Source organism: Kineococcus haloalkalitolerans (genome assembly GCF_050871905.1).
Lineage (GTDB): Bacteria > Actinomycetota > Actinomycetes > Actinomycetales > Kineococcaceae > Kineococcus.
Map to the genome: position 1 here is coordinate 57,672 of NZ_JBJLSH010000005.1, position 56,751 is coordinate 114,422.

Annotated in this window: 55 protein-coding genes, 1 tRNA gene and 1 riboswitch (2 of these 57 running past the window's edge); of the genes, 20 read left to right on the forward strand and 36 right to left on the reverse strand. The window is 77.3% G+C overall.

Annotated features, from left to right (window positions below):
- A protein-coding gene (locus ACRYMY_RS03840; RefSeq protein ID WP_432545944.1) for an endo-1,4-beta-xylanase crosses the window boundary here: on the forward strand, positions 1 to 1,703 show its 3' portion. The gene continues 625 nt to the left of window position 1, outside the view; the window shows 1,703 of its 2,328 coding nt (coding positions 626-2,328); its start codon lies beyond the left edge, outside the window; it ends in the stop codon at positions 1,701 to 1,703.
- Between the two features lie 66 nt (positions 1,704 to 1,769).
- On the opposite strand, the gene ACRYMY_RS03845 is transcribed toward ACRYMY_RS03840, so the two are convergent.
- From ACRYMY_RS03845 to gcvP, 3 genes are read right to left on the reverse strand one after another with little or no spacing between them, the layout of a single operon-like run.
- Positions 1,770 to 2,195, reverse strand: a complete 426-nt coding sequence (locus tag ACRYMY_RS03845; protein WP_432545945.1) for a nitroreductase family deazaflavin-dependent oxidoreductase — start codon at positions 2,193 to 2,195, stop codon at positions 1,770 to 1,772.
- Positions 2,192 to 2,665, reverse strand: coding sequence for a hypothetical protein (locus ACRYMY_RS03850; protein ID WP_432545946.1), 474 nt, complete (start codon positions 2,663 to 2,665; stop codon positions 2,192 to 2,194). Before ACRYMY_RS03850 ends, ACRYMY_RS03845 begins: the two co-directional genes overlap by 4 nt.
- 9 nt (positions 2,666 to 2,674) lie before the next feature.
- Positions 2,675 to 5,506, reverse strand: a complete 2,832-nt coding sequence (gene gcvP / locus ACRYMY_RS03855) for an aminomethyl-transferring glycine dehydrogenase (protein ID WP_432546009.1) — start codon at positions 5,504 to 5,506, stop codon at positions 2,675 to 2,677.
- Between the two features lie 157 nt (positions 5,507 to 5,663).
- Positions 5,664 to 5,764, reverse strand: a riboswitch (glycine riboswitch).
- 97 nt (positions 5,765 to 5,861) lie between these two features.
- Here gcvP and ACRYMY_RS03860 point away from each other — a divergent pair.
- Together ACRYMY_RS03860 and ACRYMY_RS03865 are read left to right on the forward strand one after the other, a co-directional pair.
- Positions 5,862 to 6,623 carry a ParA family protein gene (locus ACRYMY_RS03860; RefSeq protein ID WP_432545947.1) on the forward strand — a complete coding sequence of 254 codons (762 nt, stop codon included), beginning with the start codon at positions 5,862 to 5,864 and terminating at the stop codon, positions 6,621 to 6,623.
- Between the two features lie 98 nt (positions 6,624 to 6,721).
- Entirely contained in the window at positions 6,722 to 7,399 is a 678-nt protein-coding gene (locus ACRYMY_RS03865) for an SMI1/KNR4 family protein (protein WP_432545948.1), read from the forward strand.
- Positions 7,400 to 7,485: 86 nt separating this feature from the next.
- On the opposite strand, the gene ACRYMY_RS03870 is transcribed toward ACRYMY_RS03865, so the two are convergent.
- From ACRYMY_RS03870 to ACRYMY_RS03910, 9 genes are all read right to left on the reverse strand, one after another.
- Positions 7,486 to 8,088, reverse strand: a complete 603-nt coding sequence (locus ACRYMY_RS03870) for a MerR family transcriptional regulator (RefSeq protein ID WP_432545949.1) — start codon at positions 8,086 to 8,088, stop codon at positions 7,486 to 7,488.
- Positions 8,089 to 8,164: 76 nt separating this feature from the next.
- Complete coding sequence (locus ACRYMY_RS03875; protein WP_432545950.1) at positions 8,165 to 8,644, reverse strand: bifunctional nuclease family protein; 480 nt, start codon at positions 8,642 to 8,644, stop codon at positions 8,165 to 8,167.
- A 21-nt stretch (positions 8,645 to 8,665) separates the two neighbouring features.
- The gene (ftsR, locus tag ACRYMY_RS03880; RefSeq protein ID WP_432546010.1) at positions 8,666 to 9,373 is read right to left on the reverse strand and encodes a transcriptional regulator FtsR; all 708 of its coding nucleotides are present in this window, start codon (positions 9,371 to 9,373) and stop codon (positions 8,666 to 8,668) included.
- A 47-nt stretch (positions 9,374 to 9,420) separates the two neighbouring features.
- The gene (locus ACRYMY_RS03885; RefSeq protein WP_432545951.1) at positions 9,421 to 9,966 is read right to left on the reverse strand and encodes an FHA domain-containing protein; all 546 of its coding nucleotides are present in this window, start codon (positions 9,964 to 9,966) and stop codon (positions 9,421 to 9,423) included.
- A gap of 77 nt (positions 9,967 to 10,043) precedes the next feature.
- Positions 10,044 to 10,430, reverse strand: coding sequence for a glycine cleavage system protein GcvH (gene gcvH / locus ACRYMY_RS03890; protein WP_369054083.1), 387 nt, complete (start codon positions 10,428 to 10,430; stop codon positions 10,044 to 10,046).
- Between the two features lie 59 nt (positions 10,431 to 10,489).
- Entirely contained in the window at positions 10,490 to 11,284 is a 795-nt protein-coding gene (locus tag ACRYMY_RS03895) for a DUF881 domain-containing protein (protein ID WP_432545952.1), read from the reverse strand.
- Complete coding sequence (locus ACRYMY_RS03900) at positions 11,281 to 11,613, reverse strand: small basic family protein (RefSeq protein ID WP_369054081.1); 333 nt, start codon at positions 11,611 to 11,613, stop codon at positions 11,281 to 11,283. Before ACRYMY_RS03900 ends, ACRYMY_RS03895 begins: the two co-directional genes overlap by 4 nt.
- A complete protein-coding gene (locus ACRYMY_RS03905; RefSeq protein ID WP_432545953.1) occupies positions 11,610 to 12,380 on the reverse strand; it encodes a DUF881 domain-containing protein in 771 nt (256 codons plus the stop codon). The genes ACRYMY_RS03900 and ACRYMY_RS03905 overlap by 4 nt, the downstream gene beginning before the upstream one ends.
- Before the next feature lie 50 nt (positions 12,381 to 12,430).
- Positions 12,431 to 13,003, reverse strand: a complete 573-nt coding sequence (locus ACRYMY_RS03910) for a CDP-alcohol phosphatidyltransferase family protein (protein ID WP_432546011.1) — start codon at positions 13,001 to 13,003, stop codon at positions 12,431 to 12,433.
- Between the two features lie 218 nt (positions 13,004 to 13,221).
- Between ACRYMY_RS03910 and ACRYMY_RS03915 the strand changes: the two genes are divergently transcribed.
- The 9 genes from ACRYMY_RS03915 to ACRYMY_RS03955 all read left to right on the forward strand — a co-directional run bounded on the left by ACRYMY_RS03915 (position 13,222) and on the right by ACRYMY_RS03955 (position 24,189).
- Positions 13,222 to 14,883, forward strand: a complete 1,662-nt coding sequence (locus ACRYMY_RS03915; protein ID WP_432545954.1) for a carbamoyltransferase family protein — start codon at positions 13,222 to 13,224, stop codon at positions 14,881 to 14,883.
- Entirely contained in the window at positions 14,880 to 16,418 is a 1,539-nt protein-coding gene (locus ACRYMY_RS03920) for an HAD-IIIA family hydrolase (RefSeq protein ID WP_432545955.1), read from the forward strand. The genes ACRYMY_RS03915 and ACRYMY_RS03920 overlap by 4 nt, the downstream gene beginning before the upstream one ends.
- Positions 16,415 to 17,461, forward strand: a complete 1,047-nt coding sequence (locus tag ACRYMY_RS03925) for a glycosyltransferase family 9 protein (RefSeq protein ID WP_432545956.1) — start codon at positions 16,415 to 16,417, stop codon at positions 17,459 to 17,461. Before ACRYMY_RS03920 ends, ACRYMY_RS03925 begins: the two co-directional genes overlap by 4 nt.
- A complete protein-coding gene (locus ACRYMY_RS03930) occupies positions 17,458 to 18,438 on the forward strand; it encodes a glycosyltransferase (RefSeq protein ID WP_432545957.1) in 981 nt (326 codons plus the stop codon). The genes ACRYMY_RS03925 and ACRYMY_RS03930 overlap by 4 nt, the downstream gene beginning before the upstream one ends.
- A complete protein-coding gene (locus tag ACRYMY_RS03935; protein WP_432545958.1) occupies positions 18,435 to 20,324 on the forward strand; it encodes a glycosyltransferase in 1,890 nt (629 codons plus the stop codon). The genes ACRYMY_RS03930 and ACRYMY_RS03935 overlap by 4 nt, the downstream gene beginning before the upstream one ends.
- A complete protein-coding gene (locus tag ACRYMY_RS03940; protein ID WP_432545959.1) occupies positions 20,321 to 21,727 on the forward strand; it encodes a PfkB family carbohydrate kinase in 1,407 nt (468 codons plus the stop codon). The genes ACRYMY_RS03935 and ACRYMY_RS03940 overlap by 4 nt, the downstream gene beginning before the upstream one ends.
- On the forward strand, positions 21,724 to 22,611 hold the full coding sequence (locus ACRYMY_RS03945) for a glycosyltransferase family 9 protein (protein WP_432545960.1): 888 nt from the start codon (positions 21,724 to 21,726) through the stop codon (positions 22,609 to 22,611). Before ACRYMY_RS03940 ends, ACRYMY_RS03945 begins: the two co-directional genes overlap by 4 nt.
- 56 nt (positions 22,612 to 22,667) lie before the next feature.
- Entirely contained in the window at positions 22,668 to 23,060 is a 393-nt protein-coding gene (locus ACRYMY_RS03950; protein ID WP_432545961.1) for a VOC family protein, read from the forward strand.
- Positions 23,061 to 23,169: 109 nt separating this feature from the next.
- Positions 23,170 to 24,189, forward strand: a complete 1,020-nt coding sequence (locus ACRYMY_RS03955; protein ID WP_432545962.1) for a bile acid:sodium symporter family protein — start codon at positions 23,170 to 23,172, stop codon at positions 24,187 to 24,189.
- On the opposite strand, the gene ACRYMY_RS03960 is transcribed toward ACRYMY_RS03955, so the two are convergent.
- Positions 24,144 to 24,527 carry a nuclear transport factor 2 family protein gene (locus tag ACRYMY_RS03960; protein WP_432545963.1) on the reverse strand — a complete coding sequence of 128 codons (384 nt, stop codon included), beginning with the start codon at positions 24,525 to 24,527 and terminating at the stop codon, positions 24,144 to 24,146. The genes ACRYMY_RS03955 and ACRYMY_RS03960 overlap by 46 nt on opposite strands.
- 131 nt (positions 24,528 to 24,658) lie before the next feature.
- Between ACRYMY_RS03960 and ACRYMY_RS03965 the strand changes: the two genes are divergently transcribed.
- From ACRYMY_RS03965 to ACRYMY_RS03975, 3 genes are all read left to right on the forward strand, one after another.
- Positions 24,659 to 25,411, forward strand: a complete 753-nt coding sequence (locus ACRYMY_RS03965; RefSeq protein ID WP_432545964.1) for an NAD-dependent epimerase/dehydratase family protein — start codon at positions 24,659 to 24,661, stop codon at positions 25,409 to 25,411.
- Positions 25,408 to 26,229, forward strand: a complete 822-nt coding sequence (locus tag ACRYMY_RS03970) for a GNAT family N-acetyltransferase (protein ID WP_432545965.1) — start codon at positions 25,408 to 25,410, stop codon at positions 26,227 to 26,229. The genes ACRYMY_RS03965 and ACRYMY_RS03970 overlap by 4 nt, the downstream gene beginning before the upstream one ends.
- A gap of 143 nt (positions 26,230 to 26,372) precedes the next feature.
- Complete coding sequence (locus tag ACRYMY_RS03975; protein ID WP_432545966.1) at positions 26,373 to 26,909, forward strand: hypothetical protein; 537 nt, start codon at positions 26,373 to 26,375, stop codon at positions 26,907 to 26,909.
- 25 nt (positions 26,910 to 26,934) lie between these two features.
- Here ACRYMY_RS03975 and ACRYMY_RS03980 read toward each other — a convergent pair whose 3' ends face one another.
- From ACRYMY_RS03980 to ACRYMY_RS03990, 3 genes are all read right to left on the reverse strand, one after another.
- On the reverse strand, positions 26,935 to 27,657 hold the full coding sequence (locus tag ACRYMY_RS03980; protein WP_432545967.1) for a DUF4166 domain-containing protein: 723 nt from the start codon (positions 27,655 to 27,657) through the stop codon (positions 26,935 to 26,937).
- Entirely contained in the window at positions 27,654 to 28,388 is a 735-nt protein-coding gene (locus tag ACRYMY_RS03985; RefSeq protein ID WP_432545968.1) for a hypothetical protein, read from the reverse strand. The genes ACRYMY_RS03980 and ACRYMY_RS03985 overlap by 4 nt, the downstream gene beginning before the upstream one ends.
- Before the next feature lie 76 nt (positions 28,389 to 28,464).
- Complete coding sequence (locus ACRYMY_RS03990; RefSeq protein WP_432545969.1) at positions 28,465 to 29,469, reverse strand: UDP-glucuronic acid decarboxylase family protein; 1,005 nt, start codon at positions 29,467 to 29,469, stop codon at positions 28,465 to 28,467.
- An 88-nt stretch (positions 29,470 to 29,557) separates the two neighbouring features.
- Between ACRYMY_RS03990 and ACRYMY_RS03995 the strand changes: the two genes are divergently transcribed.
- Both ACRYMY_RS03995 and ACRYMY_RS04000 read left to right on the forward strand, forming a co-directional pair.
- Positions 29,558 to 30,427: a glycosyltransferase family 2 protein gene (locus tag ACRYMY_RS03995; protein WP_432545970.1), complete on the forward strand. Its 870-nt coding sequence runs from the start codon at positions 29,558 to 29,560 to the stop codon at positions 30,425 to 30,427.
- Positions 30,424 to 31,380 (forward strand): glycosyltransferase family 2 protein, encoded by a 957-nt coding sequence (locus ACRYMY_RS04000; RefSeq protein WP_432545971.1) that lies wholly within the window; start codon positions 30,424 to 30,426, stop codon positions 31,378 to 31,380. Before ACRYMY_RS03995 ends, ACRYMY_RS04000 begins: the two co-directional genes overlap by 4 nt.
- A gap of 279 nt (positions 31,381 to 31,659) precedes the next feature.
- On the opposite strand, the gene ACRYMY_RS04005 is transcribed toward ACRYMY_RS04000, so the two are convergent.
- Together ACRYMY_RS04005 and hrpA are read right to left on the reverse strand one after the other, a co-directional pair.
- Entirely contained in the window at positions 31,660 to 32,079 is a 420-nt protein-coding gene (locus tag ACRYMY_RS04005; RefSeq protein WP_432546012.1) for an Hsp20/alpha crystallin family protein, read from the reverse strand.
- Between the two features lie 178 nt (positions 32,080 to 32,257).
- A complete protein-coding gene (hrpA, locus tag ACRYMY_RS04010) occupies positions 32,258 to 36,439 on the reverse strand; it encodes an ATP-dependent RNA helicase HrpA (protein WP_432545972.1) in 4,182 nt (1,393 codons plus the stop codon).
- 177 nt (positions 36,440 to 36,616) lie between these two features.
- On the opposite strand from hrpA, the gene ACRYMY_RS04015 reads away from it, so the two are divergent.
- Positions 36,617 to 37,600 (forward strand): CARDB domain-containing protein, encoded by a 984-nt coding sequence (locus ACRYMY_RS04015; RefSeq protein ID WP_432545973.1) that lies wholly within the window; start codon positions 36,617 to 36,619, stop codon positions 37,598 to 37,600.
- Between the two features lie 36 nt (positions 37,601 to 37,636).
- Here ACRYMY_RS04015 and ACRYMY_RS04020 read toward each other — a convergent pair whose 3' ends face one another.
- The 6 genes from ACRYMY_RS04020 to ACRYMY_RS04045 form a co-directional block, all read right to left on the reverse strand.
- Positions 37,637 to 38,689, reverse strand: coding sequence for an LLM class flavin-dependent oxidoreductase (locus ACRYMY_RS04020; protein ID WP_432545974.1), 1,053 nt, complete (start codon positions 38,687 to 38,689; stop codon positions 37,637 to 37,639).
- On the reverse strand, positions 38,686 to 39,819 hold the full coding sequence (locus ACRYMY_RS04025) for an ABC transporter substrate-binding protein (RefSeq protein ID WP_432545975.1): 1,134 nt from the start codon (positions 39,817 to 39,819) through the stop codon (positions 38,686 to 38,688). The genes ACRYMY_RS04020 and ACRYMY_RS04025 overlap by 4 nt, the downstream gene beginning before the upstream one ends.
- A 47-nt stretch (positions 39,820 to 39,866) precedes the next feature.
- Positions 39,867 to 40,634 carry an ABC transporter permease gene (locus ACRYMY_RS04030; protein ID WP_432545976.1) on the reverse strand — a complete coding sequence of 256 codons (768 nt, stop codon included), beginning with the start codon at positions 40,632 to 40,634 and terminating at the stop codon, positions 39,867 to 39,869.
- The gene (locus ACRYMY_RS04035) at positions 40,631 to 41,512 is read right to left on the reverse strand and encodes an ABC transporter ATP-binding protein (protein WP_432545977.1); all 882 of its coding nucleotides are present in this window, start codon (positions 41,510 to 41,512) and stop codon (positions 40,631 to 40,633) included. Before ACRYMY_RS04035 ends, ACRYMY_RS04030 begins: the two co-directional genes overlap by 4 nt.
- A gap of 59 nt (positions 41,513 to 41,571) precedes the next feature.
- Positions 41,572 to 43,176, reverse strand: coding sequence for a GGDEF domain-containing protein (locus ACRYMY_RS04040; protein ID WP_432545978.1), 1,605 nt, complete (start codon positions 43,174 to 43,176; stop codon positions 41,572 to 41,574).
- Between the two features lie 69 nt (positions 43,177 to 43,245).
- Positions 43,246 to 43,863, reverse strand: coding sequence for a LysE/ArgO family amino acid transporter (locus ACRYMY_RS04045; RefSeq protein ID WP_432545979.1), 618 nt, complete (start codon positions 43,861 to 43,863; stop codon positions 43,246 to 43,248).
- Between the two features lie 70 nt (positions 43,864 to 43,933).
- Here ACRYMY_RS04045 and ACRYMY_RS04050 point away from each other — a divergent pair, with 70 nt between their 5' ends.
- Both ACRYMY_RS04050 and ACRYMY_RS04055 read left to right on the forward strand, forming a co-directional pair.
- Entirely contained in the window at positions 43,934 to 44,887 is a 954-nt protein-coding gene (locus ACRYMY_RS04050; RefSeq protein ID WP_432545980.1) for a LysR family transcriptional regulator ArgP, read from the forward strand.
- Positions 44,884 to 45,294 (forward strand): DUF1232 domain-containing protein, encoded by a 411-nt coding sequence (locus tag ACRYMY_RS04055; protein WP_432545981.1) that lies wholly within the window; start codon positions 44,884 to 44,886, stop codon positions 45,292 to 45,294. The genes ACRYMY_RS04050 and ACRYMY_RS04055 overlap by 4 nt, the downstream gene beginning before the upstream one ends.
- 60 nt (positions 45,295 to 45,354) lie before the next feature.
- Here the strand turns inward: ACRYMY_RS04055 and ACRYMY_RS04060 are convergent.
- From ACRYMY_RS04060 to xerD, 12 genes are all read right to left on the reverse strand, one after another.
- Positions 45,355 to 45,428 (reverse strand) — tRNA-Pro (locus ACRYMY_RS04060).
- 50 nt (positions 45,429 to 45,478) lie between these two features.
- Entirely contained in the window at positions 45,479 to 46,948 is a 1,470-nt protein-coding gene (gene der / locus ACRYMY_RS04065) for a ribosome biogenesis GTPase Der (RefSeq protein WP_432545982.1), read from the reverse strand.
- Positions 46,945 to 47,700 (reverse strand): lysophospholipid acyltransferase family protein, encoded by a 756-nt coding sequence (locus ACRYMY_RS04070; RefSeq protein WP_432545983.1) that lies wholly within the window; start codon positions 47,698 to 47,700, stop codon positions 46,945 to 46,947. The genes der and ACRYMY_RS04070 overlap by 4 nt, the downstream gene beginning before the upstream one ends.
- Positions 47,697 to 48,428 (reverse strand): (d)CMP kinase, encoded by a 732-nt coding sequence (cmk, locus tag ACRYMY_RS04075; protein WP_432546013.1) that lies wholly within the window; start codon positions 48,426 to 48,428, stop codon positions 47,697 to 47,699. Before cmk ends, ACRYMY_RS04070 begins: the two co-directional genes overlap by 4 nt.
- 150 nt (positions 48,429 to 48,578) lie before the next feature.
- Positions 48,579 to 49,691, reverse strand: a complete 1,113-nt coding sequence (locus tag ACRYMY_RS04080) for a prephenate dehydrogenase (protein ID WP_432545984.1) — start codon at positions 49,689 to 49,691, stop codon at positions 48,579 to 48,581.
- 7 nt (positions 49,692 to 49,698) lie between these two features.
- Positions 49,699 to 50,061 (reverse strand): chorismate mutase, encoded by a 363-nt coding sequence (aroH, locus tag ACRYMY_RS04085; RefSeq protein WP_432545985.1) that lies wholly within the window; start codon positions 50,059 to 50,061, stop codon positions 49,699 to 49,701.
- Positions 50,062 to 50,085: 24 nt separating this feature from the next.
- Positions 50,086 to 51,054, reverse strand: coding sequence for a pseudouridine synthase (locus ACRYMY_RS04090; RefSeq protein WP_432545986.1), 969 nt, complete (start codon positions 51,052 to 51,054; stop codon positions 50,086 to 50,088).
- Positions 51,051 to 51,821: an SMC-Scp complex subunit ScpB gene (scpB, locus tag ACRYMY_RS04095; RefSeq protein WP_432545987.1), complete on the reverse strand. Its 771-nt coding sequence runs from the start codon at positions 51,819 to 51,821 to the stop codon at positions 51,051 to 51,053. Before scpB ends, ACRYMY_RS04090 begins: the two co-directional genes overlap by 4 nt.
- A 14-nt stretch (positions 51,822 to 51,835) precedes the next feature.
- The gene (locus ACRYMY_RS04100; RefSeq protein WP_432545988.1) at positions 51,836 to 52,720 is read right to left on the reverse strand and encodes a segregation and condensation protein A; all 885 of its coding nucleotides are present in this window, start codon (positions 52,718 to 52,720) and stop codon (positions 51,836 to 51,838) included.
- A gap of 62 nt (positions 52,721 to 52,782) precedes the next feature.
- The gene (locus ACRYMY_RS04105) at positions 52,783 to 55,371 is read right to left on the reverse strand and encodes an AMP-binding protein (protein ID WP_432545989.1); all 2,589 of its coding nucleotides are present in this window, start codon (positions 55,369 to 55,371) and stop codon (positions 52,783 to 52,785) included.
- 170 nt (positions 55,372 to 55,541) lie between these two features.
- Positions 55,542 to 56,396 (reverse strand): ParA family protein, encoded by an 855-nt coding sequence (locus ACRYMY_RS04110; protein WP_432546014.1) that lies wholly within the window; start codon positions 56,394 to 56,396, stop codon positions 55,542 to 55,544.
- Between the two features lie 322 nt (positions 56,397 to 56,718).
- On the reverse strand, positions 56,719 to 56,751 hold the 3' end of the coding sequence (xerD, locus tag ACRYMY_RS04115) for a site-specific tyrosine recombinase XerD (RefSeq protein WP_432545990.1). The gene runs 1,011 nt beyond the window's last position; the window shows 33 of its 1,044 coding nt (coding positions 1,012-1,044); the start codon falls outside the window, past its right edge; its stop codon occupies positions 56,719 to 56,721.

A 56,751-nucleotide genomic window follows, 5' to 3' on the forward strand; every position in this document is an offset into this window, starting at 1 on the left:
TCAAGGACGTCCTCGGCTCCGCCGGGTTCGAGCACGTCGGCGTGGCCGTCGACCAGCGCGAGACCGTCGGCCGCGCCTCGCAGATGGTGCAGAAGCACTTCAACGCCATCACCCCCGAGAACGACGGCAAGCCCGAGGTCGTGCAGCCGAGGGAGGGGACCTTCGACTTCAGCCGCCTGGACACCCTGCTCGACTTCGCCGACCGCACCGGCACGAAGGTGTACGGGCACGTGTTCGTCTGGCACTCGCAGACCCCCGCCTGGGTGTTCCAGCGCCCCGACGGCACGCCGCTGACGAACTCCCCCGCGGACCAGGCGATCCTCAAGGGCCGCATGGAGGCCCACATCAAGGCCATCGCCGACCACCTCGAGAAGCGCTACCCCGGCGGGAACAGCCCGGTCTGGGCGTGGGACGTCGTCAACGAGGTCGTCAACGACGGCGACAACGCCAACCCGCACGACATGCGCGACAGCCGCTGGTTCCAGGTGCTCGGCGAGCAGTTCGTCGACCAGGCGTTCCGCCTGGCGGACCAGCACTTCCCCGACGCGAAGCTGTTCATCAACGACTACAACTCCGAGATGCCGGAGAAGCGCGCCGACTACGTCGAGCTCGTCGGCGCCCTGCTGGACCGCGGCGTGCCGATCGACGGCGTCGGGCACCAGGTGCACGTCGACTTCGCCCGCCCCGTGCAGTGGCTCGACGACTCGATCACGGCCTTCGAGCGGCTGAGCCGGGAGAAGGGGAAGCCGCTGCTGCAGGTCATCACCGAGCTGGACGTCAGCACCTCCACCGAGATGCTGTCCGCCGACGTCAACAGCACCGGGGCGCCGCGGCGCGCCACGGACGACGACGTGGCCGCCGGCGTGGAGAACGGCTACTACTACCGCGACCTGTTCGCGGTGCTGCGCAAGCACTCCGGCTCGATCGAGTCGGTCACGTTCTGGGGCATCAGCAACGCGCGCACCTGGCTGCGCACCTGGCCCCTGCCCCGGCCGTGGGAGCAGCCGCTGCCCTTCGACGACGACCTGAACGCCACCCCCGCGTACTGGGGCATCGTCGACCCGTCGAAGCTGCCGGCGCGGCCGGCGGACTTCCTCGGCCCGCGCATCGCGCAGCGCTCCAACGTGTCCGCCACCGCCACCGGCCCCGACGGCGCCCGCGTCGACTACGCGCTGCCCGTGGCCGGCGACACCCGCGAGGGGGCGCTGCGCCCGACGTGCTCGCCGGCACCGGCCGACCTGTTCCCCGTCGGCACGACGACCGTGACGTGCACGCTGAAGGACAGCTCCGGCAACGCGGCGACCCCGACGCAGTTCTCCGTCGTCGTCGCCCCGCCCGTCTCGCGCACCCAGCCGTACCTGGAGGTCCGCAACGGCCCGGTCGTGCGGGCCAACGCGAACCAGACCGTGCAGGTCGCCCTCCAGTTCGGCAACCGCGGCGAGGGCACCCTGGTCGGCGGGAGCATCGCGCTGACCTGCACCCCGGCCGGCGGCGGTGCGCCGTTCGCGCTGGAGCTCGCCCCCGGCGCCCTGCAGCAGGCCACCAACCGCGACTACCCCCGCGGGCAGAACGGCAACCTGGTGCTGCGGGCACGGCCCACCGCGCCGGGCACCCACGCGTTCACGTGCACCCTGACGGTGCGCGACGACGCGGGCATCGAGGTCACCTCCACCGCCGACGTGACGCTCGACGTGCGCCGCTGACGCACCCGCCGACGACGAGGGCCCGGCCGGGAACACCCGGCCGGGCCCTCGTCGTCGTGGGGGGTCTCAGCCCTCGACGCGCTCCAGCACCACCACGGGGATCTGCCGGGACGTCTTGCGCTGGTAGTCCTCGTAGTCGGGCCACACCTCGACCATCTCCGTCCACATCACCGGCTTCTCGTCCGGCGTGGCCACCCGCGCGCGGGCGCGGAACCGGTCGCCCTTCACCTGCACCTCGACCTCGGGGTCGGCCTCGAGGTTGAGGAACCACGCCGGGGGCGCCTCGGCGCCGCCCTTGGACGCGACGACGAGGTACGCGCCCTCGTGCTCGCGGAAGATCAGGGCGTGCGAGCGCTGCTCGCCGGACTTCCGGCCCTTCGTGAAGAGGATGAGGATGGTGGTGCCGTTGCGCCAGACGTAGCCGTCCTCGCCGTCCGTCTCCAGGTAGCGCTGGACGTGCGGGTCGCCGTGCAGGTCGATCGCGGAGGTCATGCCGCGACACTACCCACGGCCACCGCCCCCGCCAGCGCGAGGAGCGCGCCGGCGCAGCGCACCCGGTCCGCGCGCAGCAGCGCGGCCACCAGCTCCGGCCGCGGCCCCTCCCGCCCCAGCCGCACGTGCAGGCGGGCGGCCACCAGCGCCGTCGTCCCGCCCGCCAGCGCGGTCCCCGCCCCCGCCGCGGCCAGCGCCGCGAACGCTCCCGGAGACGGCCCCGTGGACGGGAGGACGGCGAGCAGCACCCACCCCCACACGGCCAGCAGCGCCAGGTACAGGGGCGCGACGAGGACGGTGGTCCGCCGCGAGTGCGCGGCGTGCGCCACCGCCCAGGCCGCCCGGTCCGTCGAGCCCGAGCGCGCGAGGTCGGCCAGCGCCGGGTAGACCACCACGGTCACCACGGCCTGGAACCCCGCGTGCAGGGCGCTCACGACGAGCAGGGCGGCCACGGGCGCGTCCACGGGCACGGCCCGCGCTCAGCCCTCGGCGAGCTCCTCCAGCGGCGGGCAGGAGCAGACGAGGTTGCGGTCGCCCGCGGCCCCGTCGATGCGCCGCACGGGCGGCCAGTACTTCGCGCGGGGGTCGGTGCCGCCGGGGTAGACGGCCTCGGCCCGCGTGTACGGGTGGTCCCACTCCCCCACCAGCGAGGCCGCCGTGTGCGGGGCCTGGCGCAGCGGGGACTGCGCCAGCGGCCAGCGGCCGCGCTCGACGTCGCGGACCTCGGCGGCGATGGCGAGCACCGCGTCGCAGAACCGGTCGATCTCGGCCAGGTCCTCGCTCTCGGTGGGCTCGACCATGAGCGTGCCGGCCACCGGGAAGGACATCGTCGGCGCGTGGAACCCGTAGTCGACGAGCCGCTTGGCGACGTCCTCGACGGTCACGCCCGTCGCCTTCGTCGTCGGGCGCAGGTCCAGCACGCACTCGTGGGCGACCAGCCCGCGCGGACCCCGGTACAGCACGGGGAACGCCTCCTGCAGCCGCGCCGCCAAGTAGTTGGCGGACAGGACGGCCTGCACCGTCGCCTCCCGCAAGCCCTCGGGCCCCATGAGGCGCAGGTACGCCCAGGAGATCGGCAGGATCCCCGCCGAGCCGTTCGGCGCCGAGGCCACCGCGCGCGGCAGGTGCTCCGCCAGGTGCGCGCGCACCGCGACCGGCCCGACACCCGGGCCGCCGCCGCCGTGCGGGATGCAGAACGTCTTGTGCAGGTTCAGGTGCGACACGTCCGCGCCGAAGCGGCCCGGGCGCGCCAGGCCGACGAGGGCGTTGAGGTTCGCCCCGTCCACGTACACCTGCCCGCCGGCGTCGTGCACGAGCGCGCACACCTCGCGCACGGCCTCCTCGTACACGCCGTGCGTCGACGGGTAGGTGATCATCAGCGCGGCCAGGTCGTCGGCGTGCTCGGCGGTCTTGGCGCGCAGGTCGTCCAGGTCCACGTCGCCGTTGCCGTCGCAGGCCACGACGACGACCTTCAGCCCGGCCATCACGGCGCTGGCCGCGTTGGTGCCGTGCGCGGAGCTGGGGATCAGGCACACCCGCCGGTGGTCCTCGCCGCGGGCGCGGTGGTAGCCGCGGATCGCCAGCAGCCCGGCGAACTCCCCCTGCGAGCCCGCGTTCGGCTGCACGGACACCACGTCGTAGCCGGTGACCTCCGCCAGCATCCGCTCCAGGTCCTCGACCAGCGCGGTCGTGCCGGCCAGCTGGTCGGCCGGGGCGAAGGGGTGCAGGTCGGCGAACTCCGGCCAGGAGACGGGCTCCAGCTCGGTGGTCGCGTTGAGCTTCATCGTGCACGAGCCCAGCGGGATCATGCCGCGGTCCAGCGCGTAGTCGGCGTCGGACAGCCGGCGCAGGTAGCGCAGCACCGCCGTCTCCGAGCGGTGCGCGGAGAACACCGGGTGGGTCAGGAACGGCGAGGTGCGGCGCAGCGCGTCCGGCAGGGCGTCGGCGGGGACGCCGGCGGGCGCGTCGGCCGCGTCGATCCCGAACCCGGCCAGGGCGGCCGCGACGTGCTCGTCGGTCGTCGTCTCGTCGCACGTCAGGCCGACGTGGTCGGCGTCGGCACGGCGCAGGTTCACCCCCGCCGCCAGCGCGCGGGCCACCACCTCGTCGGCGCGACCGGGCACCCGGGCCAGGACGGTGTCGAAGAAGGCGTCGTGCACGACCTCCACGCCGGCGGAGCGCAGCCGCGCGGCCAGGCCCGCCGCGCGGGCGGCCACCTGCGCGGCGATCGTGCGCAGCCCCTCCGGGCCGTGCCAGACGGCGTAGCAGCCGGCCATCACGGCCAGCAGGACCTGCGCGGTGCAGATGTTGCTCGTCGCGCGGTCGCGGCGGATGTGCTGCTCGCGCGTCTGCAGCGCCAGCCGGTAGGCGGGCGCGCCGTCGGCGTCCACCGACACGCCCACCAGGCGGCCCGGCAGCGAGCGCTCCAGCCCGCGGCGCACCGCCATGTACGCCGCGTGCGGGCCGCCGGCGAACATCGGCACCCCGAAGCGCTGGCTGGAGCCCACGGCCACGTCGGCGCCGGCCTCGCCGGGGGAGGTCAGCAGCGCCAGGCCCAGCAGGTCGGCCGCGACCACCGCCAGCGCCCCGCGGGCGTGGGCGGCCTCGACGACCGGCCGCAGGTCGCGCACCGCGCCCGAGGTGCCCGGGTACTGCGCCAGCACCCCGAAGACCGGGCGCCCGCCCAGCGCGGCCAGCGGGTCCCCGCCCTCGCCGGCCCCGCCGTCCAGGTGGACGACGGCCAGCTCCAGGCCCAGCGGCTCGGCGCGGGTGCGCAGCACGTCCAGCGTCTGCGGCAGCACGTCCGCGTCCACGGCGAACACCGCGTCCGCGGGGGCCTTCGAGGTGCGCCGGGCCAGCGTCATCGCCTCGGCGGCGGCGGTGCCCTCGTCCAGCAGGGAGGCGTTGGCGACGTCCAGGCCGGTCAGGTCGGCCACGGCCGTCTGGAAGTTCAGCAGGGCCTCCAGCCGGCCCTGGGAGATCTCCGGCTGGTACGGCGTGTACGCGGTGTACCAGGCGGGGTTCTCCAGGACGTTGCGGCGCACCACGGCCGGGGTGCGGGTGCCGTGGTAGCCCAGCCCGATCATCGAGGGCACGACGCGGTTGCGGCCCGCGAGCTCGCGCAGGGCGGCGGTCACGGCCGCCTCGTCCAGGGCCGGCGGCAGGTCCAGGGCCTCGTCGCGGATGTCCGCGGGCACGGCGCGCTCGACGAGCTCCTGCGTGGAGGCCAGGCCCAGGACCCGCAGCATGCGGGCGCGCTCGGCGGCGTCGGGGCCGGTGTGGCGGGCGCTGAAGGGCACCGGCGGGAGCACGGGGGCGGGCCGCTCGGCGGCGGCGCCGGTGTCGACGGTGGTGGCCGTCGGCGCGGCGGTGGACGGGGCGGGCGGCGTGGCGGTGGTCACGGGGCTCTCCGGAGGTCGCGGGCGGGAGGACCTCCCCGTCTGTCGGGCGCACGCCCTCCAGAGCGGCCTGCTCCGCGCGGTCCTTCGGCCTGAGAGGTTCCGGGGAAGTTGCCCCTTCGGCGCCCCGGTCGCCGCGGTGGGCGCCGGGGTCTCTCCCGCGCGGGGTGAGACGGCCGTGGCCCAGCCTAGCGACCGGCGGGCGACACGCGCGCCTGCCGGCCGTCCCGGACCCCGGCGCGCCGCCGCAGGCGCTAGGGTCCGCCCGGTGATCACCCTCGCCGTCTGCAGCGCCAAGGGCGGCGTCGGCAAGACCTCCGCCGTGCTGGGCCTGGCCGCCGCGGCCGTGCGCCGCGACGTCAGCACCCTCGTCGTCGACCTGGACCCGCAGGCCGACGCGACCACCGGCCTGGACGTCAGCGCCAGCCGCGCCCACGACGTCGCCGACGTCCTCGACCGGCCCAAGCGGCGCATCGCCGAGGCCGCCGTGGCCCCCAGCGGCTGGGTGGCCGACCACCCCGGCCTGCTCGACGTGCTCACCGGCTCCGACGAGTCCGCCCGCCACGACACCCCCGAGCCGGACCCGGAGACCCTCGGCCAGCTGCGGCGGGCGCTGCGCAAGGTCGACGACCACGCCCTGGCCCTGCTGGACTGCCCGCCCTCGCTGAACGGGCTGACCCGCTCGGCGTGGGCGGCCTCCGACGCCGTCCTCGTCGTCTCCGACGCCAGCCGCTTCTCCGTGGCCGCCGTCGACCGCACGCTGCGCGAGGTGCGCCGCCTGCGCTCGGGCCCGCGGCCGGTGGGCGTGCTCGTCAACCGCTACCAGCCGCGCTCGGTCGAGCAGCGCTTCCGCCTGGAGGAGCTGCGCGCCCTGGTCGGCGACCTGCTGCTGCCGCCGCTGCCCGACCGCGTCGCCGTCCCGCAGTCGCAGGGCGCGGGCGTGCCGCTGTCCGCCCTGCGCGGGGCCGGCGCCCGCGGGCTGCTCGAGCAGTTCGACGCGGTCCTGGACCGCGTCCTGACCCCGCGCTGAGGCTCCTCGCCGGGCCCTGCCGCCGCGAGCCGCGGGCGGGTTGGCGAAGATCGCCGCGGACGATCACAATGGGGACCGGAACCGCCCGAGGAGGTCGTGTGCACTCGTCCGCCACCAGCGGCAGGCGGCGCGTCGTGCGCCCCTCCCGCAGCACCCCGGCGCCCGTGGACCCGTCACCGGCTCCCCCGGCCCTGGACCCCGTGGACCCCGTGGACGCGCGGGTGGGGGCGCTGCTGGACCGGCTGCGCGCCCAGTGGACACGGGTGGGCGCCGACATCGCCGGGCGGCTGCGCCCCGGCGTCGGCGACGCCGAGCTGGACGCCGTCGAGGAGCGCACCGGCCTGCGCGTGCCCGCCGGGGCGCGCGCCTGGTGGCGGCGCGTGGACGGCGTGGAGGCCGTGCGCACCCGCTACCGCTCCTCCTCGCCCACCGTCGGCCCCGGCGGCTGGGTGCCGCTGCGCCTGGCCGACGCGCTGGAGCGCTCCGCGGGCACCGGGGTGGGGCCGGGCACGCCGCCGGGCCTGCTGCCGCTGTTCGCCCGCGACGAGGAGCTCGTGGCCGTCCGCCTGGGCGCCGCGGCCACCGTGGTCGAGCACCTGGCGCTGGTGGAGACCCGCGACGGCTACCAGCACGGCTGGCGCGTCGACCTGGAGGTCCTGCTCGGCACGTGGGCGGACTCGCTGCTGGCGGCCGTGGTGTGGCTGCCGGAGAGCCACGACTGGGTCGTCGACCCCTTCGCCGTGCAGGCGCTGCCCCTGCGCCACCTCGTCGACTGACCGGCCCCGACCGCACCCGGCCCCTGCTCGACCCGCCCCGCGGGGTGGGTCGAGCAGGGGCCGGGTGCGGTCGGGAGGGTGCGGGGTCAGCCGGCTTCGCGGGCGCGGCGGCGGGCGGACAGCTCGTCGGCCAGGACCATCGCGGCCGTGCCGGGCTCGACGCGCTCGGCCGGGCGCTCGCTGGGCAGGGAGGCCAGCTCGCCCTCCACCTCGCGCCACACGCGCCCCACGGCGATGCCGAAGACGCCCTGACCGCCCTGCACGAGGTCGATGACCTCGTCGGCGGAGGTGCACTCGTACACGCTGGCGCCGTCGCTCATGAGCGTGATCTGCGCCAAGTCCTCCACACCGCGCTCGCGCAGGTGCACCACCGCGGTGCGGATCTGGTGCAGGGACACCCCGGTGTCCAGCAACCGCTTGACGACCTTGAGCACGAGGATGTCGCGGAAGCCGTACAGGCGCTGCGAACCGGAGCCGGTGGCCCCGCGCACGCTGGGCTCCACGAGGCCGGTGCGGGCCCAGTAGTCCAGCTGCCGGTAGGTGATGCCGGCAGCCTTGCACGCGGTCTGCCCGCGGTAGCCGACCTCGTCGTCGAGGTCCGGCAGGTCCTCCGCGAACAGCAGACCCTGGGCGCGGACGGGTGGCACCCTGCCCGACGACCCCGCGAACGCATCGCCGCCACTGCTCACGCCGGCCTCCTCGTCATGTCTGCGTACCGACCGTAGAGCGGCACCCCCGGAGCGTCAACGAGGCGCGCGGCGCGTCTCAGCGCTCACCCTGGTCGGACTCGAAGTCCTCGGGACTGATCTGGTCCAGGAACTCGCGGAACTTCTCCACCTCGTCCTCGTCCTCGTCGGGCACCGGGACGCCCCCCGAGTCCAGGACCTCCTCGGCCCCCACGATCGGGCAGCCGACCCGCAGGGCCAGCGCGATCGCGTCGCTGCTGCGGCTGCTCACGCTGAGGCCGCCGTCGAAGACCAGCTCGGCGAAGTACACGTTGTCGCGCATCGCCACGATGCGCACCTCGGTCAGGCTGCGGCCGAGGGCGTCGATGACGTCCTTGAGCAGGTCGTGGGTCAGCGGGCGGGGCGGGACCACGCCCTGCTGGGCGAAGGCGATGGCGCTCGCCTCCGGGGCGCCGATCCAGATCGGCAGGTAGCGGTCGCCGTCCCGCTCGCGCAGCAGCACGATCGGGTTGTTGGAAGGCATCTCGACCCGGACGCCGATGACATCGAGCGCGCGCACCACCGCACCGTACCCCGCTCGTCAGCCGGTGATGCGCCCGAGCGCGCCCGCGACCAGCGCGGCGTGCAGGCGCAGGCAGGCGGCGGAGATCTCCCGGGCCACCTGCTCCGGCCGCGGCCCCGTCCCGGCGTCGGCGCGGCGGCGCTGCAGCGGCGCCGCGACCTGCTCGGCCAGCCCCACCTCGCGGTCGGCGGCCGACTTGAAGACCCGCAGGTGGCGGGCCTCGATGCCGTACGAGGCCAGCTGGGCGGCCGCCCGCAGCACCTCCAGCGCCTCCCCGTCGTACCAGGGGCCGCCCGGCACGGGGGCCAGCACCCCGAACTGCTCCAGGGCCTCCAGCAGCTCCGGCTCTACGCCCGAGTCGCGCAGCAGCTCCGCGCGCGTCAGCCGCAGCCGGGCCGCGCGGCCGTCGAAGCGGTCCGGGCCCGGGGTGCCCGGCACGGCGGTGTCCTCGGGCGCCACGGGGTGCGCGCTGGGCGAGGCCGGGGGCTCCAGGCCGCGGTCCAGGGCGTCCAGGTTCTCCCGGATGACGCGCAGCGGCAGGTAGTGGTCGCGCTGGGCGGTCAGCACGTACCGCAGCCGCTCCACGTCGCGGGTGGAGAACTTGCGGTACCCCGAGCGGGTGCGCTGGGGCTCGACCAGCCCCTGCTCCTCCAGGAAGCGGATCTTGGAGATGGTCACGTCGGGGTAGTCGGAGGACAGCAGCGCCATGACCTCCCCGATGGTCATGCGCGGCAGGTCCGGGTCCACCGCCTCCGCGCGCGAGAGGGCCGCGCTCACGCGGGCCCCTGCTCCCCCGCGGCGGGAGCCGCCTGCGGACCGGCGTGGGGGCTGGCGTGGTAGACCATCCGGTACTTGCCGACCTGCACCTCGTCGCCCGTGCGCAGCACCGCGTCGTCGATGCGCTCGCGGTTGACGTACGTGCCGTTGAGGCTGCCGACGTCGCGCACCCGGAAGCCCGGGCCCGTGCGGGGGTCGAGGGCGCGCACGAACTCCGCGTGCTTGCGCGAGACCGTCACGTCGTCCAGGAAGATGTCGCTGGACTCGTGCCGCCCGGCGGTGGTGCGGTCGGCGTCCAGCAGGAAGCGCGAGCCGCTGCTGGGCCCGCGCCGCACGATGAGCAGCGCCGAGCCCACCGGCAGGGCGTCGATCGCCGCGGCGTCGTCGGCGGACAGGCCGCCCTCGGGCACCTCGTGCACCTCGGGGACGACGAGGCCCGAGAAGGACATCGTCGAATCGGTGGGACGCTCCTCCGGCGGGTCCGGGACCCGCTGCGGACGCCCGTCCCCCGCGGGCTCACCGCTGGTCTGGCCCGTGGACATCGCACCACCTCTCGACGCGCTGATGGAGCACTGACCGCAGCCGCACGATCACGCTCGCCACCCTAGCCGGGCGGGCGTCAGCCCGTGTGCGCCCGGTAGCCCTCCGCGTCGAGCAGGCCCTCGAGCGCCGAGGGGTCGTCCGCGCGCAGGGTGAACATCCAGCCCTCGCCGTACGGGTCGGCGTTCACCAGGTCCGGGCGGGTCTCCAGGCCGGGGTTGTGCGCCAGGACGGTGCCGGCCACCGGCGCCGTGATGTCGCTGACGCTCTTGGTGGACTCCACCTCCCCGCACGCGGCGCCCGCCGCGACCGTCTCCCCCTCGGCCGGCAGCGAGACGTAGACGACGTCGCCGAGGGCGTCCTGGGCGTGGTCGGTCACCCCGACCCGCAGGGTCCCGTCCTCCTCCACGCGCACCCACTCGTGCTCGGTGGTGTAGCGCAGCTCGGCGGGCACGTCGGACGCCATGCGGGTCCCTCCAGGGGTCGGGCGGAGCGGTGCGGCGGGAGTGCTCCCCCGCCCGCCGCTCAGCGGGCCGGGCGAGCGTACTGAGGCTCCGAGACGGCGTGCAAGGCGCTGATCACGACCTCGTCGCCCGTGCTCACGTCCAGCTCGGCGCCCAGCTGGCGCAGCGTCTCGCGCACCCCGCCGGGGATGTCCAGGGCCGTGGCCAGGGTGTCCGGGGCGCCCACCGCCCGCACCACGTACGGCGGCTGCTCGAGGGCGCCGCCGACCAGGACCCCGGCGCCCGCCCCGCCGGGGGCGTCGGCGAAGGCCGTGCTCGCCACCACGCGCGTGGAGCCGACCTGCACGGCCTCGGCGCCGGCGTCGCGCAGCTCCTGCACCGCCGACAGCAGCGTCGTGCCGGTCACCGCCCCCGCCGGGTCGGTGACCGTCGCGACGATCCCCGGCCCCGAGGCCGGCAGGGTCCCCGCCAGCAGCCCGTACGCGGTGGCCCGCTCCTGCGCCGCGCGCTCGGCCGCCCGCGCGGAGTCGCCGCCCTCGGTCAGCTCCCGCCGCGTCTGCTCCAGGGCGCGCACCTCCTCGGCGAGCCGGTCGGCGCGCCCGGTGGTGTCGTCGAGGATGCGCACGAGGTCCGCCTCGCGCAGGTCCTCCAGCCCCGCCACCTGCGTCTGGCGCACCTGCGCGACCACGCCGAAGCCCAGGACGGCGCACAGCAGCGCGGCCAGCAGCTGACCGCGCGTGGCGCGCGGTACCGCCGCGCGCCCCAGCGCCCGCCACGCCCTCGCCGGCCGGCGCGCCGGGCGCCCGCCCGCACCCCCCGCACCCCCGTCCCGGGCCGCCTCCCCGCCCACGCTCACGCCTTCAGCAGGTGCCGGCGGATCGCGGCGGCGTTGGAGAAGATCCGCACCCCCAGCACCACCACGACGCCCGTGGACAGCTGCGAGCCCACGCCCAGCTGGTCGCCCAGGTAGACGATGAGCGCGGCCACCACGGTGTTGGCGACGAAGGAGACGACGAAGACCCGGTCGTCGAAGATGCCGTCCAGGACGGCGCGCAGGCCGCCGAAGACGGCGTCCAGCGCCGCCACCACGGCGATCGGCAGGTACGGCTGCAGCCACAGCGGCACCTCCGGCTGCAGCAGCACGCCCGCCACGACGCCGACGAGGAGCCCGACCGCGGCGATCACGGCGCCGACGCTACCCGCAGGTCCAGGCGCTCCGCGGCCGGCAGGAGCAGCTCGTCCACGGCCTCCACGTCCGCGCCCAGCCCGTAGTTGTCGCGCAGCGCCTGCAGGTAGCGGCCGGCGACCGTCGTGGCCAGCCGGGTCTGCAGGTCACCGCCGACCGCCTCCACCACGTACGGCGGGGTCAGCGGCCGGTAGTCCACGAGGACCGCCTCGCCGGCGGCGCGGATCGACGACAGCGACGTCAGCCGCACCCCGTCCACGGCCACCGCCTCCGCCCCGGCCAGCCACAGGCCGTTGACGACGACCTGCAGGTCGCGGTCGACGACCCGCTCGCCCGTGCCGGTCGTGGCGTCCGGCGGGGCGTCGGACAGGACGACGCGCACCCCGGGGCCCGTGACGGCCACGGCGCCCGCGGCCACCGCCAGCTCGTCGGCGCGCGCGGCGGCGGCCGAGGCCGCTGCCCCGCCCAGCCGCTCCTGCAGGCGGGCGTTGCCCGCGCGCAGCTCCGCGGCCCGCCCGGCGAGCTCGTCGGCGCGCGCCGTGCCGGCCTCCACCCGCGCCAGCAGCTCCTGGCGGCCGCGGTCGGCGGCCGGGGCGCGCTCGTCGGCGCGCACGGCGGCCACCGCCAGGACGGCACCCACCAGGGCGAGGGCCAGCAGCGTGGCGGCCCGGCCCGCCGCGGGGCGCGGGGAGCCGCCGCGCCGGCGGGCGGCCTCGGCGTAGCCGGGGTCCAGGGGGCGCTGCATGACCTCGGTGATCAGGCTCATGCTGGCGTCGGGACGCCGGCCGCTGCCCCCACCGCTGCTCCCGCCCGCGCTCACGCGCCCGACCCCGCGGCGGGACGGTCGGCCGCGGCCCGCCGCAGCCGCACCACCTGCGCCAGGTAGAGCCCGCCGGCCCACCAGTACAGGCCCGCGCCCCACAGCGCGAAGGCCCAGCCCAGCGCACCGGCGAGCGCCGACAGCGCCGGCACCAGCTCCCCCAGCAGCAGCAGCGGGAAGGCGTACAGCAGGCAGAAGGTGCCCGCCTTGCCCAGGAAGTGCACCGGCAGCGGCCCGTGCCCCAGCCGGGCCAGCACGGGCAGCGTCGCGGTCATGACCACGTCGCGGGCGACGAGCACCACCACGAGCCACCAGGGCACGAGGTCGCGCAGGGCCAGGCCCACGAGGGTGGCGAAGATGTAGAGCCGGTCGGCGAAGGGGTCCAGCAGCTGCCCCAGCGGGGTCACCTGGTCCCAGCGGCGGGCCAGAGCGCCGTCGAGGTAGTCGCTGACCCCGCTGACCACCAGCACCAGCAGCGCCCAGCCGTCCTCGCCGCGCACGACGAGCACCGCGAAGACGGGCACCAGCAGCAGCCGCAGGGCGCTCAGCGCGTTCGGCACCGTCCACACCCGGCCCACCGGCGTCCTCCCCGCTCGTGCCCGCGCCCCGGCGCCCGGGGCGCCCCGACACGCCGGGGCGCTTCGGCGGGCGACCGCCCCCCGGCTCTGGCAGCGTACGGCTCGGCCGGGCCGTGATCGTCGGCGCGCCCGCACCCAGCCGCACCCACGGCGCCCGGACCATCGGGCGTCGCAGCCGTGACGAGAGTCATGATCGAGAGGGCACGCCCATGCGAGTGCTCGGCATCAACGCCGTCTTCCACGACCCCGCGGCCGCGCTGGTCGTCGACGGGCGCACCGTCGCCGCCGCCGAGGAGGAGCGCTTCAGCCGCCGCAAGCACGGCAAGCGGCCCGTGCCGTACTCCACGTGGGAGCTGCCGGAGCTGGCCGTCAAGCACTGCCTGGCCATCGCCGGGCTGCGCCCCGAGGACGTCGACGTCGTCGGCTACTCCTACGACCCGCGCCTGGTGCTGCCCACCTCCGAGCTGGACCTGGGCGACCCGGACGACGCCATCCGCACCCGCTACGCCGAGCGCGCCCCCGAGGCGGTCGAGACGGCCTTCGGCATCGACCGCGCCAAGGTGCGCTTCGTGCCGCACCACGTCGCGCACGCCGCCTCCGCCGCCCTGGCCTCCCCCGAAGCCGCCCGCGCCGGCTCCTCCGCGGTGCTGACGGTCGACGGCCGCGGCGAGCACGTGTCGTCCCTGGCCGGCCGCTACCGCGGCGGGTCCCTGGAGGTGCTGCACGAGCAGCGCCTGCCGGACTCCCTGGGCCTGCTGTACGAGACGCTGACCAGCCACCTGGGCTTCCTGCACTCCTCCGACGAGTACAAGGTCATGGCGCTGGCCAGCTACGGCAAGCCGCGCTTCGCCGACGAGCTGGAGGAGTTCGTCCACGCCACCGGCGACGGCGGGTTCGTGGCCCGCTCGCCCGACTGGTCGCGCTGGGCGCCGCGCCTGCTCGACGGCGAGCAGTGGGACCCGCGCACCGACACCGCGCACGCCGACCTGGCCGCCTCCGTGCAGGAGGTCCTCGAGCGCACCCTCGTCGACGTGGCGCGCTGGCTGCACGAGCGCACCGGCGAGCGCGTCCTGACGATGGCCGGCGGCACCGCCCTGAACTGCGTGGCCAACTCCCGGATCTGGCGCGAGTCGCCGTTCGAGGAGGTGTTCGTCCAGCCCGCCGCGGGCGACTCGGGCACCGCGCTCGGGGCGGCCCTGCAGCTGGCCGCCGACGCCGGCGACGCGCTGGAGCCGATGACGAGCGCGGCGCTGGGCCGCTCCTGGAGCGACGAGGAGCTGGCCGGCTGGCTGGACCGGGCGCGGGTGACCTACACGACGCCCGCGGACCTGGCCGGCGAGGTCGCCGACGTGCTGGCCGCCGACGGCGTCGTGGCCTGGTTCGACGGCCGCGCCGAGTTCGGCCCGCGCGCCCTGGGCCACCGCTCGCTGATGGCGCACCCGGGGAAGAAGGAGAACCTCGAGCGCCTCAACGACGTCAAGGGCCGCGAGCAGTTCCGCCCCGTGGCGCCCATGGTGCTGTCCGAGCGGGCCCGCGACATCTTCTCCGGCGGGCCGTTCCCCAGCCCGTACATGCTCTTCGTGCACGACGTCGCGCAGGAGTGGAAGGATCGGATCCCGGCCGTCACGCACGTCGACGGCACCGCCCGCATCCAGACCATCGACGACGAGCGCACCCCGCGCGTGGCGGCTCTGCTGCGCGCCTTCGAGCAGCGCACCGGTCTGCCCGTGGTGGTCAACACCAGCCTGAACACCGCCGGCCGCCCCATGGTCGACGACCCGCGCGACGCGCTGGAGCTGTTCGGGTCGGCTCCCGTCGACGTCCTCGTGCTCGGCCCGCACCTGGTGCGCCGCAGCACGTTCACGCGGTGAGCGGCGAGAGCGCCTGGTCCGTCGTCGTCCCCACGGTGGGGCGGCCGAGCCTGGACGTCCTGCTGCGGTCCCTGGCCGCGCAGGAGGGTCCGCGGCCCGAGCTCGTGGTCGTCGTCGACGACCGGCGCGAGCACGCGCCGCTGGAGGTGGCCGAGGAGGTGCGCGCGGCGCTGCCGCTGCGGGTGGTCCGCTCCGGCGGGCGCGGACCGGCCGCGGCCCGCAACGCCGGCTGGCGGCGCACCCGCACCGCCTGGGTCGCCTTCGTCGACGACGACGTGCTCCTGCCCGCCGGGTGGGCGCGCGCGCTGCAGGACGACCTGGTCGCCGCCGCGCCCGGCACGGGCGCGGTGCAGGGGCGCATCGAGGTGCCGCTGCCCGCCGGCCGGCGCCCCACCGACTGGGAGCGCGGCACCGCCGGCCTGGCGGGCGCCGCGTGGATCACCGCCGACATGGCCTACCGGCGCGCCGCGCTGGAGGCCGTCGGCGGCTTCGACGAGCGGTTCCCGCGCGCCTTCCGCGAGGACGCGGACCTGGCGCTGCGCGTCCTGGACGCCGGGTGGGAGCTCGTGCGCGGTGAGCACGGGGCCGTGCACCCCGTGCGCCCCGCCGACGACCTGGCCAGCCTGCGCCAGCAGCGCGGCAACGCCGACGACGTCCTCATGGACGCCCTGCACGGGCCCGGCTGGCGCGAGCGCGCCCAGGCACCGCTGGGCCGGCTGCCCCAGCACGCGGCCACGACGGCCGCCGCCCTCGCCGCGGCCGGTCTGCTGGCCGCCCGGCGCCCGCGCGCCGCCGCCCTGGCCGGAGCCGTCTGGCTGGCGCTGACCGGCGAGTTCGCGTGGCGGCGGATCGCGCCCGGCCCCCGCGACGGCGCCGAGGTGCGCCGGATGCTCCTGACCAGCGCCGCGATCCCGCCCGCCGCGGTGTGGCACCGCCTGCGCGCGCAGTGGCGCTGGCGCCGCGGCGCGCCGGCGTGGCCACCGCCGCTGCGCGCGGTCCTGTTCGACCGCGACGGCACCCTGGTGCACGACGTGCCCTACAACGGCGACCCGGAGCTGGTGGAACCCGTGGACGGCGCCGCCGAGGCGGTCCTGCGGGTGCGCGCGGCGGGCCTGGCCACGGGCGTGGTCACCAACCAGTCCGGGGTGGCGCGCGGGCTGCTGACGCGCGAGGACGTCGACCGGGTCAACGCCCGCGTCGGCGACCTCCTCGGCCCCTTCGACACCGTGCAGGTGTGCGAGGACGGCCCGGACGAGCCGTCCACCCACCGCAAGCCGCAGCCGGGCATGGTGCTGGACGCCGCCCGCGCGCTGGGCGTGCTGCCGGCCGAGTGCGCGCTCGTCGGCGACATCGGCGCCGACGTCGAGGCCGCCCTGTCCGCGGGCGCGCGCGGCGTGCTGGTGCCCACGCCCGTCACGCGCGAGGAGGAGGTGCGCGACGCGCCGGAGGTCGCCGCCGACCTCGCCGGCGCCCTCGCCCTGCTGCTGGACGGCACCGGCGCGCGGGCCGCCGGGGCCGGCGAGGGGGGCGCGTGAGGGTCCTCGCCTGCCGCACCGACAACGACGGCGACGTCCTGCTGACCGGGCCGGCCGTGCGGGCGCTGGCGGCCTCGGCCGAGGTGGACGTGCTGGCCGCCCCCGCGGGCGCGGGCGCCGCCCGCCTCCTGCCGGGGGTGCGCGACGTCCTCGTCCTCGACCCGCCGTGGAGCGGGTACGCGCCGCCGGCCGTGGACGCCGCGGCGCTGGAGGGGTTCGTCGCCGACGTCCGCGAGCGCGCCTACGACGCGGCGGTGGTCTTCACCTCCTTCCACCAGAGCCCCCTGCCGCTGGCGCTGCTGCTGCGCCTGGCCGGGGTGCCGCGCCTGGCCGCCGCCAGCGAGGACTACCCCGGCTCGCTGCTGGACGTGCGCCACCGCCGCGAGGCGCCCGGCCTGCCGGAGCGGCACGAGGTGGAGGCCATGCTCGACCTGGCCCGCGCCGCCGGGTTCGCGCTGCCCGAGGGCGACGACGGCCGGCTGCGGGTGCGCGCGGACCTGCCCGACGCCCGCGCTGCGCTGGGCGGCGCGCTGCCGGCCGGCCCGTACGTCGTCGTCCACCCCGGCGCCTCCGTCCCGGCGCGCGCGCCGCTGCCGGGCCAGGCCGCCGAGGCCGTGGCGCAGCTGAGCGCCGAGGGCCGCGCCGTCGTCGTCACCGGCGGGCCCGGCGAGCGGGAGCTGACCGCGCGCGTGGCCGGCCGCCACGGCACCGACCTGGGCGGGCGCACCGACCTGCCGCTGCTGGCCGCGGTCCTGGCGGGCGCCGACGCCGTCGTCGTCGGCAACACCGGCCCGGCGCACCTGGCGGCGGCCGTCGGCACGCCCGTGGTCTCCTGGTTCGCGCCCGTCGTGCCCGCGGCCCGGTGGGCGCCCTACGGGGTGGCGCGCGTGGTGCTGGGCGACCAGGCCGCCGCGTGCGCCGGCACCCGCGCGCGGGAGTGCCCCGTGCCCGGTCACCCCTGCCTGGCGAGCGTCGACACCCCGCGGCTGGTCGCCGCCGTCGACGCCCTCGCCCCGATCCCGACCCCAGGAGGTGCGCCGTGAGGATCCTCGTCTGGCACGTGCACGGTTCGTGGACCACCGCGTTCGTGCAGGGCCGTCACGACTACCTGCTGCCCGTGGTGCCCGACCGCGGCCCCGACGGGCGCGGGCGCGCCCGCACGTGGGACTGGCCCGCGAGCGCCGTGGAGGTCGCCCCGGAGGCGCTGCGCGACGCCGACGTGGACGTCGTGGTGCTGCAGCGCCCCGAGGAGCTGGAGCTGGTCGAGCGCTGGACGGGCCGGCGGCCCGGGCGCGACCTGCCGGCGGTGTACGTGGAGCACGACGCGCCGCGGGCGGGGGCGGCCGACAGCCGGCACCCGCTGGCGGACCAGCGCGAGGTGCCGGTCGCGCACGTGACGGCCTTCAACCGGCTGTACTGGGACTGCGGGCAGGCGCCGACGACGCTCGTGGAGCACGGCGTCGTCGACCCCGGGTACCGCTTCACCGGGGAGTCGGCGTCGCTGGCGGCCCTGGTCAACGAGCCGGTGCGGCGCTGGCGGGTGGCGGGCACGGACGTGCTGCTGCGGGTGGCCGAGCAGGTGCCGGTGCACCTGTACGGCATGGGCGTGGAGTCCCTGGCCGACCGGCTGACGGTCTTCGAGGACCTGCCGCAGGCGGCGGTGCACGACGCGCTGGGCGCGCACCGCGCGTACCTGCACCCCTACCGCTGGACGAGCCTGGGCCTGTCGCTCATCGAGGCCATGATGGCCGGGCTGCCGGTGCTGGCGCTGCCGGCGACGGCGGCGCCGGAGGCCGTGCCGCCGTCGGCCGGGGTGCTCTCCAGCGACCCGGACGTGCTGGTGGCCGCGGCGCGGCGCTGGCTGGCGGACCCGCAGGAGGCCCGCGAGCGCGGCCTGGCGGCGCGCGAGCACGCGCTGGCGGCGTTCGGCGTCGAGCGGTTCCTGGCCGACTGGGACCGGCTGCTGGCGGCGGTGGTCGAGCGTGGCGGGGTGGACCGGCTGACGGGGGTGGTGGCATGAGGCGCGCGCGCGAGCCGCGGCGGATCGCGATGGTGTCCGAGCACGCGAGCCCGCTCGCGGTGCTGGGCGGCGTGGACGCCGGCGGGCAGAACGTGCACGTGGCGGCGCTGGCCGGTGCGCTGGCCGACCGCGGCCACACCGTCGTCGTCTACACCCGGCGCGACGCGCCGGACCTGCCGGCGCGCGCGGCGCTGCGCCGCGGCGTGGAGGTCGTGCACGTGGACGCCGGGCCGGCCGGGCCGGTGCCCAAGGACGAGCTGCCGCCGTTCATGCCGGCGTTCGCGGACGTGCTGCGCGCGGAGTGGGAGCTGGAGCGCCCCGACGTGGTGCACGCGCACTTCTGGATGTCCGGCACGGCGGCGCTGCCGGCCGCGCGGGACCTGGACCTGCCGGTGGTGCAGACCTTCCACGCCCTGGGCAGCGTCAAGCGCCGCTACCAGGGGGCCGCGGACACCAGCCCGCCGCAGCGGCTGGAGGCGGAGCGGACGCTGGCGGCCGAGTGCGACCTCGTGGTCGCCACCTGCAGCGACGAGGTGCACGAGCTGCGCGGCTCCGGCGCGGCGCCGCGGCGCGTGCAGGTCGTGCCGTGCGGGGTGGACGTGGCCCGCTTCGCGCGCCCGCGCAGCGGCCCGGCCGTGGTGGGCGCCAAGCTGCCCGGCTGCCCGACGCGGCTGCTGAGCGTGGGCCGGCTGGTGCCGCGGAAGGGCGTGGACGTGGCGGTGCGGGCGCTGGCGGAGCTGCCGGACGCCGAGCTGGTCGTGGCGGGCGGCCCGGACCCGGCGCAGCTGGACGACGACCCGGAGGCGCGCCGGCTGGTGGCGCTGGCCCGCGAGCACGGGGTGGCCGAGCGGCTGCGGATGGTCGGGCGGGTGGACCCGGCGGACCTGCCGGGCCTGCTGGCCTCGGCGGACGTGCTGGTGGCCACCCCCTGGTACGAGCCGTTCGGCATCGCGGTGCTGGAGGCCATGGCCGCCGGGCTGCCGGTGGTGGCCAGCGCGGTGGGCGGGATGCTCGACACCGTCCGCGATGGCGGGACGGGCCGGCTGGTGCCGGTGGACGCGGCCGGGCACGCCGACCCGGCCGCGGTCGCGGCGGCCGTGCGCTCGGTGGTGGCCGACCCGGCGACGGCGGCGCGACTGGGCGCGGCCGGGCAGGACGTGGCCCGCCGGAGCTACGACTGGGCGCGGGTGGCCGCGGCCACCGAGGCCGCCTACGAGAAGGTGCTCGCGCTGCCGCGGCGCACGGCGCCCAACGGGCGCCCGACGACGCGGGCGTGGCTGAGCGAGCACGTCGTGGAGCTGCAGGGGGTGCTGCGGGCGCTGGAGGCCGAGGGCGAGCGCCTGGACCGCTGGGGCCGGCACCTGGTCGACGTGGTCGACAGCGGCGGGCGGCTGCTGGTGGCCGGCAACGGCGGCAGCGCCGCCGAGGCGCAGCACCTGACCGCCGAGCTGGTGGGCCGCTTCGTCGGCGAGCGCCGGCCGCTGTCGGCGCTGTCGCTGCACGCGGAGACCTCGACGGTGACGGCGGTCGTCAACGACTACGGCCCCGACGAGGTGTACGCCCGGCAGGTGGAGGCGCACGGGCGTCCCGGGGACGTGCTGCTGCTGCTGTCCACCAGCGGGCGCAGCGCGAACCTGCTGCGGGCCGCCGAGCGCGCCCGCGCGGGCGGGGTGACGACGTGGGCGCTGACGACGAGCGCGGCGAACCCGCTGGCGGCGGTGTGCGACGACGCGCTGGGGCTGCCGGGGCCGTCGACGTCGGCGATCCAGGAGGGGCACCTGATGGCGGTGCACGCGCTGTGCGTGGCGGTGGAGGCGCACCTGCCGGCCGTGCGCAGCACCACGACGGTGGACCTGACGGCCGTGCGGGCGGAGGTGTCCGCGTGAGCGCTGCGCCGCGGCGCGTGGTCGTGGTCGGCGACGTGGTCCTGGACCGCGAGCTGGTCGGCGGGGTGCACCGGGTGGCGCCGGACGCCCCGGTGCCGGTGGTCGACCTCGAGCAGACGGTGGAGTCGCCCGGTGGGGCGGGGCTGACGGCCCTCCTGGCGGCCGGGCCGGGGGACGCGCCGGTGCGGGTGGCGCTAGTGGCGCCCGTGGCCGACGACGAGGCCGGTCGCCGGCTGGTGGAGCTGCTGCCGGGCGTGGAGGTCGTGGTGCTGCCGCACGCCGGCGGTACCCGTCGCAAGTCGCGGGTGCGCGGCAACGGGCAGGTGCTGCTGCGCCTGGACGACGGCGGCCCGGGCTCGCCGGGGCCGCTGGACGCGCCGCTGCGCGCGCGGGTGGCCGGGCTGCTCGCCGAGGCCGACGTGGTGCTGGTCTCGGACTACGGGGCGGGCACGACCCGCGACCCGGTGCTGCGCGAGCTGCTGACGTCCGTGGCGGCGAGCACACCGGTGGTGTGGGACCCGCACCCGCGCGGCGGGGACCCGGTGCCCGGCTGCGCGCTGGTGACGCCCAACCTCGCCGAGGCGCGGGCGGCGGCCGGGGACGGGTCGCTGGGCGCCGCGGAGGCCGCCGCGCTGGTGCGCGAGCGCTGGGCCGCGCGCGCGGTGTGCGTGACGGCCGGCGCGGACGGCGCGTTCTGCGCGGTGGCCGGCAGCGAGGTGCTGCACGTGCCGGCGGTGCCGGCGGCCGGCGACCCGTGCGGGGCCGGGGACCGCTTCGCGGCCACGGCCGCCGTGCGGATCGCCGCCACGGGCGCGCTGTCGCCGGCGGTGGCGCGCGCGGTCGAGGACGCCTCGGCGTGGGTGGCCCGCGGCGGGACGAGCGGGTTCTTCGCGCGCGCCGCCGCGACGGACGGGGCGACCGCGACCGCGCCCCGCACCGCCGCGGCGCGCGGCGCGGAGAGCGCGCGGGAGGTCGCGGCGCGGGTGCGGGCGGCCGGCGGGACGCTGGTGGCCACGGGCGGTTGCTTCGACGTCCTGCACGCCGGGCACGTCGGCTGCCTGGAGGCCGCGCGGGCCCTGGGCGACGCGCTGGTGGTGCTGGTGAACTCCGACGCCTCGGTGGCCCGCCTGAAGGGCCCGGGCCGGCCCGTGGTCGGCCAGGCCGACCGCGAGCGGGTGCTGCGGGCGCTGTCCAGCGTCGACGCGGTCGTCGTCTTCGACGAGGACGACCCGCGGGCGGCGCTGGAGGCGCTGCGACCGGACGTGTGGGCCAAGGGCGGTGACTACGGCGGCGCGGAGCTGCCGGAGGCGCCGCTGGTGCGCGGCTGGGGCGGGCGGGTCGTGCTGCTGCCCTACCTGGACGGGCGCTCGACCACCCGCATCCTCGAGCGGGGCCGCGCGTGATCCTGGCGCTGCGCGCGCTGGGGCTGGGGGACCTGCTGGCGGGGGTGCCGGCCCTGCGCGGCCTGCGCCGGCTGCACCCGGAGGAGCGCCTGGTGCTGGCGGCCCCGCGCGCGGTGGGCGAGTTCCTGCGGGTGCGCGGTGTCGTCGACGAGGTGCTGGCGACCTCGTGGCTGGACCCGCTGCCGCCGGTCGCGGCGCCGGACCTGGCGGTGGACCTGCACGGGCGCGGGCCGGAGAGCCGCGCCCTGCTGGCGGCGACCGGGCCGCGGGAGCTGCTGGGGTTCGCCACCGACGGCCACCCGGACGGGCCGGTGTGGGTGCGCGACGAGCACGAGGTGCTGCGCTGGTGCCGGCTGGTGGGCGCCGGGACGCCGGAGGACCTGCGGCTGGGCTCCGGCACGGGCACCGGGCCCGTGGTGGTGCACCCGGGCGCCGCGTCGGGTTCGCGCCGCTGGCCGGTCGAGCGGTGGGCGCGGGTGGTGCGCGCCCTGGTGCCGGACTCCCCCGTCGTCGTCACCGGCACCGCGGACGAGGCGCACCTGGGCGCGGCGCTGGCCGCGGCGGGGGCGCGGGACCTGTGCGGGACGCAGTCGCTGGAGGAGCTGGCCCGCACGGTCGCCGACGCGCGGCTGGTGCTGTCCGGGGACACGGGCACCGCCCACCTGGCCACGGCCTTCGGCGCGCCGTCGGTGCTGCTGTTCGGGCCGACGCCGCCGCACTGGTGGGGCCCGGCGGTCGACCCTCACCTGCACACGGTGCTGTGGCACGGCGACCCGGCCGCCGACGACTACGTCGGCGACCCGCACGCCGACGAGGTGGACCCGACGCTGGCGGAGATCGGCGTCGAGGAGGTGCTGGCGGCCGTCGCGGCGCTGCGCGGGTGAGGTCCGGCGGCGGGAACCCGTTGTCCCCGCGGCCGGTGCGGGGGCAGGGTGGCACCGTGAAGCTCGGCGCCGTCGCCCTGGACACCCCGGACCCCGCGGGCCTCGCCCGCTTCTACGCCGGACTGCTCGGCTGGGAGGTCGACGAGGAGGAGTCCTCCGACGACTGGGTGGAGGTGCGCGGGGACGGGCACGTCCTGGCCTTCCAGCTGGCCCCGGACCACGTGCGCCCCACCTGGCCGGCCAGCGGGGTCCCGCAGCAGGTGCACCTGGACCTGCACGTGCCCGCGTTCGAGGACGCCGAGCGGCGCGCGCTGGAGCTGGGCGCGACCGTCCTGGACACCTCGCCGCAGCACCCGACGTGGCGCGTGTACGCCGACCCGGCCGGGCACCCGTTCTGCCTGTGCCTGGACGGGTCCGGGGAGACCTCCGGGGAGCCGCCGGAGGACTGAACGGGCCGGGAACGGCTCACCGGCCGGTCCCCGCACCGTCCCCGCCGCGCCCGCCGGTGCCGCCACCTGGCCGGTGCGCCGACCCGCGGGCGTGGGAGCCTCGGGGACCGTGACGAGGACGCAGGACGGGACGGCGCCGGGCGCGCGGCGGTCGGGGCTGGCGCGCGCCGGGGACGCCGTCGGCCGGTGGTTCGCGGTGGTGGTGCTCGCGGCGGGAGCGCTGGCGCTGGCGTTCCCCGCCGTCCCGGCGGGCTGGACGCCGGCGGTGCCGTGGCTGCTCAGCGTGATCATGCTGGGGATGGGCATGACGCTGCGGCCGGTGGACTTCGCGCTCATCAGCCGCCGGCCGTGGGCGCTGCTGCTGGGGGTGGCCGCGCAGTTCACGATCATGCCGCTGCTGGGCTGGGGCGTGGCGCACCTGCTGGGCCTGCCGCCGGTCCTGGCGGCGGGGATGGTCCTCGTGGGCGCGGCGCCGGGCGGGACGGCCTCCAACGTCGTGGTGTACCTGGCGCGCGGCGACACGGCCCTGTCGGTGGCGATGACGTCGGTGTCCACGCTGCTGGCGCCGTTCCTGACCCCGCTGCTCGTGCTGGCGCTCGTCGGGGAGTCGCTGCCGGTCAGCGGGACGGCGCTGTTCACCTCGATCGTGCAGATCGTCCTGGTGCCCGTGGTGGCCGGGCTGCTGCTGCGGCTGCTGCTGCCGCGCCTGGTGGAGCGCTGCCTGGACGCGCTGCCGCTGGTGTCCGTCGCGGGCATCGCCGTCGTCGTGATGGCCGTCGTGGCCGGCAGCGCGGACACGCTGCTGGAGGTCGGTGGCCTGCTGGTCGTGGCCGTGGTGCTGCACAACCTCGGCGGGTTCGCGCTCGGCTACGGCGTGGGCCGGCTGTGCCGGGTGCCGGTGGCCAGCCGCCGGGCGATCAGCGTGGAGGTGGGGATGCAGAACTCCGGGCTGGCCGCGGCGCTGGCGACGGTCCACGTGGCCCCGGCCGCCGCGCTGCCCGCGGCGATCTTCTCGGTGTGGCACAACGTGTCCGGCTCGCTGCTGGCGAGCTGGTGGTCGCGCCGCCCGGTCGCGGACGCGGCTCAGGTGGACGTGCGGGCCGGGGTCAGCCGGTCGGCGGACAGGTAGAGGCGCAGCGCCGCGACGAGGACGCCGCCCGGCGCGGCCGCGAGGTCGAACGCGAGGCAGAACGGGACCGCCGGTCCCTCACCACCGGTGAACTCGCCCTCCAGGTGGGCGCGCTCGTCGGTCACGTCCAGCGACAGGCCGCGCGGCCGCTCGACGTACGCCCCGCCGTGCAGGTCGAGGACGTGCTCGCGGACGGCGGCGCGGCCGCGGAACTCCTCCCCGGTGGCGCAGTCGGTCCACACCACGTCCTCGGCGTAGCAGGCGCTGAAGTCGTCACCGGCGCTCATCAGGTCGAAGTACCGCTGCAGCAGCGCCCGGTTCTCCCCGGCGGTGGGCATCGCTGTCCCCCCCTCCTCGCTGTCCTGGCGCGCCCAGGGTCCTGCACCGGCGCGCCGGGGTCCAGGACCGGGTGCGCGTCCGGCGGGGAACCCGGTTGCCGCGGCACGGCGCCGCTGGCAGCGTCCGGCGGGTGGAACCCGCGCTCCTGCTCACCGGCGCCGCCGGCAGCGTCGCCCGCCAGCTGCTGCCGGGGCTGTCCGGGTACCGGCTGCGGCTGCTGGACCGCGACGCCCCGGCCCCGGACGGCCTCCCCGACGACGCGCAGGTGCTCACCGGTGAGCTGACCGACCGGGACCTGCTCGCGCGGGCCGTCGACGGCGTCGACGCGGTGGTGCACCTGGCCGGCGACCCGCGCCCCGACGCGCCGTGGGACGACCTGCTCGGCCCGAACGTCGACGGCTTCGCGGCGCTGCTCGGCGCGGCCGCCGGGCACGGCGTCCGCCGCGTCGTGTACGCCAGCTCGGTGCACGCGGTGGGCCGCTGGGAGGGGGCCGGGCGCACTCCGGTGCGCGCGGACTGGCCCACGGCGCCGTGCTGCGCGTACGGGGCGACGAAGGTGTTCGACGAGGCCGTCGCCTCCGTGGCGAGCCACCGGCACGGGCTGAGCACGATCGGGCTGCGGCTGGGCGCCACGGTGCCGGTGCCGCGGGTGCGCAGCCAGCTGACGGGGTGGCTGGGCCCGGCGGACCTGCACCGCCTCGTGCGGGGGGCGCTGGCCACCGGCACGGTCTGCGGCGTGTACCCGGGGACGTCGGCGAACACCGGCGGCCACTGGGACCTGGGCCCGGCCGTGGACGACCTCGGCTACGCCCCGGAGCTGGACTCCGCGGTGCACGCCGGCGACGTCGAGGACGACGGCACGGACGTCACGACGTGCGGGTGAACCCGACCGCGGGTGCGCCGGACGGGCCGCCGGACGCCGGTCTCGTGCGCGCCGCCCACGCCGACGCGTGGGCGCAGCTGGCGCGGGCGCGTCCCGGCGGGGCGGTCGCCGAGCTGCCCGGGGTGCGGCTGGCCTCCAGCGGCCTGCCGCACCCGCAGTTCAACGGTGCCGACCTCGTCGACCCCGCGCTCGCGGACCCCGGTGCCGTGGCGGCCTGGTTCGCCGGGCAGGGCGTGCCGTGGGCGTGGCGCACGCCGCCCGGGCTGTCCCGTCCGCCGGGGCGGCTCGTCGTGGCGCAGCGGCTCATGGCGGTGCGCGCGGACGGTCTGCGGTCCGCGGCACCGCCGGCCGGTGCGCAGCTGCGGTCGGCGGGACCGGAGGACCTCGAGGACGTCGTGGCGGTGGACGTGACGGCCTTCGGCGGAGCCGCCGGGCAGGCGCGCGCCTGGATCGCCCCGCACCTGGCGGCCGGTGCGGTGCGGGCCGGCGTGCAGGTCTGCCTCGCCCGCGTCGACGGGCGCGCGGTCGGCACGGCCTACGCCGTGCGCTCCGACGGCGCCGCCGGGCCGGCGGTGCTGCTGGCGGGCGTCGGGGTCGTCCCGGACGCCCGCGGGCGCGGTCTGGGCGCGGCGCTGTCGTCGTGGCTGCTGGCGCGCGCCGTCGCGGCGGGCGCCCGGCTGGCGCACCTGCAGCCCGACGACGAGCGGGCCGCGCGCGTGTACGCCCGGCTGGGGTTCGCCGAGGTCGACGGCCTCGAGGTGCGCGCCCCCGAGGAGCCCGCCGCCGGTGGCGGGAGCGGTGCGGGACCGGGAGGGTGAGCGTCGTGGACACCGTGCTCGACACGACGAGGGCGCACATGCGCTCCGGGGGGGGGGGGGGGGGGGGGGGGGGGGGGGGGGGGGGGGGGGGGGGGGGGGGGGGGGGGGGGGGGGGGGGGGGGGGGGGGGGGGGGGGGGGGGGGGTGGACGGTGCGGGCGTCTGCGCGGGAGCCGTCGGCGGCGCGGGGGCCCCCGCCCCCCCCGCGGTGCTGGCCCGGGCCGCGGGGGTCGGCGCCCTCGCCGGGCTGGCCGGGGCGTCCGCGACGGCGGTGAGCCAGCGCGTCGAGCGCGCCGTGACCGGGCGGCCGGCCTCCTACGTGGCCGGGCGCACCCTGCTGCTGCTGGCGGGGCGCTCCCCCGGCGACGACGAGCGCCCGGCGGCGGCCACGGCGGCCATGCGGGTGGGCACGAGCGTGGCGCTGGGCGCCCTGCGCGGGGTGTGGCGGGCCAGCGGGCTCGTCGTGGTCCGGGCGACCGTCGCGCAGACGCTGACGCGGATCATCGTCGACCAGACGCTGGAGAACGCCACGGGCGCGGGCGCGCCGCCGCGCACCTGGCGGCGCGGGGAGGGCGTCGTCGAGGTGCTGCACGCGGCCGTCGACGCGATCGCCACCGGTCTGGTCGTGGAGAACCTGGTCGACCCGGTGCTGGAGTCCCGGCGCGGTACCGCCAGCCACTGACCCCGGTGGCGGGCCGGGGCCGCCGTCAGCGGCGGGCCTCCTCCCGCAGGGGCCGGACGGCCGGCGGGACGGCGTCGCCGACCACGGCGGGGAACTCGCAGGTGAAGCTGCCCGAGTACCCGGCCAGCGGCCCGAAGCGGGCGTTGGAGACGGCGACGGCGATCGTGAACCGCTCGCGCTCGGCGTCCCAGCCCTCGGTCAGGACCGCGGTGCCGGACAGCGCCATCGGGAACCGGAAGGCCACCGGGCCCTCGTAGAAGCGCTGCGCGCCGGAGACGATGCGCAGGCTGCCGTCCGGCAGCACCGAGGGGCGCAGGTCCACCGCGAGGTGCTGGTGCGTGCCGAGGTAGTCCAGGACCCGGCCGGGGCCGTCGGCCACGAGGGTGGCGTCGAAGCGGCGGCGCCGGCCGGGCCGCACCTCGAAGGTGCGCACGACGGTGACGGTCTCGCGGCCCAGGGAGTCGCGGTACGCGTAGTTCTCCACGCTGAACGGCACGTCGGTGGCCGAGTCCGGGACGAGGATGTTGCGCCAGGCGCCCAGGTGCAGGAACGGCAGCGTCCACGCCGGCCCGTGCCACACCCGGTCCATCGTGCCGCGGCCCACGCAGGAGTACCCGGCGGCGGTGGACACGCCGAACCGCCGGCGCAGCATCGGGTGCAGGTGCTGCGCGTCCTCGCCGAGGGCGCCCAGCACGACGCTGCCCGCGAGGTCGGGCACGGGTTCCGGCGCGCCCGCGGGAGCGCTCACGGGGTGCCCGCGGGACGCTCGGGGCGCGCCGGCCGGCGTCCGCACCGCCGTGCCGAGGGGGTGCCGCGGCCCACGGGCACGAGGACGGCGGCGGCCACCGCGAGCGCCGCGACCGCGGCCCCCGCCGGGCGCCGGGTCCGCAGCGCCGGCGCCGCGAGCGCCACCAGCAGCGCCCGCGCCGCCACGTCGGCCAGCGCGCGGTCGCGGGCCCGTGCCGGGTCGACGCCCTCCTGCGCCCACAGCCGCAGCCGGTCGAAGCTCCACGCGGTGGCCCAGCCGACCGCGGGCCGCACGAGCACCGGGTCCAGGAGGCGGCCCAGGGGCCCCCAGCCGGGGGCGTAGTCGTAGCCGGTGCTGAAGCGGAACCCCCGCGCGGTGGGCTCGTAGCGCCAGTACCCCGAGCCCTCGCCCAGCGGCGAGAGCCGGCCGTGCGGGCTGAACCGCAGCGCCGAGGTGCCCCGGCCGTCAGCGCCGCGCCGCTCGCCCACCGAGACACCGGTGCCGGTCACGGTGACCAGCGGCAGGCGCGGGTGCGGCAGCGACAGGACGTAGGTGAAGCGCTGCCGGCCGTCCGCGCCGGGCGCGCCGTCCGGGTGGACCTCCGGGTGGATCGCCGGGTGGATGGCCGAGAAGCGCAGGTCCCAGCGCGAGTGCTGGGCGGGGTCCTGCGTCAGCTGCCACAGCGTGTCCGCGTCGCAGCGCACGAGGGTGTCGACGAACAGGGGCGGCACGCGATCACGCTAGCCGGGCGGCGACCTCCCGCGGTGGCGTTCGGCCCGGACCCGTGCCCCTCCCCGGCAGCCCGGGTCAGCGCGCCTGCTGCTCCCGGAACCACTCCACGGTGCGCTTGAGGCCGTCGGCCCAGCCGACCTGCGGCTCCCAGCCCAGCACGGTGCGCGCCAGCGTCGTGTCGGGCCGGCGCACCTGCGGATCGTCCACCGGGCGGGCCACGTACTCGATGGTGGAGGCGGACCCGGCGCCGGCGATGACGTCCTCGGCGATCTCCCGGACGCTCAGCTCCTCCGGGTTGCCGATGTTCACCGGGCCGGGGTGGCCGCTGGCGGCCAGCGCGAGGATGCCGGCGACCAGGTCGTCGACGTAGCAGATCGAGCGGGTCTGGGAGCCGTCGCCGGCGACGGTGACGGGCTCTCCGGCCAGGGCCTGGCGGATGAAGGTCGGGATGGCGCGCCCGTCGGCGGCGCGCATGCGCGGGCCGTACGTGTTGAAGATCCGCACGATCGCGGTGTCGACGCCGTGGGCGGTGCGGTAGGCCGTGGTCAGCGCCTCGGCGTAGCGCTTGGACTCGTCGTAGACGCCGCGCGGGCCGACGGGGTTCACGTGCCCCCAGTACGTCTCCGGCTGCGGGTGCACCTGCGGGTCGCCGTACGTCTCGGACGTGGAGGCCAGCAGGAACCGGGCGCCCTTGGCGCGGGCCAGCCCCAGGGCGTTCCAGGTGCCGGTGGCGCCGACCTTCATGGTCTCCAGCGGCAGCTTGAGGTAGTCCACCGGCGAGGCCGGGGAGGCGAAGTGCAGCACGAGGTCCACGTCGCCGCCGACGTGCACGTACTCGGTGATGTCGCAGCGCCGCAGCCGGAAGCCGGGGCGGTCGACCAGGTGGGCGACGTTGTCCGGCACGCCGGTGAGGAAGTTGTCGAGGCAGACGACCTCGACGCCGGCGTCGAGGAGCGCCTCGCACAGGTGGCTGCCGAGGAAACCGGCGCCGCCGGTGACGACGGCCCGGGAGAAGGTGCGCGGCTCCCGCGCCCGCTCCGGCGTCTGCTGCGACTGCTGCGTGTGCTGCACGCTGGGCATGCAACCACCCGCCGGCCCGCCGCGCGCGGCCGACGCGCCCGCGGGCCGCGCGGGGTGCGGGTCGCCGGCGGGCCGCTAGCGTGCCGCCGTGACCTCCCCCGCCCTGCCCGTGACCGTCGTGGTCGCCACCCGCGACCGGGCCGAGGACCTGCGCCGCTCCCTGCCCCGCCACGAGGCGCCGGTGGTGCTCGTCGACAACGGCTCGCGCGACGCGACGGTGGAGGTGGCGCGCGCGGAGGGGCGGCGCCGGCGCGAGGAGGGCCTGCCGCCGCTGATCGTGCTGGAGGCCGGGGAGAACCTGGGCGCGGTCGGGCGCAACCTCGGCGTGGGGGCCGCGGAGACGCCGCTGGTGGCCTTCGCCGACGACGACTCCTGGTGGGCGCCGGGGGCGCTGGTGCGCGCCGGGGAGCTGTTCGCCGCGCACCCGCGGATGGCGGTGCTCGCCGCGCGCCTGCTCGTCGGGCCGGCCGAGGAGCTGGACGGCGTGTGCGACGACATGGCCGCGGCGCCGTGGGGGCGCAGCGACGACCTGCCCGGCCCGGACGTGCTGGGGTTCCTGGCGTGCGGGGCGGTGGTGCGCCGCGAGCCGTACCTGGCGGTGGGGGGCTTCGACCCCGTCGTGCACTTCGCGGGCGAGGAGGAGCGCTTCACCTACGACCTGGTGGCCGCCGGGTGGGGCCTGGCGTACGTCGACGAGGTCGTCGCCCACCACCACCCCTCCCCCACCCGCAGCACCCCCGAGCAGCGGCTGCGCCTGCTGCAGCGCAACAGGTTGCTGACGGCGTGGATGCGCCGGCCGGTGCGCGTGGCGGCGCGCGACACCCTGCGGGCCCTGCGCGGGCCCGCGCACGAGCGCGGCGGGGTGCTGGACGCGGCGCGCCGGATGCCCGGCGCCCTGCGCCGGCGGCACCTCGCCGGCCCGGAGGTCGAGCGCCGGCTCGCGGTGATCGGCCGGTGAGCGCCCCCGGGACCTGGCCGGAGGAGCCGCTGGACGGCCCGCCCGACGCGCGGGTCACCGTCGTCGTCATCACCTGGCAGCGGCGCGAGGAGGCGCTGCTGGCGGTGCGCCGGCTGCTGGCGCTGCCCGAGCGCCCGCGGGTGGTGGTGCTGGACAACGGCTCCACCGACGGGACGGCGGCGGCGCTGCGCGCGGCGCACCCGCGGGGCGCGCCCGGCGCGGACCGCCTCGACGTCGTCGTGCTGCCGGAGAACCAGGGCGCGGTCGCCCGCAACACGGGCGTGGCGACGGCCTCCACGCCGTACGTGGCCTTCTGCGACGACGACACCTGGTGGGAGCCGGGGTCGCTGGCGCGCGCCGCGGACGTCATGGACGCCGACCCGCGGGTGGCGGTCCTGACGGCCCGCATCCTCGTCGAGCCCGGCTCGCGCGAGGACGACATCGTCGCCGAGCTGCGCGACTCCCCGGTGCCCGGCGTCCCCGGCCTGCCGGGCCCGGCGCTGGGCAGCTTCCTGGCGGGCGCGTCGGTGGTGCGCCGCGACGCCTTCCTGGGCGTGGGCGGGTTCTCCCGGCGGCTGTGGCTGGGCGGGGAGGAGGAGCTGCTGGCCGCCGACCTGGCCGCGGCCGGCTGGGAGCTGTGCTACCTGGAGGACCTCGTCGTGCACCACCAGGCGTCGGTGCTGCGCGAGTCGGCGCTGCGCCGCCGGCACGGGGTGCGCAACACGCTGTGGTTCACGTGGCTGCGCCGGCCGGTGCCGGCGGCGCTGCGGCGCACCGGGTTCCTGCTGTCCAGCGTGCCGCGGGACCGCGTCAGCGCGCTGGGCGTGCTGGACGCGGTCCGCGGCCTGCCGTGGCTGGTGCGGGAGCGGCGGGTGCTGCCCCCGCACGCCGAGGCGCGCTTCGCCAGTCTGGAGCAGGCGCAGCGCGAGTCGCGCTCCCGGCACTACGGCTGACCCCGCCGGCACCGCGCCGGGGGCGACCTCACCCGCCGCCACGGGCTGCGCCTCCCGGCCGGGCGGCCGGGGGCGGTCACCGTCCGCGCGGGAACCGCGGACCTCCGCGCACCCGGCACGGGCGCCTCGAGCGCCGTGGACCGCGCGGGAGCGGCGGGCGGGTCGTCGCCACCGCCCGCCCCGCCGTCCCGAGTACCGTCGCCGTCGGCCGCGGACGGCCACCTCGCCTCGACCTCGAGCAGCAGCAGGTCGACGAGGAGGTCCGCGACCGGGTCGGCCTCAGGTGCCGATCGCCTGCTGGTCATCGGCGTGCTGGACCTCGATGCGCCGCGGCTTGGCCTTCTCGGCCACCGGGACCCGCAGCGTGAGGACGCCCGCGCGGTAGCCGGCGCTGATCCGCTCGGTGTCGAGGTTGTCGCCGAGGATGAGCTGGCGGCTGAACACCCCGCGGGGGCGCTCGGCGGCGATCATCTCGTCGGTGCCCTCGTGCACGGGCCGCTGCGCCCGCACCGTCAGGACGTTGCGCTCGACGTCGAGCTCCACGGTGGACGGGTCGACGCCGGGGAGGTCGAACTCCACGACGAACTCGTCACCGCGCCGCCAGGCGTCCATCGGCATCACCGCCGGCCTGGCCGTGGTCCCCAGGAACTGCTGCGTCAGGCGGTCCAGCTCCCGGAAGGGATCGGTGCGCATCAGCATCGTCACCACCTCCGTCGTCGTCAGGAGATGCGCTGTGAACCCCGTGCCGGCCGGTCCCTGCCCGGTCGGCACAGCACTGTGTTAGCACTCCCGGCGCGCGCGTGCAAGAGGTGCGCGAGGATCGGTCGACCCACTGGACCTGCTGCGGCGCAACGGTTCCGGCAGGACCCGGACCGGGTCAGGAGATCTCGGCCAGCGCCCGCATGACCCGCTGCTCGCTGACCGGGTGCGCGGTGGCGACCCCCTGCGCGAACAGCTGCAGGCGCAGCTCCTCCAGGGTCCAGCGCAGGTCGGCCAGCTCGCGCGGCACCACGGGCCCGGCGCGGCGCACCCGGTCCGCCCACGCGTCGGCCACGCGGGAGAACTCGGCCATCCGCACCCGGTCGCGCTGCGGGTCGTCGGGCACCGCGGCCAGGCGGCGCCCGATCCCCTGCAGGTAGCGCAGCAGGTCCGGCAGCCGCGCCGGCCCGGCGTCGGTGACGAACCCGGGGTGGACCAGGCCGGTGAACTGCGCGCGCACGTCGGTCAGGGACGGCACCAGCGCCAGGCTCGTGGTCCGCGACATCGCCCGCTCCACCTCGGCGGCCGAGCGCAGCACGCGCAGCGTCCGCTGCACCGTCTCGGCCGTGGCGGCGGGCAGGCGGGCACCCACCCGCCGCGCCAGGTCGTCGAACTCCGCGCGCGCGCGGACGGGCCCGCCCTCGGCGTCCAGCAGCTCACCCACCGTCGCGACGAGGCAGTCCTCCAGGACGGCGGCGGCGCTGCCGTGCGGGGCGCGCGCCAGCAGCAGCTTGGCGTCGTTGGGCAGAGCGGCCTGCACGGCGCGCAGCGGCGAGGGCAGCACGAGCAGGAGCAGCCGGCGAACGCCGTCGCGGTGCGCGCGGCGCGCCTCCGCCGCGGTGGCGAACACGCGCAGGCCCACCGAGGCGCCCTCGTCGACCAGCGCCGGCCAGGAGGTCACCTCGGCGCCGCGCACGACGCTGGTGCGGGTCTCCGGGACGCGCTCGGGCAGGTCGTCCCACGAGCGCGCGCCGTCGACCTGCAGGTCGTCGGCGACCTCGGTGAGCGTCTCGCGCACCTGACCGGCCAGCCGCTCGCGCAGGGCGCCGAAGTCCTTGCCCCGCGCCAGCTCCCGCACCTCCCCGCTCGCGGGGTCCGGCGCCACCACCCGGTACGTGACGCGCAGGTGGTCAGGGACCTTCGCCAGGTCGACGTCCTCGAGGTATACCTCGGTGCCGTCGCCGAGGCGCGGCATCTCCCGCTCGAACGCGGTCCAGAAGTCCTCCGCGCGCGGGGTGACGCGCTGCAGGAACCGCGCCGCGACGTCGGGGGCGGGCACGAGGTTCTTGCGCAGCTGCTTGGGCAGGGCCCGCACCAGCGCCGTCACCAGCTCGTGCCGCAGGCCCGGCACCTGCCAGGCCAGGTCGCGGTCGTCGAAGCGGTTGACGACCTCCAGCGGCACCTCGACGGTCACACCGTCCTGCGGCGAGCCGGGCTCGAACACGTACGTCAGGGCCAGCTCCAGCGCCCCGGACCCGCTGCCCTGCACCCAGGTGCGGGGGAAGTCCTCCTCGCTGACGGCCGCGTCGTCCGCCACGAGCATCGCCGGGTCGAACGTCAGCAGCTCCGGCTGCTCGCGGCGCACCCGCTTCCACCAGGTGTCGAAGTGCCGGCCGGAGACGACCTCAGCGCCCACCCGGGCGTCGTAGAAGTCGAACAGCGCCTGGTCGTCGACGACGATGTCGCGCCGGCGGGCGCGGTGCTCCAGCTCCTCGGCCTCCTCGAGCAGCTCGCGGTTGCGGGCGAAGAACTCGTGGCGGGTCTCGAAGTCGCCCTCGACGAGGGCGTGCCGGATGAACAGCTCCCGCGACAGCTCCGGGTCGACCGACCCGTAGGCGACGGTGCGCCCGGCGACGACCGGCACCCCGTACAGGGTGACCCGCTCGGTGGCCACGACGGCGGCGCGCTTGCGCGACCAGCGCGGCTCGGAGTACTGCCGCTTGACGACGTGCTCGGCCAGCGGCTCGATCCAGCGCGGGTCGATCGCGGCGACGGTGCGCGCCCACAGGCGGGTCGTCTCGACCAGCTCGGCGGCGACGACCCAGTCGGGCGAGCGCCGGCCCAGCGCCGAGCCGGGGAACACGGCGAACCGGGCGCCGCGGGCGCCCAGGTACTCCTGCTGCGCGGGCCGCTCGCCGCGGCCGCGGCGGCGCTCGTCGCGCACCTCCTTCAGGCCGATGCCGCCCAGCAGCCCGGCCAGCAGGGAGCGGTGCACGGCGTCGGCGTCGTACAGGCCGGCGAAGCGGTCGCGCGGCCGCTCACCGGGCGCGGCGTCCGGCACGGCCTCCGCCTCGGGCAGGGGGTCCGGTTCGACGACCTCCATCCGCAGCTCGCGCTGGGCGATGCGCCGCAGCTGGGTGTACGTGTCCTGCCACTCGCGGATGCGCAGGTAGTGCAGGAACTCCGCCTTGACGGTGCGCCGGAACGCCGAGGAGGACAGCCGGCGCTGCTCGGCGCGCAGGTGGTGCCACAGGTTCAGCAGGCTGAGGAAGTCGGACTGCTCGTGGCGGAACCGGGCGTGCAGCTGGGCGGCGCGCTCGCGCTGCTCCAGGGGCCGCTCGCGCGGGTCCTGCACGCTGAGGGCCGCCACGACGACGAGGACGTCGTGCAGGCACCCGTTGCGCCCGCCCTCCAGCACCATCCGGGCCAGGCGGGGGTCGATGGGCAGGCGGGACAGGTCGCGGCCGGTGCGGGTCAGGCGCGGGCCGCGGTCGCCCGGCCGGGCCTCCTCCAGCGCGCCCAGCTCGGTCAGCAGCGCCAGGCCGTCGGCGACCGCGCGCCGCTCGGGCGGCTGGATGAACGGGAACGCGGCGATGTCGCCCAGCCCGAGGGAGGCCATCTGCAGGATGACGGCGGCCAGGTTGGTGCGCAGCACCTCCGGGTCGGTGTACTCGGGGCGGGAGAGGAAGTCCGCCTCGGAGTAGAGCCTGATGCAGATGCCGTCCGCGACGCGCCCGCAGCGCCCGGTCCGCTGGTTCGCCGAGGCCTGCGAGACGCGCTCGACGGGCAGGCGCTGCACCTTGGTGCGGGTGCTGTACCGGGAGATGCGCGCGGTGCCGACGTCGACGACGTAGCGGATGCCGGGCACCGTCAGGGACGTCTCGGCCACGTTGGTGGACAGCACCACGCGCCGGCCGCCGTGCGGGCGGAACACCCGGTGCTGCTCCTCGGCGGACAGCCGCGCGAACAGGGGCAGGACCTCCAGGTCGCGGAACCCCCGCTCCTTGCGCAGCCCCTCCACGGCCTCGGCGGTCTCGCGGATCTCGCGCTCGCCGGGCAGGAACACCAGCACGTCACCGGGGCCCTCGGCGGCCAGTTCGCGCAGCGCGTCCAGGACGCCCTCGGTCTGGTCGCGGTCGTCCTCGCGCAGCGCGGACGCCTCGGCGCCGTCGTCCCCCTCCTCGGGCTCCTCCACGAGCTCCTCGGCGGCCAGCGGCCGGTAGCGGACCTCGACGGGGTAGGTGCGCCCGGAGACCTCCAGGACGGGCGCGCCGCCGAAGTGCTCGGAGAAGCGCTCGGTCTCGATGGTGGCGGAGGTGATGACGAGCTTGAGGTCGGGCCGGCGCGGCAGCAACCGCGCGAGGTAGCCGAGGAGGAAGTCGATGGTGAGGCTGCGCTCGTGGGCCTCGTCGACGATGAGGGTGTCGTACTGCAGCAGCTCGGGGTCGCGCTGCACCTCGGCCAGCAGGGTGCCGTCGGTCATGACCTTGACGAGGTTGTCCTCGCCGACCTCGTCGGTGAAGCGCACCGAGTACCCGACGAGGGAGCCGGGCGCGCGGCCCAGGTCGGTGCCCAGCTCCTCGGCGACGCGCTCGGCCACGGCCCGCGCGGCGATGCGCCGCGGCTGGGTGTGCCCGATGCGCCCGCGCACGCCGCGGCCGACCTCCAGGGCGATCTTGGGCAGCTGGGTGGTCTTGCCCGAGCCGGTCTCCCCGGCCACGACGACGACCTGGTGCTCGCGCAGCGCGGCGGCGATGCGGTCCTTCTCCTGGCTGACGGGCAGCTCGGCGGGGTAGCGCAGCACCGGCACGGAGGCGCGCCGGCGCGCGGTGCGCTCCTCGGCCGCCGCGGTCTGCGCCGCCACGTCGGCCAGCAGCTCGTCCAGGTCGCCGGGCAGGGCCAGGCGCCGGCGCAGCCGCTGCTCCTCGCGCAGCGAGACACCCGCCAGGCGCTGCACGAGCTCCTCGACGCGCGGGTCGGCGGGCAGCGGGCGGCCGGCTCCCCGGGGAGCGCCCCGGGAGTCCGGGCGGGAGCGGGAGGGGCGACGGCGCGAGGGGCGGCGGGAGGGGGCGTCCGACATGGCGGGTCGAGTCTAGGTCCCCCACTCGCTCACCCGTTCGGAGCAACTTCGGTCACCGGGGGTGAGCGAAACGGGTGACTCGCTTGTGCGGCGTCCCCCGACGGCCTCACAGTCGGTCGCGGACCGTCACCGGGGGGCGACGGCCGGAAGGCGCCACCGCGCCACGGGAGGAACACCATGAGCACGCTGAAGAGCCGCACCAGCACCCGCACGAGCGCCCGCCGGACCCGCGCCCTGGCCGCCACCGCCGGCGCCCTCGTCGCCGCGGGCGCCCTGGCCGGTGCCGCACCCGCGTCCGCCGCCGGCGCGCCCGACCTCGTCGTCACGGCCGTCTCCTGGGGGCCGTCCTCGCCCGTCGTCGGCGCGCCCGTCACCTTCCGCGCCACCATCGCCAACCGCGGCACCGCCGCCACCCCGGCCGGGGTCGTGCACGGTGTGCAGTTCAAGGTCGACGGCGTCATGACCACCTGGTCGGACTCCTCCACCGCGGCGCTGGCGCCCGGCGCGAGCCGCACCGTCACCGCCAACGGCGGCCCGGCCGCCACCGCCGTCTGGACCGCCACCGCCGGCGCGCACCGCATCACCGCCGAGGTGGACGACGCGCGCCGCATCGCCGAGTCCGACGAGCGGAACAACCGCCTCGAGCGCACGCTGACCCCCCGCGCCGGGAGCGCCACCGTCTCCAGCGAGGTCGTCGTCGCCGGCACCGGCAGCGACCGCTGGGTGAGCGTGCGCAGCACCCTGGGGCCGTCCACCCGCCCCAGCTACGTCTCCTCGCGGCTGTCCGGGACCCTCAGCGCCGCCTGCTTCGACGCCCGGGGCACCGCCGTCGCCGGCACCGTCCGGGACCTGGGCCGCGTCGCGATCGGCGACACCGCCGCCGGGCCGTTCCGCTCCTCCCCCGACGCCGTCTACGCCGTCGCCGACGCGAACCCCGCCCCCGTGACCCTCACCGCCGACGTGGTCCTGCGGGCCGTCCTGCGCGACCGCGCCGGCGACCTGGCGGGCCTGGGCTGCGCGGGCGGCACCACCGCCGGGTTCGCCCGCTGGAGCGTGGACTCCCTGACCACCCAGCGCCGCAGCCTGGTCGACGACGCGGTGATGGCCACGGCCACCTCCACCGACCGCGTCACCTACGCCTTCCCCGCGCCCGCCGCCTGACGCCCGCCGCTGGGCGCCCGGGACGTCCCCGGGCGCTCAGCGCAGGCGCGGCAGGACGGCCTCGCCGAACACCGGCAGGTCGGCGAGGTAGTCGGGGAAGACGAGCATCAGCCCGTCCAGCCCGCCGGCCCCGACGTGCTCGAGCACCTGCTCCACGACGAGGTCGGGCCCGCCCACGACGACGGCCGTCTGGAACGCCTCGTGCGCCTCGTCGCCGGCGGTCATCGACATCGCCCGCTCCAGCGGCAGGCCCCACGACAGCTTCATCGCGGTGATGGCCTCGCGGTCGTACCCGCGGCCGTACTCGGCGAACCGGCGCCGCGCGGCGGCGTCGGTCTCGTCCAGGACCACGGTGAGCATCGCGTACGTGCGGATGCTGCGCCCCCGCTCGGCGGCCAGGCGCCGCACCTGCGCCGCGGCCACCCGCAGCCCCTCGACGTCCTCGGCGGTGAGGAACGAGCCGTCGCAGTGCTCGGCCTGGAACGCCAGCCCGGCCGCCGAGCGCCCGGCGCTGACCACCCGCGGCCGGCGCGCGGGGTGCGGGCGCGAGGTGCAGTCGTCCAGCGTGAAGAACTCCCCCCGCGCGGTCACCGACGGCTCGGTCCACAACCGGTCGACCAGCCGCATCCACTCGTCGGTCATCCGGTAGCGGTCCGCGTGGCCCTGCGCGGCGTCCCACAGCCCCATCTGCGAGAACTCCCGCTCGTAGGCGCCGACGACGACGTTCAGGCCCGCCCGCCCGCCGGAGACCTGGTCGAGGGTGGCGAACACCTTGGCCGCCACGGCCGGGTGCACGAGGTTCGTGTGCACCGTCGCCCACACGCCGACCCGCTCGGTGGCCTCGGCCAGCGCCGCCATGAGCGTCACCGACTCCAGCGTCTCGCCCCAGTGGTCGGTGCGCCCGCCGTACCCGCGCCACTTGGCCATCGACATGACGAAGTCCATGCCCGCCTCCTCGGCGAGCAGGGCGGCGCGCTTGTTGTGCTCGTAGGTGGCCGGCGGGCGCGGCGCGGTGTCGGAGACGATCCAGCCGCCGCTGGCGACCGGCAGGAACACCCCGAACTCGGTACCGGCCCCGGACGCGCTCACGGCACCGGCCACACGAGTTCGCCCGCCCCGTCGTACAGCGCGGGCACGACGTCGGGGTCGGTGAACGAGGCCGGGTCCGGCGCCGCGGGGATCTGGCCCATCTGGACGAGGAACTCCGCCTCGGTCCTCATCAGCTCCTCGTCCAGCGTGCCCAGCGGCTGCCCGTCGGGCAGGGAGGAGTCGACCAGCCCGCTCTCGACCTCCCACACCGCGGCGTTGTGCTCCTCGTCGTACCCGGCCTGCGCGCGCTCGGCCGCGTAGCCGACGCACTCGGCGGCGTTCTCCTCGCAGTAGGAGTACGCGCGCAGCTGGGCGCGCAGGAAGTCCTCCACGGCCGTGCGGTGCTCGGCCAGGAACGCCGGGTTCACGATCGTCGTGGCGATCGAGCCCGGCACCCCGTAGTCCTCCGGGTCCCACTGCACGACCTCCTCGCCCAGCTCGGCCAGGGTCAGCGGCTCGTTGGACTTGTACCCGGTTAGCGACTGCACCTGCCCGCGCACCAGGACGGTCGGGTCGTAGCCGACGACGACCTGCGTGACGCGGTCCACGTCCACGCCGTCGGCGCGCAACATCGCCTCGATCGTGACCGGCAGGGCGCCCTTGTGGCCCAGCGTGGTGCCCTCCAGCTGCCCCAGCGAGGTGACCTCCGGGCCCGTCATCAGGGTGGCCACGGGCACGTGCCCGAACGTGGCCACGGCCGTGACGTCCACGCCGTTGGCGACGTTGACGAGGACGTCGGCGTTGCCGGCGATGGAGCTGACCTGCGCGGTGCCGGCGGCCACCAGCTGCGCGTTCTGCGCCGTCTCCCCCGTGCCCGGCTGCAGCTGCACGTCCAGGCACACGGCGTCGAAGTACCCCAGCGCCTCCGCGGCCACCGGGTCGAGGATGCTGGCCGAGGCCTGGAACTGGTAGCCGGTGACGTAGGTGACCGTCCCCGCCTCCCGGTTGGCCGCGCAGCGCTCCTCGCCGACCGCCGAGCCCTGCTCGGCGCGCTCGGCCGGGGGCGCTCCGCCGTCCCCCTCCCCACCGCCACCACCGCCGCAGGCGGCGAGCAGCAGGGCGGCGCTCAGGGCACCGGCGAGCGCGGCGCCGCGGCGGCGGGCGGGCGCGGGACGGGGGGTGGGCGGCACGGCTGCTCCTGGGTCGGGGTGCGGGGGTCCGGGGGTCCGGGCGGTCGTCACGTCGGGCGCTGCGACTCGTGCCATCCCAGCACGCGCCGCTCGACGGTGCTCACGAGCAGCAGCAGCAGCGCCCCCAGCAGGGCCAGGCACGCGATCGCCGCCCACACCGTGCCCAGCTGGGAGTTCGAGGACGCCACGCTGATGACGGTGCCCAGTCCGCGGGTCGCCCCGGCGGCCAGCAGCTCGGCGACGACCGCGCCCACCAGCGACAGCGGGAAGGCGACCCGCAGCGCCGAGAACAGGTACGGCAGCGCGTACGGCACCCGCACCCGCAGCAGGACGTCCAGCCTGCTCGCGGCGACCGTGCCGAACACCTGCAGCACCGGCCGCGGCACCGACCGCAGCCCCGTCGTGGTGTTCATCAGCACCGGGAAGAACACGACGAGCGCGGTGACGACGACCTTCGGGGTCATCCCGAACCCGAACGCCACGATGAGCGCCGGCACGACCGCCACCACGGGGGTCACGTTGAGCACGACGGCCAGCGGCATGACGGCGCGGCGCAGCAGCGCGGACTCCGAGACCGCCACCCCCAGGCAGAACGCGGCGACGGCGCCCACCAGCAGGCCCAGCAGCGCCTCGCCGAGGGTCGTGGCCGCGTTGGCCGCGTAGAACCCGGGGTCACCGGCCAGCTCGGAACCCACCGCCGACAACCGCGGCAGCACGTAGGGGTTGTCGCGGGCCACGAGCGTCCAGACGGCGCCCGCCGCGAGCAGCGCGACGACGGTGGGCACCCACGTGCGCGGGTGCAGGGCGGACCTCACCGGGCGGCACCGGCCGGCGGTGCGTCCCGCACGTCCCGGGCCCCGTCCTGCGTCCACGCCGAGCCCAGCGCGACCCGCACCCGGTGCTCCATCTCGTGCATGGCCGCCGAGTCCAGCTGGTCGTGGTGGCGGGGGCGGGACAGCTCCACCTCCAGCACGGCCTCGACGCGGCCCGGACGGGCCATGACGACGACGGTGTCCGAGAGCAGGACCGCCTCGCTGACCGAGTGGGTGACGAACAGGACCGTGGTGCGGTGCTCCTGCCACACGTCGAGCAGCTGCAGCTGGACCGCCTCGCGCGTGAACTCGTCCAGGGCCGAGAACGGCTCGTCCATGAGCAGGACGTCCGGGCGCAGCGCGAACGCCCGCGCGATGGCGGCGCGCTGGCGCTGCCCGCCGGACAGCTCGTGGGGGCGCCGGTGCAGCAGCCCGCCCAGCCCGAGGCGCTCCAGCAGGGCCACCGGGTCCACCGGTGCGCCGCCCCGGCCGGCGCGCCGCGGGGCGCGGCGGTTCACCCGGTCCAGCACGCGCACGTTGCCCAGCACGTCCAGCCACGGCAGCAGGGCCGGCACCTGCGGGACGAAGCCGACCATCTTGCGCTCCGCGGCGCGCGCCGGCGGCTCGCCGCACACCGACACGGTCCCCGCGTCCGGCTGCTCCAGCCCGGCCACCAGCCGCAGCAGGGTCGACTTGCCGCAGCCGGAGGGCCCGATGACGCTGACGAACCGGCCGCGGGGCACGTCGAGGTCGACGTGGCTCAGCGCCGTCGTCGCGCCCGGCCCGGAGCCGTACGTCTTGCAGGCGTCGGCGACGCGCAGCCCGCCGCCGTCCGGCGGGCCGGGCGCGCCCACCCGCTGCTGCGACCCGTCCTCCGGCACGCTGCGACCCTACCCACGGCGGTCGTGAGCGCCCGGCGGCCGGTCCGCCGGCCGGTCCGTCAGGACGCCGACGCCACCGCCGCGTCGACGCGGACGCGGTCGCGCCCGGCGGCCTTGGCCGCGTACAGCGCCCGGTCGGCCGCCGCCAGCAGGGCGGCCGCGTCCCCGGCGGCCGCGGCGTCGTGGACGGCGACGCCCACGGACACCGTGGGGCGCACCGCCTCCGCGGGCGCGGCGGCGACGGGCACCTCGAGGGCGGCGCAGCGGCGGCGCACGTCCTCGGCGCGCTCGCGCGCGGCGGGCGCCGGGACGCCGGGCAGGACGAGGACGAACTCCTCCCCGCCGAAGCGGGCGACCACGTCGCCGGAGCGCGCGCAGGCCCGCAGGGCACCGGCGACCGCCACGAGGACGGCGTCGCCCACGGGATGGCCGTGGGTGTCGTTGACGCGCTTGAAGTGGTCGACGTCGATGACGAGCAGGGCCACCGGGCGCCCGGTGTCCTGCGCCTCGCGCAGCGCCGCGGCCAGCGCGCCGTCGAGGAAGCGGCGGTTGTGCAGGCCGGTCAGCGGGTCGCGCACCGACTCCTCGGCCAGCTGCGCGCGCAGCCGGTCGATCTCGGCGAGCTGCTCGCGCAGGCGCGTCGTGGCGCCCACGGCCTCGCTGACGTCGCGCACCACGACGACCCGGCCCAGCGAGCGGCCGCGCCGGTCGGAGACGAGGGTGGTGCGCACGTCCAGGTGCAGGCCCGGCCGCGCCTCGACGGTGCGTCGCGAGGCCCCGCCGGGCAGGTCGCCCAGCTGGTCCGGGCCGAGGACGCGGTCGGCGGCCAGGCCCACGAGGTCCGCCTCCACGTCCGGTCGCACGCGCCGGGCGAGCTCGCGCGCGGCGGGGTTGGCGTCCACGACGTGCCCGGCCGCGTCGACGACGAGGACCCCGTCGGCGATGGTGTCCACGACGACGTGCCGCGCCACGGGCACCACCTGCAGCAGGCCCCGGTGCAGCACCGCCCGGGCGCACAGCAGACCGGTGACGGCGAAGAGCAGCGGCGTGACGTCCTGCCCGCCCACCAGGTCCGGGCGCGCCACGGTCACGAGGTTCCCGGCCACGGGCACGAGCGCGCTCAGCAGGACGGCGGTGAACTGGGGGCGCAGCGCGGCCGCGGCCGACCACCAGGCGCGCACCAGCACGGCCAGGCCGCCGGCCAGGACCGTGTAGCAGTAGGCGCTGTGCACCCAGAACAGCGGCCCGAACGCGAAGGACATCCGCCCGTCGACCGGTGCCAGCCGGGTGTACCAGGCGGTGCCCGCGCCGGCGGCGTCGGCCACCAGGGTGGCGGCGAGCAGCGACGGGACGGCCGCCAGGACCCACCGGGTCGCCGGACGCAACCGCACGTGCGGGTCGACCAGGGTGCGGCACAGCAGGTGCAGCGCCGTCACGACGACCCACACGCCCAGCAGGGAGCAGCGCACCGCGGTCGACTGCACGAGCGGCGCGGCGGCCAGCTGCACGACCGCGTTGCACGCCGACCACCAGGTCAGCCCCGCCATCGCGGCAGCCAGCGCGGTGGCCGCCGGGGTCGAGGAGCGCCGTCGCCACGCGACCACGCCCGTGCGGGCGCAGACGGCGGCGGACAGCACGAAGGCAGCGCCCATCAGCAGCTCCACGCCGGTCCCCCCTTCTCCTCCCCGGGACGTCGGCACGGCGGGCGGCCGGCTGGATGCTCCGAGCGGGCGTCAGAGGGCCGCCCGCAGCAGGGACAGCGCGAGCAGCGCCATGACGACGGCGACGCCGGCGTCCAGGACGCGCCAGGCGGCGGGCCGGGCGAACACCGGGCGCAGCCGGGCGGCGCCGTGCCCGAGGGCGGTGAACCACAGCGCGCTGGCGACCGCGGCGCCGCCGGCGAACCACCACTGCCGCCCCGCGTGGGACTGCGCCACCGAGCCGAGCAGGACGACGGTGTCGAGGTAGACGTGCGGGTTCAGCCAGGTCAGGGCCAGCGCGGTGGCGGCGGTGGCGCCCGCCGACGCGGGCGGCGCGGTGCCCGCGGCCTCGAGCGCGCCGGGGCGCACGGCCCGCCGGGCGGCCAGGACCGCGTAGGCGGCGAGGAAGGCGGCTCCGGCCAGGCGCACGGCGTCCAGCAGGGCGGGACGGGCGCCCACGAGGGCCCCGGCGCCGGCCGTGCCGGCGGCGATGAGGACGACGTCCGAGAACGCGCACACCGCCACGACCAGCCCGACGTGCTGCGCGCGCAGCCCCTGGCGCAGCACGAAGGCGTTCTGCGCGCCGATCGCGACGATGAGGGACAGGCCGAGGCCGAGGCCGGAGGCGGCGGCGAGCAGGGCGGGGACCACCCGGCGACCGTAGGAGCCGGTGCTCCTGAAGCCCAGCTCACGTTCCTGTCGCAGCCTTAGCATCGCTTCCGTGGACCCGGCACCGGACGTCGACCTGGGTCAGCTGCGGGCGCTGCGCGCCGCGGTGGACGAGGGCAGCCTGGAGGCCGCCGCGCGCGTCCTGCACGTGACGCCCTCGGCCGTCAGCCAGCGGCTGCGCGCTCTGGAGGTCGCCACCGGCCGCGTCCTGCTGGTGCGCAGCCGCCCGGTGCGGGTCACGGAGTCCGGGCAGGTCCTCCTGCGCCTGGCCCGGCAGGTCGAGCTGCTGAGCACCGACGCGCTCGCCGAGCTGGGCGGCGCGCACGGCGCCCCGAGGCCCGGGCCCTCCGTGCCGACGCTGCCGATCGCGGTGAACGCCGACTCCCTGGCCACGTGGGTGCTGCCGGCCCTCGCCCCCCTGGCGGGCTCGGTGGCCCTGGACCTGCACCGCGACGACGAAGGCCGCACGGCGGACCTCCTGCGCGACGGCACCGTCGTGGCGGCGGTCACCACGGAGCCCGACCCCGTGGCCGGCTGCTCGGTGACGGCGCTGGGCGCTGTCCGCTACCGGCCGGTGGCCTCGGCGGCCTTCGCCCGCCGGTGGCTGCCCGGCGCGCTCACCGCACCGCCGGGCCCGGCTGCGCTGGCCGGCGCCCTGGCCACAGCGCCCGTCGTCGTCTTCGACCGCGCCGACGACCTGCAGCACCGCTGGCTGCGCCGGGTCGCCGGCCCCGACGCCGCCCCGCCCGTGCACCACGTGCCCGCCTCGGCGGACTTCCTCGCAGCGGTCCACCTCGGCATGGGCTGGGGGATGCTGCCGGACCTGCAGGTCGGCGCCGGCGGCCCGGACGAGCGCTCGGGCCTGGTCGTGCTGGACCCGGCCGGGGCGGTGGACGTCGCCCTGCACTGGCAGCAGTGGAAGCTGCGCTCGCCCGCGCTGGACGCGGTGACGCGCGCCGTGACGGACGCCGCGCGCCACCACCTCGTGCCGCCGGGGCCGGCGTGATCGGGTGGGTCCCGGCGGTGCTGGGCGCGCTGGCGGGGCTGCTGCTCGTGTACGCGCTGGCCCTGCTGCTGCTGTGGCGCCTGAGCCCGCCGGAGGCGACGCTGCGCGAGGCGCTGCGCCTGCTGCCGGACCTGCTGCGCCTGGTGCGCTCCCTGGCCGCCGACCGCGCCCTGCCCCGGCGGGTGCGCGTCCACCTCGTCCTGCTGCTGGGGTACCTGGCGCTGCCGTTCGACCTCGTGCCCGACGTCGTGCCCGTCCTCGGGTACGCCGACGACGCCGTCGTGGTGGCCCTCGTGCTGCGCGCCGTCGTGCGGGCCGCCGGGCCGGACGCCGTGCGCCGGCACCGGGCGGGCACCCCGGTGGGGCTGGACCTCGTCCTGCGCCTGGCCGGGCAGCGGGAGCGCTGAGCGCCCGGGAACGCGGAACGGGCGCCGTCCCCTGGACGACGCCCGTTCCGGACGAACCTGTCGGGCTGACAGGATTTGAACCTGCGACCCCTTGACCCCCAGTCAAGTGCGCTACCAAGCTGCGCCACAGCCCGATGGCTCCTGCGCACCCCATCGGGGTGGCCGAGCCGGGTAGAACCCTACCTCACCGCCGCCGCTTCTCCCGCACCCGCACGCTCAGCTCGATGGGGCTGCCGGTGAAGCCGAATTCCTCGCGCAGGCGGCGCTCCAGGAAGCGGCGGTAGCCGGCCTCCAGGAACCCCGTGGCGAAGACGACGAACCGCGGCGGGCGCGTGGAGGCCTGCGTGCCGAAGAGGATGCGCGGCTGCTTGCCGCCCCGGACCGGGTGCGGGTGGGCGGCCACGACCTGGCCGAGGAAGCTGTTCAGCCGCCCCGTCGGCACGCGGGTGTCCCAAGACTCCAGCGCCGTGTCCAGCGCCGGCACGAGCCGCTCCAGGTGCCTCCCAGTCATCGCCGAGACGTTCACGCGCGGCGCCCACGTCGTCTGCACCAGCTCGCGCTCGATCTCGCGCTCCAGGTAGTGCCGGCGCTCCTCGTCCGTCAGGTCCCACTTGTTGTAGGCCAGCACGAGGGCGCGCCCGGACTCCACGACGGTGGAGACGATGCGCACGTCCTGCTCGCTCATCGGCTGGCTGGCGTCCAGCAGCACGACGGCCACCTCGGCCTTCTCCAGCGCCGCCTGCGTGCGCAGCGAGGCGTAGAAGTCCGCCCCGCGCGTCAGGTGCACGCGCCGGCGGATGCCCGCGGTGTCCACGAAGCGCCACGTGCGCCCGCCCAGCTCGATGAGCTCGTCGACGGGGTCGCGGGTCGTGCCCGCCGTCGGGTGCACGACGACGCGGTCGGAGCCGGCGAGCTTGTTGAGCATGCTCGACTTGCCGACGTTGGGCCGGCCCAGCAGCGCCACCCGGCGCGGGCCGCCGGACGGCGCGGCCCCGCCGACGGCCGAGACGGCCGGCAGCAGCTTCACGGCCGCGTCCAGGACGTCGCCCGTGCCGCGCCCGTGCAGCGCCGAGACCGGGTACGGCTCGCCCAGGCCCAGCGACCACAGCTCGGTGGCGTCGGCCTCCTGGCGGGGGCCGTCGACCTTGTTGGCCACCAGGACCACGGGCCGGCCGGAGCGGCGCAGCAGCCGCACGACCTGCTCGTCGGTGGCCGTGGCGCCCACGGTGGCGTCCACGACGAACATCACGGCGTCGGCCAGCTCGACGGCCACCTCGGCCTGCTCGGCGACCTGCGCCGCCATGCCCTCGACCTTCTGCTCCCAGCCGCCGGTGTCCACCAGCGTGAAGTCGCGGCCCGCCCAGGACGCCGGGTAGGTCACGCGGTCGCGCGTCACCCCGGGCACGTCCTCCACGACGGCCTCGCGCCGGCCCAGGATCCGGTTGACCAGCGTGGACTTGCCCACGTTGGGCCGCCCGACGACGGCCAGCACCGGCAGCGGGGCGCGGGCGCCCTCCTCGGCCTCGCCGGGGCCACCGGACTCCAGCAGCGCGACGTCCTCCGGGGAGAGGTCGTACTCCTCCAGACCGGCGCGCAGCGCGGTCTCGACGTTCGCGTCGTCCGCCTCGGGTGCGGGGGTCGTCTCGTCGGTCACGGTCGGCCTCCCGGCACGTCGTCGGACGCCATGTCCCCGAGCCCCAGCTCGTCGGCGTCCACCTCCTCGGGCAGCTGCACACCGGTGCGCTGCAATGATTCCAGCACGTGCGCGGACAGCTCCTCGCGCACCTGGTCGACGGCCCGGGCGAGCGCCACGCGCCCCGGGACGCCGGGTTCCTGCTCGACGCGGAACGGCTCGCCGAAGCAGAAGTGCAGCCGGCGGCGCAGCGGCGGCAGACCGCTGCGCTGCCCCGGCCGGTGGGCGCCCAGGCACGCCACCGGCACGACGGGCGCCCCGGACTTCAGCGCGATCCACGCGATGCCCGAGCGCACCGAGGACGCGTCCCCGCGCCCGCGCGTGCCCTCGGGGAACACCCCGGCGGCCCCGCCGTCGGCCAGCACCTGCAGCACCGCCTGCAGGGCCTCGCGGTCGCCGCGGGTGCGGTCGATGGGGATCTGGCCGGCGCGCAGCAGCGCCCAGCCGACGACGCGGCCGGGCAGCGACTGGTCGGCCCGGAACATCTCCTGCTTGACGAGGAAGTGCGCCGGCCGCGGCGCCACCCCGTACAGCAGGGGGCCGTCGACGATCGAGGCGTGGTTGGCGGCGAACAGCACCGGGCCGGTGGCCGGCACGTGGTGCGCGCCGTGGACCTTCCCGGCCCACACGCCGCGCGCCAGGGCAGTGCCGATCCAGCGCGTCCACGCCTGCGGCTCGCGGGGCACGAACCCCGGGGCGCTCACCGCGCTCACCGGGCCGCGCCCTCTGCCGGGCGCAGGCCCGTGCGCTCGGCGACCAGCTGCAGCAGGGCCGCGACGGTGCCCTCGAAGTCCAGGTGGGTGGAGTCCAGCGTCGTGACCCCGTCGGCTGCCGTCGTGAACGCCGTCGTGCGCGCGTCGACCGCGTCGCGCTCGACGACGGCGCGCCGCACCGACTCCAGGGCGGCGGTGTCCGCGCTGCCGACGTCCTGCCGGGCCCGGCGGGCCAGCCGCACCGACTCGTCGGCGGTCAGCAGCACCCGCACGTCGGCCTCCGGCGCCACCACGGTGGTGATGTCGCGGCCCTCGGCCACCACCCCGGCGCGCGCGCCCGGCGCGGGAGCGGCGCAGGCCGCTTCGACCAGGGCCCGCTGGCGCAGCACGAGGTCCGCGCGCACCGCCGGCACCGCGGCGACCGCGCTGACCGCGGCGGTCACCTCCGGCGTGCGCACGGCGGCGCTCACGTCCTCCTCCGCGCCGTCGGCGCCGACCACGGCCACGCCGGGCGCGGCGGGGTCGGTGCCCATCCGCAGCGCGACCGCGCGCACGTGCGCGGCGACCGCGTCGCCGTCGGCCAGGTCGACGCCGGCGCGCAGTGCCGACCACGTCACCGCCCGGTACATGGCGCCGGTGTCGAGGAACGCCACGCCCAGCGCGCGGGCCGCGGCGCGGCTGACGCTGGACTTGCCCGAGCCCGAGGGGCCGTCGACGGCCACGACCACGGGCGTACCCGGTGCGGGGGCCGCGCCGCCGGGGGCGTCCGCGCGCGCGGTGGAGGAGGTGTCGCGGGGGGTGGGCACGGGCTCGAGGTTAGACGACGGCCGGGACGCCGCCGTCCCGGCAGGGGCCCGGCGGGGTGCTCGGTGAAGACCTCAGCGGGGCACGGTCCAGCCGCGCTCGCGGAGCGCCGCCTCCAGCGGCTCGGCGGCGGCCGGGACGACGTCCACGGAGGCCAGGGCGACGGGCTGGCCCTCGGAGTGCTCCAGCCGCAGGTCCTCCAGGTTCACCCCGGCCGAGCCCACGTCGGCCAGCAGCCGGGCCAGCTCCCCCGGGCGGTCGGGCACCACGACGACGACGGTGGCGTAGACGACCGGCGCGCTGCCGTGCTTGCCGGGGATGCGCTCACGCCCGGCGCGGCCGTCGGCGACCGCCCGGGCCAGCCGCCCGCGCGCGCCCGCCGCGGTCGGGTCCACCTCCAGCGAGCGCAGCGCCGCGACGACCTCCTCCAGGTCGTCGCGCACCTGCTCCAGCACGCTGGCGACGGGGCCGGCGTTGGCGGCGAGGATCTGCGCCCACAGGACGGGGTCGCTGCCGGCGATGCGCGTGACGTCCCGCAGGCCCTGCCCGGCCAGCCCGACGGCGCGCTCGGGGGCGTCGCGCAGCCGCGCCGCGACCAGGCTGGCGGCCACCTGCGGAGCGTGCGAGACCACGGCCACCGCCTCGTCGTGCTCGTCGGCGGGCATGTCCACGGGCACCCCGCCGCAGTCCAGCGCCAGCCGGCGCACCACGGTGACCGCCTCGGGGGCCGCGTCGGGGCCGGCGGCGACCACCCAGGGCCGCCCGGCGAACAGGTCCGAGCGGGCGGCGACGGCGCCGGAGCGCTCCCGCCCGGCCATCGGGTGCCCGCCCACGTAGCGGGTCAGGTCCGCGCCGCGGGCGCGCAGCTCGGTCAGCAACCCGCCCTTGACGCTGGCCACGTCGGTGACCACGGCGCGCGGGTGGGCGGCCAGCTCGTCGGCCACGACCCCGGCGACCACGTCGGGCGGGGCGGCCACGAGGACCACGGCCGGGTCGTCGTCCGGGGAGGCGAGCCGCCCGGCGCCCATGTCGCGGGCCAGGGCCGCCGCCGTCGGGGAGGTGTCCTCCAGCACGACGTCGACGCCGCGCGCGCGCAGCGCCAGCCCCGCCGAGGCGCCCAGCAGGCCGGAGCCGACGACGCGGACGGTGCCGCTGGTGCCCGCCGGTGCGGACGCGTCGAGCGTCACGAGGCGGTCACTGGGCGATGTCGCGGCGCAGGGCCACCGCGCCGCGCAGGTACACGTGGCGCACCTGCGCGCGCGTGCGGGACGTCTCCACGTGCGCCATGAGGCGGATGACCCGGGGCATGGACCCCTCGATCTCCAGCTCCCGCGCGCACATCAGCGGCACGTCGCCCATGCCGAGCTCGCGCGCCGCGACGGCCGGGAACTCCGAGACGAGGTCGGCGGTGGAGGTGAAGATCACGCTGATGAAGTCCTCGAGGTCCAGCTCGTTGAGCCGCACCACCTCGGTGACCAGCTCCCGCGTCGCCGCCAGGACCTCGTCCCGCTCGTCGACGTCCACCTGCACCGCACCCCGGACCGCCCGCACCGCCACGCGCTCACCGTACCGACCCCGGGCTCAGAGCCCGGCGACCGCCATCAACTGCTGCAGCTCACCGCGCGTCAGGCGGCGGTTCTTGCCCGGCTTCAGGTCGCCCAGGACGATCGGGCCCAGCTGCGTGCGCACCAGCCGCAGCACCGGGTACCCCTCGGCCTCCAGCAGGCGGCGCACGACGTGCTTGCGGCCCTCGTGCAGGACGACCTCGACGAGCGCGTAACCGGGCTTGGAGTCCACCAGCCGGAAGGAGTCGACGGCCACGGGGCCGTCCTCCAGCTCCACGCCCTCGCGCAGCGCCTTGCCCAGGTCGCGCTTGACCGGCCCGCGCACCTCCGCCAGGTACGTCTTGGGCACCCCGTAGGAGGGGTGCTGCAGGCGGTGCGCCAGGGCCCCGTCGTTGGTGAGCAGGATGAGGCCCTCGGTGTCCATGTCGAGGCGGCCGACGTGGAACAGGCGCTCCTCGCGCGGGCCGACCATGTCGGCGAGGTTCAGGCGGCCCTGCTCGTCGTACATCGTCGAGACGACGCCCTTGGGCTTGTTGACGGCGATGTAGACGAGGTCGTCGTCGACGGCGAAGCGCAGGCCGTCCACGTGCACGACCTGCGTGCGCGGGTCGATGCGCACGCCGAGCTCGGTGACGACCTCGCCGTCCACCGTGACGCGGCCGGCGGCGATCATCTCCTCGCAGGCGCGGCGGGAACCGGCGCCGGCCATCGCCAGCACCTTCTGCAGCCGCACGCCCTCGGGGTCGTGCACCTGCCCGCCGCGGGGCGCGCCGGCGCCGGGACCGCGACGGGGCGGCTGCGGCGCGGGCGCGATCTCGTCGGTCATCCGCTTGGCGGCGCCGCGGCGCTCGCGCGGCGGCTTGCCGCCGCCGGTGCTGCGGGCGGGGCGGGCGGCGGACCCGCGGGACGGGCGGCCGCCCCCCGCGGCGCCGCGGCCGCCGGAGCGGCGCGGGCCACCGCCTCCTCGGGGCGCGGACGGGCTCATCGGTCCTCCTGGGACGTGGGGTTCTCGGGTCCGCCGGGGCTCTCGGGGCCCTCGGCGCCCGGCGCCGCGGCGGCACCGGCCGGGGCACCATCCTCCCCCATCGCGGTGGCCCCCCCGTCCGGCGGCGGGCCGGCGGGCTGGACGGCGGGCGGGGCGAGGACCTCCGGCGGGTCCAGGTCCTCCGGGCCGACCTCCTCGGGCAGGAACGGGGCGAGCGCGGGCAGGTCGTCGAGGCTGTCCAGCCCCATCCGCTGCAGGAACTCCTCCGTGGTGCCGTACAGCGTGGCGCCCGAGGTGGCCTCCACGCCCACCTCGCGGACCAGGCCGCGGGTGAGCAGCGTGCGGACCACGCCGTCGACGCTGACCCCGCGCACGGCCGCCACGCGCGAGCGGCTGACGGGCTGGCGGTAGGCGACGATCGCGAGGGTCTCCAGCGCCGCCTGCGTCAGCTTCGCCGTCTGCCCGTCCAGCAGGAACGCCTCGACGACCTCGGCGTGCTCCGGGCGCGAGTACACCCGCCAGCCCGTCGACGTCTCGCGCAGCTCGAACCCGCGGCCCTGCTCGGCGTACTCGCCGGCCAGCTCGCGCAGCAGCAGGTCCACCTCGTCGGCCGACTCCCCCGTCGCGCGCGCCAGCGACTCCGCGCGCACCGGCTCGTCGGCGACCATGAGCACCGCCTCCAGCGACGCCCGCAGGCGCCGGCCCGCGTCGTCGGCCCCGCCGTCCCGCACGTCGTCCCGCACGCCGTCGGCCACGTCCTGCGCCACGTCCTCCCCCTCGCTCACGCGTCCGGCCCGGTGCCGTCGAACTCGTCCACGCCGGCCGGCACGCCGTCACCGGCACCGTCCGCGTCCACCGCGTCGGCGTCCCAGCGCACGAGCAGCACCCCGAGGGCCTCCTCCTGCTCCAGGCGCACCCGCCGCTCGCGGAACAGCTCCAGCACCGCCAGGAACCGCGCCACCCGCACCAGCACGCCGTGCTCGCCGTCGCCCGCGTCCGCCACCAGGTCGGCGAAGGTGGCCGCCCCCCGCGCGCGCAGCCGCGCCACGACCACGCCGGCCTCGTCGCGCACGCTGACCGCGCTGGCGTGCAGGTGGTCCAGCGCCACCAGCGGCACCGGGCGGGGCGTCAGCGCGCGCGCCGCGATCGCCGCCAGCTGCTCGGGGGTGACGGTGAGGACCAGCTCGGGCAGCAGGCGCTCGAAGCGCGGTTCCACCGCGACCGCGCGCGGCACGCTGCGCGAGGCGCGCGCGTGACGCTCGGCGAGCAGCTCGGCGACGCGCTTGTAGGCGCGGTACTGCAGCAAGCGCGCGAACAGCAGGTCCCGCGCCTCCAGCAGGGCGAGGTCCTCGGGGTCCTCCACGTCGGCGGCCGGCAGCAGCCGCGCCGCCTTGAGGTCGAGCAGGGTGGCGGCGACGAGGACGAACTCGCTGGCCTCGTCGAGGTCGAACTCCTCCTCGCGGGCGGTGGCCGCGCGCAGGTGGGCGATGAACTCGTCGGTGACGGCCGACAGGGCGACCTCGGTGACGTCGAGCTGGTGCTTGGTGATCAGGCCCAGCAGCAGGTCGAAGGGGCCCTCGAAGTTGTCGAGGTGGACCTGGAAGGCCGGGCGGGCCGCCCGGAGACCGGCCGGGCTGTCGTCGGGGACTGCGGGAGCGGCCGGCACGGCGCCCACGGTAGCGCCGCGCACCGCCCGGTCCGGCCGGGCGGCGCGCGGTCAGCGGCGCGTCAGCGCCCCGAGCGGGCGCCGGCGGGCGGGTCCGCCGGCTCGCGCTGCAGCGCCTCGTCGACCAGCTGCGCGACGCGTCCCACGCGCGGCTCGCGCAGGATCGACATGTGCTCGCCGGGCACCTCCACGAACGTGACCTCGCCGGTCAGGTGGCGCGACCACTGGCGGCGGGCGGGCGCGTCCTCGTCGTCGGCGGCGACCACCACGAGCACGCGCCCGTCGTAGGGCTTGGTGGTGTAGCGCTGCTGGATGAACATGCCCTGGCGGAAGAAGCGCACGTAGTGCCCCAGCCCCGGGTGCGGGACGACGCCGGTCAGCGCCAGCGACAGCGCCTCCTTGGCCTTGGCGAGCGGTCCGGAGCGCACCGGGCGCGGCATGAGGGAGGGGTCGGGCGGGAAGGAGTCGACCACCGCGAGGAGCTCGACCTCCTGGCCGGCCGCGCGCAACTGCTGGCACATCTCCAGCGCGATGAGGCCGCCCAGGGAGTGCCCGGCGATCCGGTAGGGCCCCTCCGGCTGCTGCGCCCGCACCGTCGCCACGTGCCGGCGGGCGATGCGCTCGACCGACCAGTCCGGCAGGGCGCGGTTCTCCAGGCCGTTGGCCTGCAGCCCGTACACCGGTACGTCGGTCTCCAGGCGCTGGGCCAGCGTGCGCAGCGCCAGCGCGGCGCTGCCGGCGCCGGCGACCACGAACAGCGGGGTGCCGCTGCCCCGCGGGCGCAGCGGCACGAACGTGGGCCGGGTGTTGCGCCCCTGCTGCCGCACGGCCGCGGCGAAGGTCGCCACCGTGGGGTTGGCGGCGAGCAGCGCCGTGGTGACCGTGCTGGTGGCGGCCGCCGCGTCGCCCTCGAGGGCGGCGATGCGCGTGACGAGGGCCTCGGCGGCCAGGGAGTCGCCGCCCAGCTCGAAGAAGTCGTCGTGGACGCTGATCTCCTCCAGCTCCAGCACCGCGCAGAACTGCTCGAAGACGATCTCCTCCCAGCTGGAGCGCGGCACCTCGAAGGGCGCCGTGCTCACCGCGGGCTCGGGCAGCGCCGAGCGGTCGAGCTTGCCGCGGTCCGTGCGCGGCAGCGCGTCGAGGAACACCACGTGCTCGGGGACCATGTGCGAGGGCAGGTTCTCGCGCACCACCGCGCGCACGGCCGAGGCCTGCGGGCGCGGGCCCGACGGCACGACGTAGGCCACCAGGGCCGTGCGGCCCGAGCGCGGGGAGGGGCGGCCGACGACGACGGCCTCGCGCACGTCGGGCTGCGCGAACAGCAGGGCCTCGATCTCGCCGGGCTCGACGAGCAGGCCGCGCACCTTGACGCTGTGGTCGGTGCGCCCCAGCAGGCGCAGGCACCCGTCGGCGGCCAGGGTGCCGACGTCGCTGGTCAGGTAGGAGCGGGTGCCGTCAGGGTGGTCGGTGAAGCTCTCGGCGGTGCGCTCGGGGTCCTGCCAGTAGCTGCCGCCCAGCCAGCGGCTGGTGAGCACCACGCGGCCGGTGCCCTCGTCGAGCAGCTGCCCGTCCTCGGTGCGCACCTGCAGGCGGGCACCGGGCACGGCCCACCCGACCGGCGTGGCCCCCTCGGGGGCGGGGTCGTCGGCGCGCAGGGCGTACTCGCTCATCAGCCACGTCTCGGTGGAGCCGTAGCGGTTGCGCAGCACGCAGTCGGGGCCGACGGCGCGCCGGACGGCGGCCAGCTCGGCGCCGTGGACGGTCTCGCCGGCCATCGTCACCGAGCGCAGGCCCTCCAGGCGCCCCTGCGGGCCGAGCGCGGCGAGCACGCCGCGCAGGATGGCCGGGCTGGCGAGCAGGACGTCGGCGCCCACCTCGCGCATCCACCCCGGCAGCTGGGCGACCGAGCGCCGGCGGGGGTCGAACAGCTCCTGGCGCGCGCCGGTCAGCAGGCACGCCAGGGTGATGCAGACGCCGGCGCTGAACGCCATGGGCAGCAGGTGGACCACGACGCTGCCCGGGCCGTAGCAGCCGGTGCCGACGGAGTTGACCCAGGCGTCGTGCAGGACCGAGCGGTGGTCGCAGGCCACGCCCTTGGGGGCACCGGTGGATCCGGACGTGTAGACGATCAGGGCGGCGTCGTGGGGGCTCGCGGGCGTGCCGAGCAGCGCGCCCGCGGCGGTGACCGGGTCGGGGCGCGCGGCGTCGTCGGCGTCGGGGTCGACGACCTCGCCGGCGAGCTGGGCGGCGGTGCCGCGGCGCTCGGCGTCGCTGACGCACAGCGTCGCCCCGGAGGCCTCCACGTAGTGCCGCAGCCGCGGGGCGGGCGTCGTCGGGTCCAGCACGACGACGGGGCAGCCGGCCGCGACCACGCCGACGATCGCGGCGACCGCGCCGACGTCGTGCCCGCGCAGCACGGCGACGGGCCGGCCGGGCTCCTGGCGCTCCAGCACGGCGGCGCGCACCTGCGCGGCCCGCCCGAGCAGTTCCCCGCCCGTCATGCGGTGCTCGGCGTCGGCGGCGACGACCTCGTCGACGAGGGCGAGCGCCACCTCGACGACGCGGGGGACGAGGTCCCCCTGAGCCCGCTCCTCCGTCAGCGGTGGCAGTCCCGCGGGCCCTCCCGCGGTGTCGAGCACGTCCTGGTCCACGGCTTCCCCCCCTGGCAGCACGGTGGGGACGATAGCCCGCTCACCGGCGCGGTGGAGCGCCGACGGGGTGCTGTGGAGGGGGTTCGCCCGGCCAGCCGTCGAGTTGTCGCACCCCGTCGAGAAACCCTCACGCAGAGTTGGTCAGCTCCACGCCCTGTGAGGTCGGTGAATCACGCAGCGTCACCACGCGCGATGAGCTCGCGCGCCAGCTGCCGGTAGGCCTCCGCCCCCGGGTGGCTGCCCGCGTAGGAGGTGATCGGCTCCGCCGCCACCGTGGCGTCGGGGAACTTCACCGTGCGGCCGATCACCGTGTGGAACACGTCGTCGCCGAACGCGTCGACCACCCGCGTCACCACCTCGCGGCTGTGCAGCGTGCGCCCGTCGTACATCGTCGCGAGGATCCCGTCGATCTCCAGCGCCGGGTTCAGCCGCTCCTGCACCTTCTCGATCGTCTCCACCAGCAGCGCCACCCCGCGCAGCGCGAAGAACTCGCACTCCAGCGGGATGACCACCCCGTGCGAGGCCGTCAGCGCGTTGACCGTCAGCAGCCCCAGCGAGGGCTGGCAGTCGATGAGCACGACGTCGTAGTCGGCCAGCGCCGGGCGCAGCGCCCGCGCCAGCACGCTCTCGCGCGCCACCTCCCCCACCAGCTGCACCTCGGCCGCCGACAGGTCGATGTTGGCCGGCAGCAGGTCCAGCCCCGCCACCCGCGTCTCGCGGATCACCGAGCGCACGTCGGTGTCGCGCTCCATGAGCAGCTGGTAGACCGTCGCGTCCAGCTCGTGCGGGTTGATGCCCAGCCCGGCCGACAGGGCCCCCTGCGGGTCGAAGTCGACGAGCAGGACGCGCCGGCCGTACTCCGCCAGCGCCGCCCCCAGGTTGATGGTGGTCGTCGTCTTGCCGACGCCGCCCTTCTGGTTGCACATCGAGATGACGCGCGCCGGGCCGTGCTGCGGCAGGGGTGCGGGCACCGGGAAGGACGGCAGCGGCCGGCCCGTCGGGCCGTCCTGGGGGCCGAGCTCCATCTGCGCCTGCACGTCGCGGCCCGCGGTGGGCGCGTCCTGCCCCGGGGCCTCCACCGGTGTCTCCGGTGCGCCGTCCCCGCTCACCGCGGGCCGGCCGTCGCGCAGCTGCTCGTCGTGGGGCTGCCCGTCGTGGGGCTGCTCCGCGTGCGGCGGGTGCGTGCTGACCAGCCCGGGGGCTCCCGGCACCGGGCCCTCGGCCGGGCTGGCGGGGCGGGGCGGCGGGTACTCGCTGGTCACGGGTGCGGCACTTCCTCGGGCGGTCGGGGACGTCGTGGCGAGCTGCTCCGTCGCGGCTGGCGCGCCGGGCGCGGCGCGCTCGACCTTAGTCCGCCACCGGCGCGGCGGTCACACCCCC

Excerpts from the sequence above, each read along its gene's own strand:
- ACRYMY_RS03960 (WP_432545963.1), bottom strand. The coding sequence starts at position 24,527 with ATGCCCACCGCCGGGGAGAACCGGGCGCTGCTGCAGCGGTACTTCGAC.
- hrpA (WP_432545972.1), bottom strand. The coding sequence starts at position 36,439 with ATGTCGGACGCCCCCTCCCGCCGCCCCTCGCGCCGTCGCCCCTCCCGC.
- ftsR (WP_432546010.1), bottom strand. The coding sequence starts at position 9,373 with ATGACCATCGGGGAGGTCATGGCGCTGCTGTCCTCCGACTACCCCGAC.
- ACRYMY_RS04110 (WP_432546014.1), bottom strand. The coding sequence starts at position 56,396 with ATGGAGCTCGGCCCCCAGGACGGCCCGACGGGCCGGCCGCTGCCGTCC.
- ACRYMY_RS03990 (WP_432545969.1), bottom strand. The coding sequence starts at position 29,469 with ATGCCCAGCGTGCAGCACACGCAGCAGTCGCAGCAGACGCCGGAGCGG.
- ACRYMY_RS04090 (WP_432545986.1), bottom strand. The coding sequence starts at position 51,054 with ATGAGCCCGTCCGCGCCCCGAGGAGGCGGTGGCCCGCGCCGCTCCGGC.
- gcvH (WP_369054083.1), bottom strand. The coding sequence starts at position 10,430 with ATGGCGTCCGACGTGCCCGCCGAGCTGCGCTACACCACCGAGCACGAG.
- ACRYMY_RS03935 (WP_432545958.1), top strand. The coding sequence starts at position 18,435 with ATGAGGCGCGCGCGCGAGCCGCGGCGGATCGCGATGGTGTCCGAGCAC.
- ACRYMY_RS04005 (WP_432546012.1), bottom strand. The coding sequence starts at position 32,079 with ATGCTGATGCGCACCGATCCCTTCCGGGAGCTGGACCGCCTGACGCAG.
- ACRYMY_RS03905 (WP_432545953.1), bottom strand. The coding sequence starts at position 12,380 with ATGAGCCTGATCACCGAGGTCATGCAGCGCCCCCTGGACCCCGGCTAC.
- ACRYMY_RS03915 (WP_432545954.1), top strand. The coding sequence starts at position 13,222 with ATGCGAGTGCTCGGCATCAACGCCGTCTTCCACGACCCCGCGGCCGCG.
- ACRYMY_RS04015 (WP_432545973.1), top strand. The coding sequence starts at position 36,617 with ATGAGCACGCTGAAGAGCCGCACCAGCACCCGCACGAGCGCCCGCCGG.
- ACRYMY_RS03885 (WP_432545951.1), bottom strand. The coding sequence starts at position 9,966 with ATGTCCACGGGCCAGACCAGCGGTGAGCCCGCGGGGGACGGGCGTCCG.
- ACRYMY_RS03845 (WP_432545945.1), bottom strand. The coding sequence starts at position 2,195 with ATGACCTCCGCGATCGACCTGCACGGCGACCCGCACGTCCAGCGCTAC.